Genomic DNA, 57,671 nt, shown 5'->3' with positions numbered 1-57,671 from the left:
CCCGGGCGGGTCGACTTGGCATCGTTGTCGGTCGCGGTGGGCACGCGGCCCTGCGCCAGGTACACCGACACGTTGCCGCTGCCGCCGTAGGTCAGCACGCTCAGCGTCTTGCCGGCGGCCGCTTCGAAGGTATAGACGGTTTCGCTGGCGGCCGCACCGGCCAGCCCGCCCACGGTCACCTTGTTGGTCAGCGGAATGCCTTCCGGCTCGCAGTTCTCGGTGCACGGCTCCTTCAGCGCAGCATCCAGTGCGGCCTTGGCATCGAGGATGCCGGTACCGATCGGGGTGGCCGCCGGGATGGTCACCGGGAACTTGCGCGCCGACTGCTTGAGCAGGGTTTCCAGCGCGGCCGGGGCCAGCGGCTCCTTGCCCTTGGCGATCAGCGCGCTCTGCACCATGGCAGCCACCGCGGCAACGTGCGGCGAGGACATCGAGGTACCGCCCTTGCCCATCAGCACCCACTCACCGGCGTCCGGGGTGGTTTCCGAACTGGAACCGACCTGCCAGATGTAGCCGTTCGGGTTGCCGTCGACACTGCCGCCACCGCCCGGGGCCGACAGGTCTACCGCGGTGCCGTAGTTGGAGTAATAGGTGATGCCACCGGTGACACGGGTCGCACCCACCGCCACCACGTTGTTGCAGCTGGCCGGACGGTACTTGGACGCGTTGTCGGTTTCGTTGCCGGCCGCGACCACCACCAGGGTGCCGCGCGACACGGCGCCGTTGATCGCGTCCTGGTAGGCGGCATCGCAGGCGCCACCACCACCCAGGCTCATGTTGATGATTTCCGCCGGATTGGTGTTGGCCGGAATGCCCGGCACGGTGCCGCCCGACGCCCAGGTGATGGCGTCGCTGATGTCGGCCAGGGTGCCGCCGCACTTGCCCAGCACGCGCACCGGCAACACCTTGGCCTTGTAGGCCAGGCCTGCCAGGGCACTGCCGTTGTTGGTCACCTCGGCAATGGTGCCGGCCACGTGCGTGCCGTGCCAGGAACTGCCTTCCGGTTCGGAACCGGTGTAGCACTCGTTGGCCGTTTCCACCCAGTCGCCGTAGTCGGTGGCACCCGGTGCGCGGCCATCGTTCGGGCGGCGCGAGGATTCCTTGTCACTGATGAAATCGTAGCCTTCCAGCAGGTTGCTGCCGAAATCCGGCACGCCCGGCAGGATGCCGGTATCGAGCACGGCGACCACGATGCCCTCGCCCTGCGAGAGATCCCACGCGGCCGGTGCATTCACACCACCGGTGGCGTTGAAGAAGTTCCACTGGTACTGCGCGTAGTTGGGATCGTTGGGCACCAGTGCCGGCTGCGCATTGGTGGCACGCAGGTCCGAGCGCTGCAGGCGCACGTTGGCCACCGCGTACTGCACCGACGGATCGGCATTCAGTTCAGCCAGTACCTTCTGCATGTCGGCCGAGCCCAGCCGGGACTTCAGGCGGATCAGGTCGCCACCGGTACCGAGCTTGCGCTCCACCAGCGGGGAAAGTGCCGCAGCACGGCTGGTGGTGCCGCTGCTGACGATGGCACGCGACAGTGCCGACTGCACGACCGAGAGCTTGGTCGAACGATCGCTGGCGGCCGCGGTGCCGTTGCGGTACTTCACGATGATGCCGTCCACGCTCTGCTGGGCAGTGCTGGCCACGCGCGCCGGTTCCTTGGCCACGCCCGGCTTGGCCGCATGCGCCGCACCGACGCCGACAGTCAGCGACAACACGGCGGCAGCCAGCACATTGATGCGAAGGGTCTGCTTCTTGGTCACGTTCGAAATCCTCTTCAAGGTCATGGTTGAGCTTTCCTTCTCCGTCCGTTGCACGGACGGAGCTCACTACGGCCATCACTCCCTGCGACTGCCCTGGCTGGCCCACCAGGGTTGCCATGCCACGCCCCTTTGGCGCTCACTGCTCGACGTGCCGATGGGTTGTCCACCGGCACGTTGTTGCGCACTTACCAGCCGAAGCCGGCACCCACGCCGACCGAGCTGTCATCACTGCTGAAGGCACCACCGACGGTGACCGTGGCGCGATCGCTGATCGCACGCTGGTAGCCCAGCGACATGGCCGACTCGCCGCCCTGGAAACCGATGCCGACGCCGACCCGGTTCTGGGTGCGGATGCCGGCGGCACTGGTGGCCATGTTGAGCATCGCTGCGCTCATCGCGCCCTGGCGGTCGATGCGGCGATCCATGTGGCGCAGGCGTCCATCAACTTCGCCCTTGAACACATCGAAGCTGTCGGTGACTGCCTGCACGCGGCTGTCGGTGTAGCTGTTGGCGGTGGTGATGCCACGATCCAGCTGGCCCTTGTTGACCGCATCGGTTGCGGTGGTACCGGCCGCCACGTTGGTGACCTGGCGTTCGTTGCCCTCACTGCCGACCGAGACGGTGTTGGCGCGATCGGCAACCGAGCCCTGGCCCAGCGCCACCGCATTGGCCGCCGTTGCACTCGCGCCCTGGCCGACAGCGGTGGACGATGCACCGCTGGCGACTGCGCCATCGCCCATCGCGACGGCGTTGACGCCACCGCCTGCGACCAGTGCCGGCTGAGCACTGCCTGCGCTGGCAGCGGTCGGCGTGCCCTGCACACGGGCCGTTGCCGATCCGCCATCCGCCAGGCTCGCGTCGGTGGCAGCCGACGCCGTGGCCACGTTGGACGCGTCTGCGTCCAGCGGGGCGGCCATCGAACGCAGGCTGGCCGCGCCGGAACGCGTGCCGCTGGCGGTGCGACGATCGATCTCGCTGACCTTGCGGTCCAGTGCGCCCAGCGCGTCGCCGACGTTGCTGTAGGTGGACCCCTGGATCACATAGTTCGGCGCGACGAACACGCCCTGCATGCCGACGCTGGCACCGCCGCCGAGGAAGCTGGCGGCATCGCTGAGCGACTGGAACAGCTGCCCACCGTTGATCGCCTGGCGGCTGCCGGAGGCGATGCTGCCGGCGCCGACGTTGTCGATGGTGGTGCCCTGGATACCGGCCAGGGTCAGGCGGTCGCGGCTGGCATCGTCGTAGCCGACCGAGCTGGCCGCGCTGGTTTCAACAGTGGCGATGCGCGAGTCGAAATCACCGACCCGGGTTTCCACCGCACCCACGCGCTGGTTGGTGACGTTGAGCTGTGAACCGGTCACGGCGTCGCTGCTGCCGGCGGCGATGCGGCCATCGGCAACGTTGACGATGCGGCGCGTAGCAGGACCATCAGTGCCGTTGCCGCCACCGACCGACACTACGTTTGCATCCACCGCACGCGCGCCGGCACCGAGTGCCACTGAGTTGCTGCCGGTGACGGCGGCATTGGCGCCTACGGCCAGTGATGCGTTGCCGACGGCGCTGGCGTTGCTGCCCAGTGCATTGCTGCGGTTGCCACTGGCAGTGGCACTGGAGCCCACCGCCACTGCGTTGGTACCGCTGGCAGTGGCGGTGCCGCTGCCGTTGGCACGGAAGTGCCTGCTGGTGGCGTCGGCGGTGGAGGCCACCGCATCCAGCTGGCCCTTGTTCACCGCATCGTTGGCCTGGGTACCGGCGGCCACGTTGGTCACCTGGCGGTTGATCGCGCTGTGGCTGACCCCGGCAGCATCGACCCACTCCTGCGCCGCACCCACCGATACCGCATTGGCACGGTCGGCCAGCGAACCTGCACCGAGCGCCACGCTGTTGTCGGCGTCCTTGGTGGTCCAGGTATTGCTGCCCAGCACGGTGGCATTGGTGGCCTGCGCATAGCTGTTGTAGCCGACCACGGTGGCACCGTCCTCGGTGGCCCATGCCTCGCTGCCGATCGCGGTGGTGTGCTGGCCCGTGCCAACGCTGTTGGCGTCCTGTCCGGCCAGCGCGTTGAAGCCGACCGCCACGCCATTGAGCCCGGTGGTGGCATTGTTGCCCAGTGCGGTACCGAACTGGCCGGCGCGCGCCTGCACGCCGAAACCAGCACCGGCGATCTGCGCGACGGTGCCCTGGCCCACGGCTGTGGACACTTCGGCGGCCTGCGCGCCACTGCCCAGCGCGGTGCCGAAGAAGGCGGACGTGGCACCGGCACCGTAGGAGGTGGACTGCCAGCCGTTGGCCGACGCGAAGTTGCCGACGGCGGTGGCTTCGCGACCATCAGCGGTTGCGCCATAACCGACCGCGGTTGCGGCCAGCCCGTTGGCCTGGGCGATGCCGCCGACGGCGACCGCACCGATGCCCTGCGCCTGGGACTGAGCACCGAGGGCCACACTGGCCGGGCCTGCGCTGCTGCTTTCCACGCCGATGGAAATCGCGCCACCGGCCGTGCTGCTGGCGCTGCTGCCGATCGCCACACCGTCTTCACCACTGGCCAGCGCATTGAAGCCGACGGCGGTGGCGTTGGCCGCGACCGCGGTGGCACCACTGCCGAGCGCACTGGCGCCATTGCCGATCGCATTGGCCGCTTCACCGGCCGCCAGCGCATTGTCACCTTCGACGTAGGCACCGGCATCGCTGTCGGCACTGCCGCTGGCCTGGAAGTGCTTGCTGGTCTTGTCGGCGACACTGGCCACGGCATCCAGCTGGCCCTTGTTCACTGCATCGGTGGTCTCGGTGCCGGCGGCAACATGGGTGACCTGGCGTTCACCGCCCGCGCTGCCGACGGCCACCGTGTTGTCACGGTCGGCCTTCGAGCCCGCACCAAGGGCGACACTGTTGACACCGTTGGCGGTCGCGCTGGCACCCAGGGCGGTGCTGTCAGCCGCATCGGCCCATGCATTCCAGCCGATCGCGGTGGCGTAGTCATCGGTCGCCCAGGCACCGGCACCGAAGGCCGCCGCACCGGTACCGCTGGCACGCGACGGGATCAGGCCGAAGAAGGTGCTGCCGCCGATGGCGACACTCTCTGCGCCACTGGCTTCGCTGGACTGACCGACGGCGACGGCGCCGCTGCCTGCTGCCGCCGCTCCGAAGCCGACAGCCGTGGTGTTGGCACCGGTCGCTGCCGAACCGTAGCCCAGCGCGGTGCCGAGGCGGCCGCTGGCTTCGCTGTAGCCACCGATGGCGGTGGTGCCATCGGCCGAAGCGGCACTGCGGAAACCACTGGCCAGCGACTGCGCACCGCTGGCGACGGCCTCCGCACCGTTGGCGGTGCTGTAGACGCCGCTGGCCTGTGCAGCGGTGCCGGTAGCGGTGGCGCTGATGCCACTGGCTACCGCGCCGTTGCCGAGTGCGGCACTGTCTTCACCGGTGGCCTGCGCGTTGCTGCCTACCGCAGCCGCATTGCTGCCCGTGGCCAGCGTGTTGAAGCCCACGGCGGTCGCGTTGGCGGCCACGGCCGTGGCACCACTGCCGAGCGCGGTGGCGCCATTGCCGATCGCATTGGCCGCTTCACCGGCAGCCAGTGCGTTGTCGCCTTCCACATAGGCACCGGCATCGCTGTCGGCGCTGCCGCTGGCCTGGAAGTACTTGCTGGTCTTGTCCGCCGTAGCGGCGACAGCATCGAGCTGGTTCTTGTTGACCGCATCGGTGCCTTCGGTGCCGGCCGCCACATGGGTCACCTGGCGTTCGCTGCCGGCACTGCCGACGGCCACCGTGTTGTCACGGTCGGCCTTGGAGCCTGCGCCCAGGGCGACGCTGTTGGCACCGTTGGCGGTAGCGCTGGCGCCCAGCGCCGTCGACTCGGCGCCATCGGCCCACGAATTCCAGCCGATTGCAGTGGCGTAGTCGTCGGTGGCCCAGGCACCGGCACCGAACGCCGCTGCGCCGTAGCCACTGGCACGTGATGGCACCAGGCCGAAGAAGGTGCTGCCACCAATGGCCACGCTCTCATCGCCGCTGGCTTCGCTGGAATCACCCATCGCCACCGAGCTGGCGCCCGACGCCGCAGCGAACACGCCGGCAGCGGTGCTGTTGGCACCACTGGCCACGGTGCCATAGCCCAGCGCCGAGCCGAGGCGACCGCTGGCTTCGCTGTAGCCGCCGACTGCGGTGGTGCCGTCTGCAGAGGCTGCCGAACGGAAGCCACTGGCCAGCGACTGCGCACCGCTGGCGACCGCCTCGGCACCGTTGGCCGTGCTGTACACCGCCGTCGCCTGCGCGCCTGCACCGGTCGCGGTGGTGCTGGTTTCGCTGGCCACCGCGCCGCTGCCGAGCGCCGCACTGTCTTCGCCCGTCGCCTGTGCGTTGTTGCCCACCGCAGCCGCATTGCCGCCGCTGGCCAAGCTGTTGAAGCCCACCGCCGTGGCGTTTGCCGCTACCGCTGTTGCACCACTGCCGAGTGCGGTGGCGCCGGTGCCGATCGCATTGGCGGCCTCACCGGCAGCCAGCGCGCTGTCACCTTCCACGTAGGCACCGGCATCGCTGTCGGCGCTGCCGCTGGCCTGGAAGTACTTGCTGGTCTTCGCGCCTTCGGCGGCCACCGCGTCCAGCTGGTCCTTGTTCACCGCATCGGTACCCTGGGTACCGGCGGCCACGTTGGTGATCTGGCGGGTGTTGCCGCCGCCACCGACCGACACGGTGTTGTCGCGGTCGGCAATCGAATCGGCACCCAGCGCCACGCTGTTGGCACCGCGCGATTCAGCCGCATTGCCCAGCGCGGTGCTGTTGATGCCCGGCGCATAGGCGCCGCCACCGACCGCGGTGGAATAGTCGCCGGATGCTTCGGTCGCCAGCAGGCCGAACAACGATCCACCGACGGCCACGGCATTGGTGCCGGTAGCCAGGCTGCCCTGGCCGGTGGCGGTGCTGTAGGCACCGGACGCTTCCGAATCGCCACCAAGCGCGACGCTGTTGGAACCGGAGGCGTTGGCAAAGTTGCCGAAGGCAGTGGCGTTGAATGCCGAGGCGTTGGCGTAACCGCCGATGGCGGTGCTGTAGCCACCGGTCGCTTCGGCACCAATGCCGAATGCTGCCGAAGCGGTGCCACTGGCCACGCTTTCACTGCCGACCGCAGTGGCGGCCTCACCGCTGGCGTTGCTGAAGTAGCCTACCGCCACGGCTTCTTCGCCGCTGGCTTCGGACAGCACGCCGCTGGCGGTGCTGCCAGCGCCGCTGGCCACCGCGGCCGCGCCGAAGGCCGCACTCTGTTCGCCGCTGGCTTCGCTCTCGGCACCATGAGCAGTGGCGTATTCGCCGGTCGCCTGCGCGTTGGCACCGATGGCGCTGGCATTGGCCGCGCTGGCCAGGGCATTGAAGCCGATGGCCTGTGCGTTGCCGGCCAGTGCATTGGCGCCACTGCCGAGGGCGGTTGCGCCGTTGCCGATGGCGTTGGCCGATTCACCCGCGGCCAGCGCGTTGTCACCTTCCACGTAGGCACCGGCGTCGCTGTCGGCACTGCCGCTGGCCTGGAAGTACTTGCTGGTGGTCGCGGCACTGGCTGCAACCGCGTCGAGCTGCGACTTGTTCACCGCATCGGTGGCCTGGGTACCGGCCGCCACACTGGTGATCTGCCGCTCGTTGCCGACGCTGCCCACCGACACGCTGCGGTCGCGGCTGGCCACCGAACCGGCACCCAGTGCAACCGCGTTGTTGCCACTGGCCGTGCTGCCCGCGCCCAGGGCGATCGCACTTTCACCGCCGGCCACCGTGTTGGTGCCGATGGCGATGCTGTTGATGCTGTTGCCCAGCGCCTGGAAGCCCAGCGCAACACTGTTGTCGCCGTAGCTGAAGGCGCCGCGGCCGACGGCGGTGGAACTGGTGCCGTTGGCCCAGCTGTTGTAGCCGATGGAGGTGGCACCATTGGCGCTGGCCCATGCCGCCGGACCAAACGCCGAGGCATTGCGACCGGTGGCCCACGCGCCGGCACCGAAGGCAGTGGCGCCTTCCTCGCTGGCAGTGCTGTAGCCACCCACGGCGGTGCTGTCATCGGCCTTGGCGAAGGCGCTGTCGCCGACGGCGACGGCATAGCTGCCGGTGGCGCGCGACTTGCCGCCTGCCGCGAAGCTGTTGTCGCCGGTGGCCTGTGCCGCATTGCCGAAGGCGCTGCTGCTGGCACCGGTCGCCTGCGCGGCATTGCCGACGGCGGTGGAACCGGCCGAGGCGGTGGTGCCGATCTGCACCGGGTTGCCCTGCTCATCCAGCAGCGGCTGGTTGTATTCGTCGTAGGCCTGGCCGAGGCCACCCACGGCTACCGCACCGTCACCGTCGGCGAAGGTATTGCGACCCAGTGCCACGCTGTCGGCGCCGATGGCCGCAGCGCCTGCGCCCTGTGCCAGCGCGCCGGCACCGATGGCGTTGCTGGCCGAACCCGCCGCTACCGCACCCTCGCCCTCTGCATAGGCGCCAGCATCGCTGCCGCTTTCCGGCTGCGCCTGGAAGAAGCGCGCGGTGGTGTCGGCGGTGCTGGCCACGGCGTCCAGCTGGGCCTTGTTCACTGCATCGGTGGCTTCGCTGCCAGCAGCCACGCTGGTGATCTGCCGCTCGTTGCCGGCACTGCCCACGGCCACGCTGTTGGCGCGCACCGCTTCGGAATTGGCGCCCAGTGCAACGCTGTTGGCACCACGCGCAGTGGCGTAGTAGCCGACGGCGGTGCTCTGCGTGCCACTGGCCCAGGTCTGCGCGCCCAGCGCACTGGCGTTCTCGCCCGGTGCATAGGCGAAGTAGCCCACTGCGACCGACTCGGCACCGGAGGCCTCGGTCAGGCTGCCATTGGCCACGGCCTGGTCGCCGCTGGCGATGGCACCGGCGCCGACGGCCGTGGCCGCTTCGCCACTGGCCTGGGTCTGCACGAAGAAGCCCAGGCCCGGGATCAGATCGGCCGGGCCACCGATGGCCACGCTGCTGGTGCCGGTAGCGTTGCTCTGCGTACCGACGGCCGTGGAGTAGTCGCCGATGGCATTGGAGACAGCACCGAACGCCGACGACTGTGCGCCTGCCGCGTAGGCTCCCACACCATACGCCGACGCTGCGAAACCACCGGCATCGGCGCTGGCGCCGACGGCGGTACCACCGACCCCGGCACTGGTGGCGCCGGTCTCTACCGGCACGCCACCACTGGTGATCAGCGGATTGCCATCGGCATCCACCGCAGCACCGCCGACGGCGACGCTGCCCGGGCCGACTGCCTGCGCGTTGTTGCCGAAGGCCGCGCTGTTCTGGCCAGATGCAAGCGCGTTGTTGCCGACCGCAGTGGCGTTCTGCGCGACGGCGGTCGCACCTGCACCGACGGCGGTCGTACCGTTGCCGATCGCATTGGCAGCTTCGCCAGCGGCGAGCGCGTCATCTCCCTCGGCCAACGCACCGGCATCGCTGTTGCTGCTGCCGGTGGCCTGGAATCGCTTGGCGGTGGTATCGGCTACCGCTGCCACGTCGTTCAACTGAGCGACGTTGACCGCATCGGTATCTTCGGTACCGGCGGCAACACTGGTGATCTGCCGGGTCAGGCCGTAGTCGACCGCACCCACCGACACGGTATCGACGCGGTCGGCCAGCGAGCCGGCGCCCAGCGCCACGCTGCCGGTAGCCACGGCCGCCGAATTGGAACCCAGCGCGGTGCTGTATTCGCCCACCGCCGTGCTGAACGCACCGACGGCAATCGACGCTTCGTTGGCGGCGGTCGCACCACGGCCCAGCGAGGTGCTGCCGGGGCCCATCGCCACGGCGCCCGCGCCGACCGCGGTAGCGCCATCGGCGCTGGCTTCGGACAGTGCACCCAACGCGGTGGCTGCACCGTTCTCGCTGGCGGCCACGGCACTTGCACCTACCGCCGTATCGCCAAGGCCGAAGGCGGCCGCACTCTGCCCGACCACTACGCTGGCATCACCCAAGGCGAGCGCGTTCTGGCCGAAAGCACTGGCACCAAGTCCTGCGGCAATCGCCTGGGTGCCGACCGCGGTGGTGGCGTTGGCCAGCGACTGGCTGCCACTACCGACCGCGATGGCGCCCTGGCCTTCGATCTTTGCCGCGTCGCTGTCATCACCAGCGCCATCGGCCTTGAAATAGCGGCTGCCCTCGGCGGCCGCCTGCGCAAGCGCGGCCTGCGTGGCGCGCGCCTGTGCATCCAGCTGTGCCTTGTTCACCGCATCGGTGGCGGCGGTACCGGCGGCGACATTGGTCACCTGCCGTTCCTTGCCGGCATCACCGACAGAAACGGTGTTGGCGCGCGTTGCCTTGGAACCGGCGCCCAGCGCCACGCTGTTGGCGCCGGTGGCGCTGGTACCCGCACCAATCGCCACCGCGTTGCTGCCCTTGGCGCTGGCACTGCCATCGACCACGCACTTGTCCAGCACCTTGCTGTTGAGCACCACGCAGTTCGCGCTGCCCCCAATCTCGACCGACTGCGCCGCAGCGATGCCGGTCATGCCCAGTCCCATTGCCAAGGCCAGCGCTGCAGCCAGTCGTGCCGGCGCGGCATCGGTCGCACCGCGGCGCTGGTCGACGACCCCGCCTGATGAGCTGGAAGAGGCCAGTTCCGAGGCCACCACCAACTGACCCAATGCTTTGTTCCAGACCTTGCGATAAATCCGATTCATCGGTACGGCTCCTGATTGGACTGGTTTTGGGCAAAGCAACGCCACCGCCGAGCCTTCGTGGCCCAACGTCCCCTGGGGGCGTTTATTCGCGTGATTTACTGCGGGTATTGCCGAACGGCGCGCAGGGACAGAAAACCGAGCGCATGCGCCGTGCGGTTACTGCGGGATGAACAGATTTGAAACGGGGGTCAAGTGTTAACGGCATCTTTGCGGATCGTCAAGAGTTTGACGCAGCAAAACCCATTGCCGTGAAGCAGTTCACTGTTTCACTTGTTTATGTACGCATTTTGTTAGGCGCGCGTGAGGAAATCCTCACTTATGAAAACGCATGTAACTGATGGCCAGTTCAGGAGTTTCCGTATGGACAAAGAAAAACCCGCCGGTTTCCCGGCGGGTTCTCCATACGCGATGGCATCGTCAGCTGCGCAATGCGCGTGCGATCAACCGCACCACACCCGTGCGTTGCGGAACATGCGCATCCACGGTGAATCGCCCTGCCACTCGGACGGGGCCCAGCTCAGGTTGAGCGCGCGCGGGGTGCGCTCCGGGTGCGGCATCATGATGGTCACCCGGCCGTCGGTGCTGGTCAGGCCGGTGATGCCGTCGGGCGAGCCGTTCGGGTTCAGCGGGTACTGGCTGGCGACGTTGCCGTTGCCATCGATGTAGCGCAGTGCGACACGGGCTGTGGCCTGGTCGACGGCGTTGTCGAACACCGCCTGGCCTTCGCCATGTGCCACCGCCACCGGCAGGCGCGACCCGGCCATGCCACGCAGCAGGATCGACGGCGACTCCACCACTTCCAGCAGCGCGGTGCGGGCTTCGAACTGCTCGCTGGCGTTGCGGCGGAACTGCGGCCAGTGTTCGGCACCGGGGATGATGTCCTTCAGCTGGCTCATCATCTGGCAGCCGTTGCACACGCCCAGGGCGAAGCTGTCCTCGCGCGCGAAGAACGCGGCGAAGGCATCACGCAGCGCGGTACGCTCGAGGATCGAGGTCGCCCAGCCGCGGCCGGCACCGAGCACATCGCCGTAGCTGAAGCCACCGCAGGCAACCAGGCCGGTGAAGTCCTGCAGCGCCACGCGGCCTTCGATGAGGTCGCTCATGTGCACGTCGAACGCGCGGAAGCCGGCACGTTCGAAGGCGTTGGCCATTTCGATCTGGCCGTTGACGCCCTGTTCGCGCAGGATCGCAACGCGCGGACGCGCCCCGGTCTGCACGAACGGTGCGGCAACATCCTCATTGGGATCGAAGCTCAACTTCGGCTTCAGGCCCGGCGCGGTAAAGGCGCGGGCGATCTCGCGCTCGGCATCGGCGTTGGCCGGATTGTCGCGGCGCTTCTGCATCGCGTGGGTGACCGACCACCAAGCATCGAACAGCGCTTCCCAGCGCCATTCGGCCAGCGAATCACCACCCAGCGACACCCGCACCACCGGCGCAGTGGTCGGCTTGGCGATGCGCTGTGCGCACTCGGTCAGCGCATGGCGCTCGACCAGGTCGGCGAACGCGGCGCGGTCTTCGCGGGCGATCTGCACAACGGCGCCCAGCTCTTCATTGAACAGGCTGCGGAACGGGTCATCGCCCCAGGCATCGAGGGTGATGTCCAGGCCCAGGCGCGAGGTGAAGGCCATTTCGCACAGCGCGGCGAACGCACCACCGTCGCTGCGGTCGTGGTACGCGCGCAGCAGGCCGGCCTGGCGTGCATCGCGGATCAGCTCGAAGAAGCCACGCAGGCGCTGCGGGTCGTCCAGGTCCGGGGCGGCACCGGCGAAGGCCGGCAGGTCGCCGTGGTCGGCATGCACCTGGGCCAGGATCGAACCGCCCAGGCGCTGCTTGCCGGCACCGAGGCCAATCAACCACAGCTCGCTGTCGATATCGCGGTCCAGCAGCGGGGTCAACTGCTGGCGCGCATCGGACACCGGCGCGAACGCGGTGATGACCAGCGACACCGGCGACACGCTCTTGTGCGCCTGCCCCTGGTCGTGCCACTGCGCCTGCATCGACAGCGAGTCCTTGCCCACCGGGATGCTGATGTCCAGCTGCGGGCACAGTTCCATGCCCACCGCCTTCACCGCGTCGTACAGCAGCGCGTCTTCGCCCGGGTGGCCGGCAGCGGCCATCCAGTTCGCCGACAACTTGACTTCATCCAGCGCATCGACCGGGGCCGCGCACAGGTTGGTCAGTGCTTCGCCAACGGCCATGCGGGCCGAGGCCGCCGCGTCCAGCAGCGCCAGCGGCGTGCGTTCGCCCAGTGCCATCGCCTCGCCGGCCACGCCGTCGAAATCGGCCAGGGTGATCGCCACGTCGGCCACCGGCAGCTGCCACGGGCCGACCATCTGCTCGCGCGCGGTCAGGCCGCCCACGCTGCGGTCGCCGATGGTGACCAGGAAGTTCTTGGAAGCCACGGTCGGGTGTGCGAGCACGCGCAGCCCGGCTTCCTGCAGATCCAGGCCACCGGTCTTCAATGCCGGCCAGCGCGGTGCCGGCGGGTGCGCGGTATCGCGGTGCATCTTCGGCGGCTTGCCGAACAGCACGTCCATCGGCAAATCGATGGGCGCATCGGCCGGGATGTTGCCCGGCACGGCACCATAGGCCACCACCAGGTGTTCGGCTGCGGTGGCGACACCGACCGCAGCGAACGGGCAGCGCTCGCGCGCGCACAGCGCGGCGAATTCAGCCAGGCGCTCCTGCGCCACGCCGAGCACGTAGCGCTCCTGCGACTCGTTGCACCACAGCTGCATCGGCGACAGCGACGGATCGTCGGTGGGCACCTTGCCCAGGTCGATGATGCCGCCCACGCCGGAATCGTGCAGCAGTTCGGGAATGGCGTTGGACAGGCCACCGGCACCGACGTCATGGAAGAACTTGATCGGATTGTCAGCGCCCATCGCCACGCAGCGATCGATGACCTCCTGGCAGCGACGCTCCATTTCCGGGTTGTCGCGCTGCACGCTGGCGAAGTCCAGGTCCTCGGCGCTCTCACCGGAAGCGACCGAACTGGCGGCACCGCCGCCGAGGCCGATCAGCATCGCCGGGCCGCCGAGCACGATCACGGCATCGCCGTCCTGCAGCAGGATCTTGTCGACCTGCACGCGATCGATGGCGCCGAGGCCACCGGCCAGCATGATCGGCTTGTCGTAGGCGCGCACGAGGTCGGCGCCTTCCGGCAGTTCGAAACTGCGGAAGTAGCCGAGCAGCGCCGGGCGGCCGAATTCGTTGTTGAACGCGGCGCCGCCGAGCGGGCCGTCGGTCATGATCTCCAGCGCCGGGGCCATGCGCGGGTTCAGCGCACGCGGCGCTTCCCACGGCTGCGGCAGCTCGGGAATGCGCAGGTGCGAGACCGAGAATCCGCTCAGGCCGGCCTTCGGCTTGCCGCCACGACCGGTCGCACCTTCGTCGCGGATTTCACCACCAGCGCCGGTCGACGCGCCCGGGAACGGCGCGATCGCGGTCGGGTGATTGTGCGTTTCCACCTTGATCTGGAACGCGCTGGGCACCTGCGGTTCGCGGCGATACTCGCCGCTGGCCGGGTCCGGGCGATAGCGCGAGGCCGGATGGCCTTCGATCACCGCCGCGTTGTCGCTGTACGCGCTGAGCGTGTGCTGCGGGGTCTGCTGGTGGGTGTTCTTGATCATCCGGAACAGCGAGCGGTCCTGCTCCTGGCCGTCGATGGTCCAGCTGGCGTTGAAGATCTTGTGCCGGCAGTGCTCGGAATTGGCCTGCGCGAACATCATCAGTTCCACGTCCGACGGCGACCGGCCCAGCGCGGTGAAGCGCTCGCGCAGGTAGTCGATCTCGTCCTGCGCCATGGCCAGGCCGAGGCGCTGGTTGGCGGCCTCCAGCTGGTCCACCGGCACGCGCTCCAGCTCGCCACGGGCCGGGGTCGAGAACAGGGAGTGGCCCTGATCGACGCGCTCCAGCACCGACTGCGTCATCGGGTCGTGCAGCACCTTGACCAGCGCCTGCTGGGCGGCAGCCTCGGTCGGCCAGCCCTGCACGTCGATGCGCAGGCCACGCTCGACCCGGCTCACCGGCTGGCCGGCACCGCGGACCAGCTCGCTGGCCTTGCTCGACCACGGCGACAGCGTGCCCAGGCGCGGCACCACGATGCGGCTGACCGCACCGTCAGCAACCGCCTCGGACTGCGGGCGGGCTTCCAGGATGCGGCACAGGGTATCGACGTCGGGGGCGGCAGTGCCCTCGGCCTGCACGAAGTAGACGTGCCAGGCACCGCTGATGCGCAGGGAGGGAGCGATGGACTGCAGGCGGGATTCAAGACGTTCGCGGCGGAACGGCGACAGGGCGGGCGCGCCCTCGAGGACCATCATGTCCGGGGAACCGTAGTTGGGAAACGGGCCCGACATTGTACCGGAAGCGGGGATAGGCTTCGGCCGGGCGGCGCCCGGCACCCGCCGAAGCGGTAGTGCCGGCCGCTGGCCGGCAACCTCAACAGCAACAGCCGAAGCAACAGCAGAAGCTGGCATTCCGTGGGATGGCAGGGTGGGTCCGGTTGCAGGGGACGCCGTGAATCCGTCCATGGAGGCTCGGTCGCCGCATCCATGCGGCTCACGCCCCCGCAACCGGACCCACCCCGCCTTCGACAGATTTCCGCGATCTGCGGTAGATCCACGCCATGCGTGGATGCTCTGCGGTAATGCCGGCCACTGGCCGGCAACCAGGGAACATCAGAAATCAGGCATTGAAGAGCGCAGCGACCGGCTTCTGCTTTTGATTTTCTGTTCTGTCTTCCGTGGCTGACCGCACAGGAACCTGTCCGTGGCCGGGCGGGTGGGGTCAGGCGGGGTGTCCGCGGCATGGATGCCGCGGCCAAGCCCCCATGGACGGGTTCACGGCGTCCCCGCCTGAGCCCACCCGCCCGGCCCACCCCCAGAAATACGCTGTTCGCGGCAAGCCCCAGCCACGAGGGGGCTCCGCCGCTGGCCGCCGACCCCGCGCCAGCGCCGCTCTCCGCCAAATCCCCGAACCATGCACTCGCTCACGGATTGACCACGCAATTGATGACAACGTTGTCCCCACCTGGCGCCGGACTCTCTCCCCGGCCCACCAGGTACCTCCGTCCGCCCCCTCCGTCGCCTTCCCGGGTGACGTCCGGACCCTGCGTTACGTGCGGCGCCGTCTTGGCCCGCGCGCCAACCATCGATCGGAGACACACCATGTACGACCCGCTTGTGCAGAGTGCCGATGTACGCAGTGCCCACCCTTCCCTTCATCGCTGTCGCCCGCGCCGTCTGGCCTGGCTGCTGGCCCTGGCCGGGGCGGTCACCCTGCCCGGCCTGGCCCAGGCCGCCAGTTGTGCCGGCGTGGCCGAATGGGACCAGGCCAAGATCTACCGCAGTGGCGACACCCTGCAGAAAGGAGGGGTCCTCTACCGGGCGAACCAGGACATCTGGAATGCGCCGCCGGACCATCCGGCCGGGGCGCCCTACTACACCAACCTCGGCGCCTGCGACGGCGGCGGGGCCAACCAGCCGCCGGTGGTCAGCCTGACCTCGCCGGCCAACGGCGCCACCTTCAGCGCCGGCAGCACGGTCAACGTGACCGCCAACGCCAGTGATGCGGACGGCAGCGTCAGCAAGGTCGAGTTCTTCCGCGATGGCAGTTCGCTGGGCATCGACACCAGCGCGCCGTACAGCGCCAGCTGGGCCAACGCCAGCGCCGGCAGCCACACCCTGCGCGCGGTCGCCACCGACAACAACAATGCCACCGCCAGCACCGCGACCATCACCATCACCGTCAACGCAGCCAGTGGCGATACCACCGCGCCCAGCGTGCCCGGTGGCCTGGCCGTGGGTACCCGCACCGCCAACAGCATCGCCCTGAGCTGGAGCCCGTCCACCGACAACACCGGCGGCAGCGGCCTGGCTGGCTACGACGTGTACCGCAATGGCAGCCTGGTCGGCTCGCCGTCCAGCGCCAGCTATGTCGATGGCGGCCTGACTGCATCGACCAGCTACAGCTACCGCGTGCGTGCCCGCGACAACGCCGGCAATGCGTCGGCACAGGGCACGGCAGTGACCGCCAGCACCCTGGCCGGCGACGGTGGCACCACCGGCAAGCGGGTCATCGGTTACTTCACCCAGTGGGGCATCTACGGCCGCAACTACCGGGTCAAGAACATCGACAGCAGCGGTTCGGCCGCGCGCCTGACCCACATCAATTACGCCTTCGGCAACGTGCGCAACAACCGCTGCGAAGTGGGCGTCACCCAGCCGTCGGATCCGAACAGCGGAGCCGGCGGCGATGCCTTCGCCGACTACACCAAGGCCTTCGGTGCCGGCGAAAGCGTGAGCGGCAGCGCCGATACCTGGGACCAGCCGCTGCGCGGCAACTGGAACCAGCTCAAGCAGCTCAAGGCCAAGTACCCGGGCATGAAGGTGCTGATCTCGCTGGGTGGCTGGACCTGGTCGCGCGGCTTCTCCAGCGCGGCGCAACCGGCCAACCGCCAGGCCTTCGTCGCTTCGTGCATCGACGCCTACATCAAGGGCAACCTGCCGGTGACCGACGGTGCCGGTGGCCCCGGTGCGGCGTTGGGGGTGTTCGATGGCATCGACATCGACTGGGAATACCCGGTGGCCTGCGGTATCGCCTGCGGCACGCCCGAGGACAACGCCAACTTCACCGCGCTGATGGCCGAATTCCGCCGCCAGCTCGATGCGGTGCGCCCGGGCCTGCTGCTGACGGTGGCAGTCGGCGCCGGCATCGACAAGATCCGCGTCACCGATCCGGCCGCGTACCACCCGTACCTGGACTACATCAACGTGATGACCTACGACTTCCACGGCGCGTGGGATGCGAAGACCAATCACCAGTCGGCGCTGTTCGATTCGCCGAATGATCCGTCCACCGGCGACCAGAAGCTGTACAACAGCAACGACGCCATCGAGGCCTTCATCAGCCGTGGTGTTCCCGCCGCCAAGCTCAACCTGGGCATCGGTTACTACGGGCGCGGCTGGACCGGGGTGACCAACGCCAACAATGGCCTGTACCAGAGCGCCACCGGTGCGGCACCGGGTACCTACGAGGCTGGCATTGAAGACTGGAAGGTGCTGAAGAACCTGGCGTGGCCGAGCTACACCGACAACACCGCCGGTGCCACCTGGATCTACAACGGCAGCACGTTGTGGAGCTTCGATACCCCGGCCAACATCACCCGCAAGATGGGCTACGTGAAGACCCAGGGACTGGGCGGTGCGTTCGTCTGGGAGTTCAGCGGCGACGATGCGCAGGGCACGCTGACCAAGGCGGTCAGTGATGGGTTGAAGTAAAAAAAAAGCCGGGGGCGCACTGCGTCCCCGGCTTTCTGTCTGATGCATCCGCCGGGCATGGCCCGGCGCTACCCGCCCATCCACGGTAGCACCGGGCCATGCCCGGCGGCGTTTCAATCAGCGCTTGGCCGACAGCTTCTCCAGCGCAGCACGCAACTGCGCCGGCGGCAGGTAGCCGCCGAGCTGGGTGCCATCGGGCGCGAAGATCGCCGGCGTGCCATTCACGCCCAACTGCTGGCCCAGGGCGTACTGCATCGCCACCGGGTTGGTGCAGTTCTTCGCTGCCACCGTGCCACCACGCTTGGCATTGGTCAGCGCCTGGCGGCGATCGGCCGCGCACCAGACCGAGATCATGTCGGTGTAATCCTTGCTGCCCAGCCCCATGCGCGGGAAGGCCAGGTATTCGACGGTGATGCCGTTGCGGTTGAGCTCGGCGATGTCCTGGTGCAGCTTGCGGCAGTAGCCGCATTCGATGTCGGTGAACACGCTGATGGTGTACTTCGCGTTCGGCGCGGCGAACACGATGCGGTCGCCATGGTTGGCCTTGGCCAGCAGGTCGCGACGGTAGCCCAGCAGGCCTTCGCTGTTGGCCGGGCTCTTGGCGCGGGTGTCGTAGGGCTGCGACTGGAACAGGTAGCGGCCGTCGTCGGAGACGTACAGCAGCTGGCCGGAGACCACCACTTCACGGAAGCCCGGGAAGGGCGCGGCACCGATGTAGTCCACCTGGAAGCCGGGGTTGAGCTCGGTCAGCGCCTTGCGCACGGCCTGCTCGGCCGGAGCATTGGCCGTGGCGGCAGGGCCGGCCTTGGCTGCCGCTGCAGCGGGGGCCTTTGCGGCGGGCGGGGCGGGCTGGGCGCAGGCACTCAGGCTGAGCGCGCCGAACACGGCGGCGATGGCGAATCGGAGCATGGAGCAGTCCGCAGCAGAAAGAAGACCCCGGATTCTGACACAGCCATCCTGAGCGGTCCGCGATGCCGCGCACAGGCCCGGCAGGGGTTCAGCCGCGGGCTCAGCCGCGTGGATGATGGCGGGCGTGCAGTTTCTGCAGGTGTTCGCGTGCGACCAGCGTGTAGATCTGCGTGGTGGACAGCGAGCTGTGGCCCAGCAGCATCTGCAGCGCGCGCAGGTCGGCGCCACGGTTCAGCAGGTGGGTGGCGAAACTGTGCCGCAGGCCATGCGGACTGATCCGCGCCGGGTCGATACCGGCCACCGCCGCATAGCGCTTGACCAGGTGCCAGAACGCCTGGCGGGTCAAGCCATGCAGCGCCGGTTCGATGAACAGCGGCGTCTGCCCGTCGGCCAGCGCCTGCACCTTGCCCTTCCCCACCAACTGCGGTCGCGACTGCTGCAGGTAGCGTTCCAGCCAGTACTGCGACTCCTCGCCCAGCGGCACCAGGCGTTCCTTGCTGCCCTTGCCGGTCACCCGCAGCACGCCCTGGCGCAGGTTCACCGCCGTGGCGGGCAACAGCACCAGCTCGCTCACCCGCAGCCCGGCGGCGTACATCAGCTCCAGCATGGCGCGGTCGCGCAGGCCGAGCGGACTGTCGATATCCGGTGCCGCCAGCAGCGCGTCGATCTGGCTCTCTGCCAGTGCCTTGGGCAGCAGCCGTGGCAGCTTCGGCGGGTCCAGCAGCGCGCTGGGATCCTCGCTGCGTTCGCCACGCCGCACGGCATCGGCAAAGAACGCGCGCAGCGCCGACAGCAACCGCGCGTTGCTGCGCGGCGACCAGTTGTGGCGGGTGCGCCAGGCCAGGTAATCGAACAGACCGGCGCGTTCAACACCGGCCAGACCACCGTCGCGCCCGTCACACCAGCGCGCCAGGCCTTCAAGGTCGCGGCGATAGCTGTCCAGGGTGGCGCGGGCCAGACCGTGCTCGGCCCAGATCGCATCGAGGAAACGCTGGATGCGCTGGCTGTCCTCGCCGCGCAGCTCCGGGAGTTGCTGGACCAGCTGACGACGTTCGGTGGGAGTGGAAGTGACGGCCATGCACGCAGGATACGAGGCCAACTGCGGGCACGGCCAGCATTGCGTATGCTCGGCACATGTCGAGCCCCGCCACCGATGCGGCCCACGTCGCCGCTGATACGCCCCGCCCGCGCGCGCTGCTGCTGTGGCGCCTGCTGGCGATGATCTATGACGCGCTGCCGGTGCTGGCCTTGTGGATGCTGGCCGGCACGGCCTTCACCCTGGCCTATACGTTCAGCGGCCATGCGCAGCGCGACAACATCGCGCCTTTCAGTGCCTGGCAATGGCTGTTGTGGGCGGTGTGCTGGGCCATGACCGGGTGGTATGCCACCGCCAGCTGGCGGCGCGGTGGGCAGACGCTGGGCATGCGCCCGTGGCGCTTGAAGCTGGAATCACGCGATGGCACGCCGTTGCGACGCGGCCAGCTGTGGCTGCGCTTCGCGGTGGCCACGCTGTCGTTGCTGCTGGGCGGATTGGGCTTCTGGTGGGCCTTGGTGGATCGCCAGCGGCTGACCTGGCACGACCGCGCGAGTGCCACGCAGCTGCTGCGGATGCCGAAGCGCTGACCTGTCCTGGCAGCGCCGGGCCATGCCCGGCGGACGCGGGATATCGCACACCTTCGCCGGGCGTGGCCCGGCGCTACCGGAATCAGCCCGATTTGCGCCGGAACAACAACCCGGACACGGCCAGCATCACGATCGGCGGCAGCGCATAGGCAATGCGGTAGTCGAACTTGAGCGCACCGGCCATGCGGCCGAAGAACAGCTGCAGCAGCCAGAACGCCAGCGCGAACAGGATGCCCAGGAACAAGCGCTTGCCCATGCCGCCACTGCGCAGCGAACCGAACGCGAACGGCACCGCCGCCAGACACAGCGCCAGCACATTCAACGGATAGAACCAGCGGCTCCAGTACACATCCTCGTAGTCGCGTGCATCCAGCCCGTTGCGCTCGCGGTAGGCGATGCTGGTGCTCAGCTCGGACACGCTGAGGTTGCGCGGCTTGGCGATGCCGGTGGCCAGGGCGCCGGCATCCAGCTTGGAATTCCACGGCTCACGGGCCGCTTCCTGGCGCGTTGCCGAGCGCTCGCCGAAGGTGTCACGGCGCACGCCGGTCAACACCCAGCCATCCTTGTCATGCTCGGCGGTGGCCGCATGGGTCAGCGTACCGATCCGACCCTCTTCGTCGATCTTGTACAGGCGCACGTCACGCAGAATCAGCCGGGTGCCCTTGTCGCCGACCAGCTGTTCTTCGCCACTCTGTGCGTTGAGGAACGTGTCACCTTCACGCGCCCACAGGCCGGAGTAACGCGCCACCGCCATGTCGGTGCCCCACTTGGCACTCATCTTCAGCGAATCGGCGCGGTTCTGGCCCCACGGCCCCAGAGTCTCGGCGCTGATCACCATCAGCCCGGTCAGCAGCGACAGGGCGATCGCCACCGACACGCTCAGGCGCTTGCGCGACAGGCCCAGCGCGCGCAGCGCCGTCAGCTCCGAGGTCGCGGCCAACTGGCCCAGGCCCATCAGCGCGCCGATCACCGCCGCGGTCGGGAACATCGTGTAGGCCCGGCGCGGCACGGTGTACAGCACCCAGGCGGCAGCATGGCCCAACGAATAGCCGTTCTTGCCGATGTCCTTGAACTCACCGGAGAAGGCCATCAGCACGTCCAGGCCCACCAGCACCGCCCAGGTCAGCAGCACGGTACCCAGCACTGCCCGGCCCAGGTACAGATCGAAACGCATCGGTCGCAGCATCATGCGCGGGCTCCCTTCGGGCGGGCCATGCGGCCGTCACGCGCGTACATCCAGATCGCCAGTGCCAGCAGCGGCAGGGTCAGCCACCACAGGCCAAGCGCCGGCGGAATCTGGCCATTGGCGATCCAGCCACTGCCGATGAACATCAGGTTGGTACCGACCATGTAGGCCATCAGGGCCAGCATCATCCGCCCATAGCGCTGCTGGCGCGGCGAACTGCGTCCCAGCGGCACGGTCAGCAGGGCAAAGGCCAGTGCGATCAGCGGCGGCGCCAGGCGACGGTGCAGCTGTGCCTGGGCCTCGGGGCGCTTGTCACCGAACAGCGCGGTGGTCGGCATCAGTTCGGGGTCATCACTCTTGCGGGCCTCACTGCCGTCGGGCAGCGCCACATCGTTGCGGGCGAAGGTCGCCAGGCGGTAGTCCAGTGCGCCGGCCGCCGGCCCTTCCAGCTGGTGGCCATCATCCAGTTCGAGGAAACGCTGGCGGGCGCCTTCGAAGTACATGCGGCCGCTGGCGGCGGACACCACTTCAAGGCGATCCTCCTTCTGCCGCTGCAGGAACACCCGGCCCAGCTGGCTGCCATCGGGCGAGATCGAGGCGACATAGACCACGCCGCCATTGGGCAGCGGGGTGAACCGGCCCGGCTCCAGGCCGGCCATCAGCACGCTGCGGTTGGCGTCCTGCACCATCTGTTCGGCGGTGCGCCCGGCCCAGGGGCCGAGCCACAGCGAACAGGCGCCGACCACCGCGATCACCGGCAGCACCAGCATCAGCAGGGGCTTGAGCAGGCGCCGGGGGCCGACACCGATGGCGGTGATGACCGCCATTTCCGAGTCGCGGTAGAGGCGGGCAATGGCCAGCAGCAGGCCCAGCATCAGCGCCAGCGGCAGGATCAGCGGCATGTAGACGATGAACTGCAGGCCCAGCTGCGAGAACAGCAGCTTGGCCGGCAGCCGCCCGTCGGCGATGTTGCCGAGGATGTCCACCAGCACGCCGCCCACGCTGACCACCAGCAGGACGATCAGGGTAGCCAGGAAACTCTGGACGAAATCGCCCAATAGATAGCGGTCGAGCTTCAACATGGGGCGGTGGTTTAAACTCTCAGGTTCGTTCGCGGTGCCGCCCAGTCTAGCGTCTGGGCGTAAACGGTCCGCGATTGTACGGACTTGCCAATGGAATCTGCTCAATGGCTCTCGAATTCACCCTGAACCACCTCGCTGCGGCTTCGGCCGCCGTTGACTGCATCGTCGTCGGCGCCTATGCCGACCATACCCTGACTGCGTCCGCGCAGGCACTGGATGCTGCAAGCGGTGGCCGCCTGGCCGCCCTGGCCCAGCGCGGCGACCTGTCCGGCAAGACCGGCGCCACCACCCTGCTGCACGACCTGCCGGGCGTGACCGCCCCACGCGTGCTGGTGGTCGGCCTCGGCGATGCCGCCCGATTCGGCGTGCCGCAGTACCTGAAGGCGGTCGGCGATGCCGTGCGCGCGCTGAAGGCCGGCGCTGCCCGCAGCGCACTGTTTACCCTGTCCGAAGTGGCAGTGAAGGACCGCGACGCGGCCTGGGCGATCCGCCAGGCGGTGATCGCCGCCGACCACGCGGCCTACCGCTACACCGCCACCCTGGGCAAGAAGAAGGCCGACGATGCCGGCCTGGCCCAGCTGGCCATCGCCGGTGATGACGCGCAGGCCCTGGCCCAGGGCCAGGCCATCGCCGCCGGTGTCGAGTTCGCCCGCGAGCTGGGCAACCTGCCGCCGAACTACTGCACCCCGGCCTATCTGGCTGAAGTGGGCGTGAAATTCGCCGGCGAGCATGACGGTGCCGAAGCCGAGATCCTCGACGAGACCCAGATGGAAGCGCTGGGCATGGGCTCGCTGCTGGCCGTGGCCCGTGGCTCGGCCAACCGCCCGCGCCTGGTCGTGCTGAAGTGGAGCAATGGCGGCGACGCCAAGCCCTACGTGCTGGTCGGCAAGGGCATCACCTTCGATACCGGTGGCGTCAACCTGAAGACCCAGGGCGGCATCGAAGAGATGAAGTACGACATGTGCGGTGGCGCCAACGTCATCGGCACCTTCGTCGCCGCGGTCAAGGCCAAGCTGCCGTTGAATCTTGTGGTGGTGGTCCCGGCGGTGGAAAACGCCATCGACGGCAATGCCTACCGTCCGTCCGACGTCATCACCTCGATGTCGGGCAAGACCATCGAAGTGGGCAACACCGACGCCGAAGGCCGCCTGATCCTGTGCGACGCACTGACCTACGCGCAGCGCTTCGAGCCGCAGGCGCTGGTCGATGTGGCCACCCTGACCGGTGCCTGCATGGTCGCCCTCGGCCACCAGACCGCAGGCCTGATGAGCAAGCACGACGACCTGGCCAACGAGCTGCTGGCTGCTGGCGAGCAGGTCTTCGACCGCGCCTGGCGCCTGCCGCTGTGGGACGAGTACCAGCCGATGCTGGATTCCAGCTTCGCCGACGTCTACAACATCGGCGGCCGCTGGGCCGGTGCCATCACCGCCGGCTGCTTCCTGTCGCGCTTCGCCGAAGGCCAGCGCTGGGCCCATCTGGACATCGCCGGCGTGGCCAGCGATGAAGGCAAGCGTGGCATGGCCACCGGCCGGCCGGTCGGCCTGCTGAGCCAGTGGTTGCTGGACCAGGTCGCCCGCGCCTGACGCTGTACCTGACCCTGGCCGGCAACCGCCGGCCGGGGCCTCGCCGGTCCAGCCGCCACCCGGCATGGATCGGCACCTGCCTCACCTGGATGCCGCCATGCCCCGCGCCGACTTCTACCTGATCGCCAAGCCCCGTTTCCTGACCGAGCCGTTGCGCCTGGTCTGCGAGCTGGCGCGCAAGGCCAACGACGCCGGGTTGTTCATCCTGGTCCTCGCCCGCGACCAGGCCCAGGCCGAAGAACTTGACGAACTTCTCTGGTCATTCGACGACGATGCCTACATTCCGCACCAGATCGTAGGTGAGGACGTGGACGAGGAAGAAGCCCTGGTACTGATCGCCCCGCCCGGCGGCGAGGCGCCCGTGCGGCCGCTGGTGATCAACCTGCGCGACGAACCCTGGCTGGGCCAGTGCGAGCGCGTGCTGGAAGTGGTCCCGGCCGATCCGGAAGCGCGCGAACCGCTGCGCGAGCGCTGGCGCCAGTACAAGACCGCCGGCTACGACCTGAACAAGCACGACATGTAAGCCCTGCGAGGACCCCTTGATGCGCCTGCTGATCGCCCTGATTCTTCCCTGGCTGTCCTTTTTCACCATCGGCCGGCCGTTTGCCGGCATCGTCTGCCTGATCCTGCAGATCACCCTGATCGGCTGGCTGCCCGCCGCGATCTGGGCTGCCTATTCGGTCAGCCAGTACCACACCGACCAGAAGATCCGGCGCACCCTCGGGTCGCGCTGATCTCCCTTCCCGCCTTGATGACTGGTTCCCCCGCATGACCCAACTCGCCTCCAGCTACGACCCGAAGTCCTTCGAGACCGACCTCTACGAGGCCTGGGAGAAGGCCGGCCATTTCAAGCCGTCCGGCAAGGGCGAGCCGTACACCATCCTGCTGCCGCCGCCGAACGTGACCGGCACCCTGCACATGGGCCATGCCTTCCAGCAGACCCTGATGGATGCGCTGGTGCGCTACCACCGCATGCGCGGCTACGACACGCTGTGGCAGGTCGGTACCGACCACGCCGGCATCGCCACCGAGATGGTGGTCAGCCGCAACCTGGCGCTGGAAGGCAACGGCGAGACCCGCGATTCGCTGGGCCGCGAGGGCTTCATCGGCAAGGTGTGGGAGTGGAAGCAGCAGTCCGGTGACATCATCGAACGGCAGATGCGCCGCCTGGGCACCTCGGCCGACTGGTCGCGCAGCACCTTCACCATGGACCCGCAGCCGTCCGAAGCGGTGATCGAAGCCTTCGTGCGCTGGCACGAACAGGGCCTGATCTACCGTGGCCAGCGCCTGGTCAACTGGGATCCGGTGCTGAAGACGGCGATCTCGGACCTGGAAGTGGAGAGCGCCGAGGAAGAGGGCTTCCTGTGGTCGATCGCCTACCAGCTGGATGAAGGCCTGAGCTACGAGCACGTCGAGCGCGATGCCGACGGCGTCGAGACCCTGCGCGAAACCCGCGATTACCTGGTGGTCGCCACCACCCGCCCGGAAACCCTGCTGGGCGACACCGCGGTGATGGTGCATCCGGAAGACGAGCGTTACCTGCACCTGATCGGCAAGAGCGTGGTGCTGCCGCTGACCGGCCGCCGCGTGCCGGTGATCGCCGATGACTACGTGGACCGTGCGTTCGGTACCGGCGTGGTCAAGGTCACCCCGGCGCATGACTTCAACGATTACCAGGTGGGCGTGCGCCACAGCCTGCCGATGATCAACCTGTTCACGCCGGTGGCCGCGATCAACGACAACGCGCCGGAACGTTTCCAGGGGCTGGACCGTTACGACGCGCGCAAGGCCGTGCTGGCTGAACTGGAAGACCTGGGCATCCTGGTCGAGACCAAGGCACACAAGCTGCAGGTGCCGCGCGGCGACCGTACCGGCCAGGTGATCGAGCCGTACCTGACCGACCAGTGGTTCGTGAAGATGGACGAACTGGCCAAGCGTGGCCTGGAGCTGGTCGAGAACGGCAGCATCTCCTTCGTGCCGCCGAACTGGATCAACACCTACCGCCACTGGATGACCAACATCCAGGATTGGTGCATCAGCCGCCAGCTGTGGTGGGGCCACCGCATTCCCGCATGGTTCGATGCCGCCACCGGCAGCTGCTACGTCGGCCGCAGCGAAGACGAGGTGCGGGCGAAGAACAATCTCGGCAGCGACGTCGTGCTGAGCCAGGAAAGCGACGTGCTGGAGACCTGGTTCTCCTCGCAGCTGTGGCCGTTCTCCACCCTGGGCTGGCCGAACGAGCAGGCGATGGCCGAGCGCGGTTTCGACCGCTACCTGCCGTCGTCGGTGCTGATCACCGGCTTCGACATCATCTTCTTCTGGGTGGCGCGCATGATCATGGCCACCGACAACCTGACCGGGAAGATCCCGTTCAAGGACGTCTACTTCACCGGCCTGATCCGCGACGGCCAGGGCCAGAAGATGTCCAAGAGCAAGGGCAACGTGCTCGACCCGCTGGACATCATCGACGGCATCACCATCGATGATCTGGTGGCCAAGCGCACCGGCGGGCTGATGCAGCCGCGCATGGTCGAGAAGATCGAGAAGGCCACGCGCAAGGAGTTCCCGGACGGGATCGCCGCCCATGGTGCCGATGCGCTGCGTTTCACCATCGCCGCGCTGGCCACCCATGGCCGCGACATCAAGTTCGACATGAACCGCGCCGAGGGCTACAAGAATTTCTGCAACAAGCTGTGGAACGCCAGCCGCTTCACCCTGATGAACACCGAAGGTGCGGCGTTCACCGGCGTGCCGACGCCGCGTACCGATGCCGAGCGCTGGATCCTCTCGCGCCTGGCCGCTACCACCGCCGAAGCGCAGGGTCATTTCGCCGCCTATCGCTTCGACCTGTTGGCGCAGTGCCTGTACGAATTCGCCTGGAACGAGTTCTGCGATTGGTTCCTGGAGCTGAGCAAGCCGGCATTGAACGGCGCCGATGCCGCCGACGCCGACAGCACCCGCCACACCCTGCTGTACGTGCTGGAAGCGCTGCTGCGCCTGCTGCACCCGTTGACCCCGTTCATCACCGAACAGCTGTGGCAGCAGCTGGCACCGCGCCTGGGCCTGGCCGAAACCACGCTGTCGCTGCGGCCGTACCCGACCGCCGCCGAATTCGAGGGCGACTTCACCCAGGCCGAGGCCGACGTGGAATGGTTGAAGGCGGTGATCAGTGCGGTGCGCCGCGTGCGCAGCGAACTGAACGTTGCCCCGTCCAAGCTGGTGCCGCTGCGCCTGCTGGCCGGCCAGGAACATGCCGGGCAGAGCCAGGACCGCGAGCGCATCGAGCGCTTCAGCGCTTCGCTGTCGTTCCTGCTGAAGCTGGACAGCATCCAGTGGCTGGCCGACGCACAGAGTGCGCCGCCGGCCGCCGCCGCGATCGTCGGTGAGCTGAAGCTGCTGGTGCCGCTGGAAGGCCTGGTTGATCTCGATGCCGAGCGCGCGCGCCTGGACAAGGAGATCAAGCGCGTGGAAGGCGAACAGGAGAAGAGCGAGACCAAGCTGGCCAAGTTCTCCGACAAGGTTCCGCCGGCGGTGATCGAGCAGGAACGCGTGCGCCTGGTCGACTGGAACAACCAGCTGGCCGGCCTGCGCGAACAGCGCGCGAAGCTGTAACGCCTCCCGGGTGGGTGCGGACCTTGGTCCGCACCGCTGTGATGTGCCAACCCAGGTTGGCACCTGCCATGCAAAACGATGTGCCGACCAAGGTCGGCACCCCCCCCTGTCTTTTGGCATCATCGCTTGATGCCGCTTTCCATCTTCCTGCTGGTCCTCGCCGCCGCCGCACTGCACGCCAGCTGGAACGCGATCGTCAAACGCGGGCCGGACAAGTTCCTCGGCACGGTGCTGGTCACCGGCAGCGCTGCACTGCTGTCGGCCATCGCCCTGCCCCTGCTGCCCATGCCCACCGCCGCAAGCTGGCCATGGCTGGCCGTCTCGGCGCTGCTGCAGGTGACCTACTACGCGTTGGTCGCACGCTGCTACCAACAGGTCGACATGAGCCTGGCGTATCCGATGATGCGTGGTTGCGCGCCCATCCTCGTTGCGCTGGCCGGCGCCGTGCTCGGCGAACGCCTGCCGCCGTCGGCCTGGCTCGGTGTCCTTCTGGTGAGTGGCGGCATCCTGTGCATGGCCCGCGGCGCACGTGGCGGTCAGCTGCGGCTGCCGTTGCTGACGGCGGCGATGATCGCCACCTACACCCTGGTCGATGCGCAGGGTGCGCGACTGTCCGGCAATGCGCTGAGCTACACGTTGTGGCTGTTCCTGCTGTCGGGCATTCCGTTGCCGTTGTGGGCGCTGCATCGGCAGCGCGGCAAGCTGCTGGCGTATGCGCGCCAGCACTGGCCGCTGGGCGTGGCCGGCGGCATCGGTACCACCGCCTCGTATGCGATGGCGCTGTGGGCGATGACCCAGGTGCCGGTGGCAATGGTGTCGGCGCTGCGCGAATCGTCGATCCTGTTCGCGCTGCTGATCTCGGTGTTCCTGCTGCGCGAGCGGGTACCGCGTGCACGCTGGGTGGCGGCCGCGCTGATCGTGGCTGGCGTGCTGGCGCTGCGGTTGGCGTAAACAACGCATCGGTAGCGCCGGGCCATGCCCGGCGAGCGCAGCGGCCACGCGACGCCGATTACAGCGGCGGCATTGTCTCCAGCTCGCCGTCCACCAGCTCGATCGCCATCACCAGCGCATCTTCGCGCCCCTGCGCAGCAGGGTAGTAGCGGGGACGCCGGCCGATCTCGTTGAAGCCTTCGCTGTGATACAGCGCCAGCGCCGGGGTATTGGACGGACGCACTTCCAGGAATACCCGCTGCGCGCCTCGATCACCGGCCAGGCGGACCAGCGCACGCAGCAACTGGCGGCCGAGCCCACGCGACTGCACCAGCGGATCGATGCAGATGTTCAGCACATGTGCTTCATCGGCAGCGAGGCTGAGCACGCCATAGCCGATCAACAGGCCATCGCGCTCCATGGCCAGGCCGGGGTAACCGGCACGCAGGCAATCCAGGAAAATGCCGCGGGTCCAGGGATAGGGATAGCCACGCACTTCGATGGCCATCACCGCGTTGAGATCGCTCTCGCGCAGCGCACGCAGCGCCACCGGGCCGGGCTGGCTGACCGCACTCATGCGGTTCCGCCCTTGCGCAGCGCGCGCAGCTGCGGCCACAACTCGCGCTTGGCTGCGGGGTCGCGACGCAGTTGCTCCAGCGGCCAGCTGTCCATCAGTGCCTGGGTGGCGGGGTCGTTGGGATTGCAGCCCGAGGCACGCAACAGCGCGATCTGCAGGCGGTCAGGCAGGCGCACCAGCGGCTGGCGCGCGTTGCCGGTGGGCAGCGGACGGGCCGCAGCCGGGACGGTGTCCGGCGCCGCTACCGGCACGGCAGTGCGTGGTGGCGCGCGCTCGAGCCGAGGCTCCGGCGCCGCGCCACGCTGGCTGGGTGCGTGCTGCATCGAAGGTGGAGCCGCGCGCGTCGCCTCGACCGGCACGGGTGCCGATGCTGCGGCTTCAGCCACGCTCAGCTGCAGTGCCGCGTCCATTTCGGCGGCCAACTGGCCGTCGTGATAGACGGTGTAGCCCATGGCCTGCAGCCACGCCTGCTGGGCCGGGGACCACAACACGGGCAGGTCCTGGCTCACGCCGCCTCGGGCTTCTTGCGCAGGCGCTGCACGCCCCACATCACCGGGCCTGACAGGGCGTACAGGATGCCGACGACGAACAGCACGCGGGGCAGGTCGATCACCGCGATGGCGATGGCGATCGGCACCAGTGCCAGCACCAGGAACGGGACACGGTCCGAGCGCGCGCCCTGCTTGGCCGCGCCGCCCTTGAAGCTCCAGAAGCGGATGCGGCTGACCATCAACAGTGCGGCGACCAGGGTCACCGCCAACGCCACGAAGCGCAGCTCGTTGCCGTTCCAGCCCAGCGTGCCATCGGCGAAGGCCCAGACGAAGGACATCATCAGGCCAGCGGCAGCCGGACTGGCCAGGCCAACGAACCAGCGCTTGTCGACAACGGCCACCTGGGTATTGAAGCGCGCCAGGCGCAGCGCCGCGCAGGCGGCGTACAGGAACGCCACCGCCCAGCCGAGGCGACCGACCAGTTCACCGTCGTATTTCAGTTCCGACAGGGACCAGTGATACATCACCAGTGCGGGCGCCATGCCGAAGCTGACCAGATCGGCCAGCGAGTCGTACTGCACGCCGAACTCGCTGCTGGTGCCGGTCAGGCGCGCGACACGGCCATCGAGGCCGTCCATCACCGCCGCCACGAACACGGCGATGCTGGCGTTGACGAAATCCCCGTTGGCCGCGGCGATGATGGCGTAGAAGCCAGAGAACAGCCCAGCCGTGGTGAACAGGTTGGGCAGCAGGTAAATCGTGCGCGAGCGCGGCGGCGGTGTGATCGGGTCCATGGAATCCAGTTTAATCGACTTGCCAGCGGTCGGCGCCAATGCTGCAATCGGCGTTCTACGCCCATTCTGCGGAGTTTGCCATGCGTGCCCTGTCCTGCCTGGGTTGCCTGCTGCTGTTGGCCAGTACCACTGCGCTGGCCGGCCCTGTCTACAAGTGGAAGGATGCCAAGGGCGTGACCCAGTATTCGGAAACGCCGCCGGCCGGGGCAAAGTATGAGACGCGTGCCCAAGCCAGGACAGCGGCGACGGACGCGGCCCCCGAGCCTGCCGCCGCGCCGGTGCCGGAACAATGCAGCACCGCCCGCGCCAACGTGACGCTGCTGGAAGGCACCGGCCCGGTGATGCAGGACACCGATGGCGATGGCAAGGCCGATACCGCGCTTACCCCGGAACAGCGCAGCGCGCAGAAGGGCCTGGCCGAGGCGGCGATCAAGGCGTACTGCCCTCCGGCGGGTTGAGGGGGGATCGGCCGGGCGGCGCCCGGCACCCGCCGAATCAACGTCAACGTCAACGTCAAAAGCGGGCATTCCGTGGGATGACGGGGCGGTGTCGGATTGCGGGGACGCCGTAAACCCATCCGTGGGGGCTTGGCAGCCGCATCCATGCGGCTGACACCCCGCAATCCGACACCGCCCCGTCTTCGACAGTTTCCCGGTGGCCAGTAGATCCACGCCATGCGTGGAGTTCTACGTTCAATTGTCGAAATATTCGATTTCGACGGAGATTCATCCACGCATGGCGCGGATCTTCGTGTCGACCAAGGTCGACACCCACCAAGAGCAGGCCATGCCATAGAGCAGGCCATGCCATCCCGACAGATTGCGGAAATCTGTCGAAGGCGGGGTGGGTCCGGTTGCGGGGGTGTCCGCGGCATGGATGCCGCGGCCAAGCCCCCACGGATGGGTTTACGGCGTCCCCCGCAACCGGACCCACCCCGCCATCCCACAGCAACCCCGCTGTTGCCATTGCCGTTGCTCCAGCCGTTGCCTCTGCGGGTGCCGGGCGCAGCCCGGCCGATACCCCTCCCCCGGCCGGGCTGGCAGAATAGGTATCTCTGCCGTAATCCGAAGCCGACGATGCGCCTCTCCCAGTTCCACCTGCACACCACCAAGGAAACCCCCAGCGACGCCGAGCTGACCAGCCACCGGCTGATGCTGCGCGCGGGCATGATCCGCAAGCTCGCATCCGGCCTGTACACCTGGTCGCCGCTGGGCCTGCGCGTGCTGCGCAAGGTCGAACGCATCGTCCGCGAGGAAATGGACCGAGCCGGTGCCGTGGAATTCCAGATCCCGACCATCCAGCCGAAGGAACTGTGGGAGCAGACCGGCCGCTGGCAGAAATTCGGCCCGCAGCTGCTGAAGATCAAGGACCGCAAGGAACAGACCTTCTGCTACAGCCCCACCGCCGAGGAAGCGGCCTGCGATTTCGCGCGCAGCGAACTGTCCAGCTACAAGCAGCTGCCGGTGAACTTCTACCAGATCCAGACCAAGTTCCGCGACGAGATCCGTCCGCGCTTCGGTGTCATGCGTGCGCGCGAGTTCCTGATGAAGGACGCCTACTCGTTCCACCTGCACGACGAAGACCTCGTGCGTGAGTACGAAAACATGAAGGTGGCCTACAGCCSCATCTTCACCCGCCTGGGCCTGGACTTCCGCATGGTGCAGGCCGATTCCGGCGCGATCGGCGGTGACGCCTCGCAGGAATTCCACGTGATCGCCGACTCCGGTGAGGACGCGCTGGTGTTCTCCACCGGTTCGGACTACGCGGCCAACATGGAAGCGGCCATCGCCGCCGATCCGGCCGCGCGTGCTGCGGCCAGCGAAGCGCTGCGCAAGGTCGAGACCCCGACCCAGAAGACCTGCGAAGACGTCGCCGCGCTGCTGGGCATCGATCTGCAGCGTACGGTGAAGTCGGTGGCGCTGATCGCCGGCGAAGGCGAGGCACAGCAGTTCGTGCTGGCGCTGGTACGTGGCGACCACGAGGTCAACGAAATCAAGCTGGGCAAGGTTGCTGGCCTGGACGAGCAGCGTTTTGCCAGCGAAGCAGAGATCGCCGAATACCTCGGCAGCGTGCCGGGCTTCCTTGGTCCGGTCGCCCCGGCCAAGCCGATCCGCGTGGTCGCCGATCGCGAAGTGGCGGCGATGTCCGACTTCGTCGTCGGTGCCAATGAGGCCGGTTTCCATCTGGCCGGCGTCAACTGGGGCCGCGACCTGGCCGAACCGGAAGTGGCCGATATCCGCAACGTGCGCGCCGGTGATCGTGCGCTGGACGGCGGCGAACTGAAAATCGCCCGCGGCATCGAAGTCGGCCACGTGTTCCAGCTGGGCCGCACCTATGCGAAGGCGCTCGATGCCACCGTGCTGGACGAGAATGGCAAGGCCGCGGTAATGACGATGGGCTGCTACGGCATCGGTATTTCGCGTGTGGTCGCCGCAGCCATCGAGCAGAACCACGATGACGCCGGCATCATCTGGCCCGACGCGATGGCGCCGTGGCAGGTGGTGGTCTGCGTGATCAATCCGAAGGGCGACGCAGGCGTGGCCGATGCAGCTGCAGCTCTGCTGCAGGAGCTGCGCGATGCCGGCCTGGATGCCGCACTGGACGACCGCGGCCTGCGCCCGGGCGCGATGTTTGCCGACATGGAACTGATCGGCATCCCGCACCGCGTGGTGGTCAGCGAGCGCGGCCTGGCCGCAGGCACCTTCGAGTACCGCTCGCGTCGGGCGGCCGAAGCGGAGAGCCTGGACAAGGCCACCCTGCTGCAGCGCCTGCAGGGCTGATCGGAAAAGACCGGGGTATACCCCGGTCTTTTTTTAGCGGCTGGCCGACCCGGGAAAACCGCAACGGACATAATCCGGTCAAAATGGTCGCAACCGGGCCAGCCAGCCGACAGACGGTGACCGCAACTGTTTGTGCTGGGATTAATTCATCATTACTCTGTCCTGCGACGCCACGGACCGGCTCGTCCCTGTCCCTAAATTAGTTTCTGGAGTAATCGTTGATGAGCATCGACCTGACCGGCCTGTCTGCACGTGAGCTGGGCGCATTGATCCGCACAGCCAAGAAGCAGCAGACCATCGTCGCCAAGCGTCGCCCGATCACCAAGGTTCGTGCCCAGCTGAGCAAGCTGGCCAAGACCGAGGGTTACACCATCGAGGAACTGTTCGGTGGTGAACCCGCACCGCGCGCGCGCAAGGTCGCCAAGACCACCAAGGCCCCGTCCAAGGCTGCCGGCCGCAAGCTGGGCAAGGTTGCGCCGAAGTACCGCAACCCGGCCAACCCGAAGGAAACCTGGACCGGTCGTGGCAAGCAGCCGCGCTGGATGGCCGAGCTGACCGCCAAGGGCAGCAAGAAGCCGGAAGATTTCCTGATCAAGAAGGCCTGAGGCCAGCTGCAGCAGGAATGAAAAACGCCGGCGAAAGCCGGCGTTTTTTTTGGGGGTAGCGCCGGGCCATGCCCGGAGAGCGCAGCGGTTGGTTTCCCGATCCGCCGGGCATGGCCCGGCGCTACTGCCTGGTCACAGCGTCTTGCGCGCCGGCATCAACAGGTTGCCGAACAGCAGGCCGGCGACCAGCGCCATCACCACGTTCAACACGGTCAGGAACACGCTCTGGCCGGCGCCCACGTCCTGTTGCTGGACCAGGGTCAGCACGCCGCGCAGGCTGGTGCTGCCGGGCACCATCATGATGATGCCCGGCAGGCGGATGATCGCACCGGGGCGGCCGACCACGCGCCCGAACAGGTTGCCGCCGGCGGTCAGCAGCATCGCCGACAGGAAGATGCCGGCGGGCGTACCCCAGGCATGACCACCAAATTTGGAGATCGCGTAACCGGCCACCGAGGCGGCGATCACCCACGGATAGTCGCGGCGGTTGGCCTTGAACAACATCGCAAAGGCGAACGCCGCCGTCAGCAGCGAGCCCCACTCCACCCACGGCCCCTGTGGCCGCGAGGCACGGATCATCGGGTCCAGCCCCAGCACATCGGCCAGGGTCACCGCGATCATCGCGCCGACACTGAGCTTCATGATCGTGGTCAACGCGCCGGCAAAGCGCGCGGTGCCGGACACCCAGTGCTGGCTGGCCAGTTCATTGACCGCATTGGTCAGTGACATGCCCGGCAGCAGCACCACCAGCGAGGCGATGATCACCGTGTTGAGATTCAGGGCACCCACGAACGTGGCAACCACGGTGGCGACAAGGCCGGCCAGCAGCGCCGCCAGCGCTTCGGCCGCTTCCCGGCTGGCCGGGCGCTTGTCGGTGACCATGCCGAGCAGGCCGATCAACAGGCCGATGACGCCGGCGGTGGCGATGTCCAGCCACGGCAGCTTCCACATGCCCGCCACGCCGGCCGCACCGAGGGTGAAGGACAGGATGGTGCGCAGCTTGCCGCGCCGGCCCGGATCCTTGTCCAGCTGGCGCAGCGCGGTGTGGCCTTGGGCAATGCTCATGCGGCCATTGGCCACTTCTTCGGCGATCCCGTCAGCCACGCTGAGCTTGTGCAGGTCGTTCTCGCCGGGCGCCAAGCGGATCACCCGGGTGATGTCGCTGGAGCCAATGGCCTGCGCCGGATCGCTGAAACTGAGGATGATGCCGGTGGGGTTCGACCACGGTTCACAATCCAGATCGAGCTGCCGGGCCAAGGCAACCACCGCCGCTTCCAGGCGCTGGGCCGTTGTGCCGTAGCTGTGCAGGCGGCCGGCGATCTCGGAAACGAAGGCCACGCGCTGCGCGTAGGTGGCCTGGGGCGTGGGGATCGTGTGAGCGTCTGCGGACATGCGCCGTAGTATTACCTACGTCAGGCTCCGCTGGAGAAATTCATCCTGGTTCGACGCGACGTGCAATTCAGAACGGTTATGCTGCGACCCGAATGGCCCCCATGACCCCGACCCACGCCCCCCAGCTCGAACAGGACGCTCAGGATCCGGGATTGATCCGGCTGTCCGGCCACTGGACCCTGAAGACCGCGCTGGCCGCGGCCGAAGTGCTGCGTGGCGTTCCGGACAAGCTGACCGGCATCGACGCCACAGGCATCGAGCTGCTCGACTCCGCCGGCGTGCTGCAGGTGCTGCGCGTCGCCCATCGCGCTGACCTCAGCGAAGACGCGTTGCAGTTCCGCCCGGACCACCAGGCGCTGGTGTGCACCATTGAGGAAGTAGCCGACGACCGCCCGAAGCCGAAGCGTGACTTCGGCGTACTGGCGGCACTGGAGCGGCTGGGTGTCAGCGTCCATGCCACCGGCCACAACATCAAGGCGCTGTGCAGCTTCCTCGGCGAGAACCTGGTCAAGGGTGCGCGCCTGGTCAAGGAGCCCCGACGTTTCCGCCTGACCGCGACCGTGCACCAGATGGAACAGGTCGGGTTGGATGCGGTGCCGCTGGTGGCGCTGCTGTCCTATCTGGTCGGCGCGGTGATCGCCTTCCTCGGCTCGACCATCCTGCGCGACTTCGGTGCGGAGATCTATGTGGTCGAGCTGGTGAACATCGCCTTCCTGCGCGAATTCGCCGTGCTGCTGACCGCGATCGTGCTGGCCGGCCGCACCGCCAGTGCCTTCACCGCGCAGATCGGTGCGATGAAGGCACGCGAGGAAATCGATGCGATGCGCACCCTGGGGCTCGATCCCATCGACCTGCTGGTACTGCCGCGCCTGGTCGCGCTGCTGTTGACCCTGCCGCTGCTGACCTTCATCGCGATGGTCGCCGGCCTGGCCGGCGGCATCACCGTCGGCGCGTTCGACCTGGACATCCCGCCGCAGATGTACATCGCGCGCATGCACGAAACGATGGAAGTGCGGCACATGCTGGTGGGCCTGTCCAAGGCGCCGGTGTTCGCGCTGGTGATCGGCCTGATCGGCTGCCTGGAAGGCCTGAAGGTGGAAGGCACCGCGCAGTCGGTCGGCGAACGCACCACCTCCAGCGTGGTGCAGACGATCTCGCTGGTGATCATCATCGACGCCTTCGCGGCGTTGTGGTTCATGCACATGGACTGGTGACATGACTACGCATCCGACCCCCGAAGACGTGCCCATGCAGGACGACGACGGCCACGACCTGGCCATACGCGTGCGCGGGCTGGTCAACCGCTTTGGCAGCCAGACCGTGCATGAAGGGCTGGACCTGGACGTGCGCCGTGGCGAGATCCTTGGCGTGGTGGGCGGCTCGGGTACCGGCAAATCGGTGCTGATGCGCTCGATCCTCGGGCTGCGCGTGCCGGATGAAGGGCAGATCGAGGTGCTCGGCCGCGATGCGCGCGCCGACGATCCCGAGAGCCGCCTGCATATCGAGCGCAACACCGGCGTGCTGTTCCAGGACGGCGCCCTGTTCTCGTCGCTGACCGTCGGCGAGAACGTGCAGGTGCCACTGAAGGAACACCACCGCGAACTGCCCGAGCGCTGGCATTACGAACTGGCACTGCTGAAGGTGAAACTGGCCGGCCTGCCCGCCGATGCCATCAACAAGCTGCCCTCGCAGCTGTCCGGCGGCATGCGCAAGCGCGCCGGCCTGGCACGTGCGCTGGCGCTGGATCCCCCCCTGCTGTTCCTGGATGAGCCCACCGCCGGCCTGGACCCGATCGGTGCGGCGGCGTTCGATCGCCTGATCAAGACGCTGCAGGAGGCGCTGGGGCTGACCGTGTTCCTGATCACCCACGACCTGGACACGCTGTATGCGATCTGCGACCGGGTGGCGGTCATCGCCGACCGCAAGGTGGTGGCCAATGCGCCGCTGCCGGAAATCGAGAGACTGGATCATCCGTGGATCCAGGAATACTTCCACGGACCCCGCGCGCGCGCTGCGCGTGGCGAACAGATCGAGAGTGCCTGAGCCATGGAAACAAAAGCCAACTACGTGCTGATCGGCGCGTTCACCCTGATCACCGGCCTTGCCCTGCTGGCCTTCGGCCTGTGGGCCGCCAAGTACTCCTCCGACCGCACCTGGCAGGAATACCGGGTGGTGTTCCGCGAAGCGGTGACCGGCCTGTCGGTCGGCAGCCCGGTGCAGTACAACGGCATCGCGGTGGGCTCGATCACCGAACTGAACCTGGTACCGGATGACCCGCGCCAGGTGGTCGCGCGCATCCGCCTGAACTCGACCACGCCGGTCAAGACCGATACCCGCGCCAAGCTGGCGATCACCAGCCTGACCGGCCCGTCGATCATCCAGCTCAGCGGCGGCACGCCGCAGTCGCCGGCGCTGACCACGGTCAACAAGGACCCGGCACCGATCATCCCGACCACGCCGTCGGCGCTGCAGAACATCACCGACGTGGCCAACCGCATCGTCGAGCGCATGGACCAGATCCTCAGCGACCGCAACGTCGCCTCGATCAACGCCACCCTGGCCAACCTGGAAACCATCAGTGGCGGCCTGGCCGACCGCGACCAGGGTACGCAGTCGCTGCTGCTCAGCGCGCGCGATGCCGCGCGCAGCCTTGACGCCACCCTGAAGACCACCAACGGCACCATCGAGCGCCTGGACAAGAACCTGGTGCAGCAGCTGCCGGGCATCATCGACAAGCTCGACGCCACCTTGGCCAAGCTTGATTCGGCGGCCGGCAATGCCGATTCGATCCTTGGCGAAAACCGCGCCGCCATCAACAGCTTCGCCAATGACGGCCTGGGCCAGCTCGGCCCGACCCTGGGTGAACTGCGTGGCCTGATCCGCGACCTGCGCCGGGTCAGCGACCGCCTCGAGAACAATCCCGCACGCTACCTGCTCGGCCGCGACGCCCCGAAGGAGTTCGAACCCAAATGAGCCCGACCACCCTTCCGCGCCTGTTGCTGGCAGCGTCGCTGGCCACCCTGCTGGGTGGCTGCTCGATCCTCGGCAGCGGCGACAAGAACCCCGTCACCCTGTATTCGCCGGCCGTGCAGGTCAAGGTCGACCCCAGCTGGCCGCAGGCCGACTGGCAGCTGGTGCTGGCCAAGCCCAGCGCCGCGCGCATGGTCGACAGCCCGCGCATCAACGTACGGCCGACGCCGTCGGAGCTGGAGATCTACAAGGGCGCCAGCTGGGCGCAGCCGGCCACCGACATGATCGAAGACACCCTGCTGCGTGGCTTCGAGGATTCCGGCCGCATCCACGGCGTGGCCCGCGTTGCCGCCGGCATCCGCGCCGACTACAAGCTGTCCACCGACATCCGTCGCTTCGAATCGGATTACCAGGGCCAGGCAACGCCGACGGTCGTCATCGAGATCAACGCCAAGCTGATCGACGTCACCAACCAGCGCGTGGTCGCCGACCGCACCTTCCGCCAGTTGCAGCCGGTGGGCAGCACCGATGTGTCGGCAGTGGCAGCGGCGTTCGAGCGTGGCCTGCAGCAGGTGGCGCAGGACGTGGTGGGCTGGACGCTGACCAGCGGGCGGAATGACAAGCAGGCGCTGAAGCGCTGAGGTTGCCCGTTTCGCACGCCGGGCATGGCCCGGCGCTACCGCCACCGGTTCCTGGTAGCGCCGGGCCATGCCCGGCGAACCCTGGTCAACGCGGATGGATCCAGCGGAACGTCAGGTTGATGCGTTCGCCCTGCACCCGCGCCATCTTCGGCAGCGCGTGCTGGTAGTGGCGCTGGGTGGCGCCGCCCATCAGCAGCAGGTCGCCATGACCGAGCAGGAATTCCGCCTTGCGCGTGGTGTCATCGCGGCGGCGCAGCAGGAACCGCCGCGCTGCGCCGAGGCTCAACGAAGCGATCAGCGGCGCCGGCCCCAGCTCGGGCTCGTCATCGCTGTGCCAGCCCATGTAGTCGCTGCCGCCGCGATAGCGGTTGAGCAGTACGCTGTTGAATCGACCGACGCTCTGTTCTTGCAGGCGGATGCGCAGTTCCTGCAGCAACGGTGGCCACGGATGCGGGATGAACTCGGTGCCTGAATAGCGGTAACGCGCCTGCGGATCACCGATCCAGCAGCTCAACCGCGGTGAATCCACCCAGTTGCCGAACATGCGGATGCGGTGGGTTTCCCAGGGGACTTCCTGCGCCAATACACGCTGCAGTGCATCGGCGTCGGCCGCTGGCAACCAGCCCGGCAGATGTCGGACGTCAGCATCAGGCAGATCGTGGGGGAATAGCATGGGAGATCAGGGAGATGGGGCAGCGACACGCCGCCCCGTGGATGCTCAGCGGCGCTTGAACGCGACGCCGGTCTTTTCCTTCAACTCATCCTCGCCCACACCCGCCGCAGTCTCCACCAGCACCAGGCCGTCATCGGTCACATCGAATACCGCCAGGTCGGTGATGATGCGGTCGACCACGCCCACACCGGTCAGCGGCAGCGTGCATTCGGCCAGGATCTTGTGCTCGCCGTTCCTGGCGGTGTGCTCCATCAGCACCACCACGCGCTGCACGCCGGCCACCAGGTCCATCGCACCGCCCATGCCCTTGACCATCTTGCCGGGCACCATCCAGTTGGCCAGGTCGCCCTTGTCGGTCACCTGCATCGCACCGAGGATGGCCAGGTTGACGTGGCCACCGCGGATCATCGCAAAGCTGTCATGGCTGCCGAAGTAGCTGGCGCCCGCACGTGCGGTGACGGTCTGCTTGCCGGCATTGATCAGGTCGGCGTCCACCTCGGCCTCGGTGGGGAACGGACCGATGCCCAGCAGGCCGTTTTCCGACTGCAGCCACACGTCCACGCCTTCGGGAATGTGGTTGGCCACCAGCGTCGGCAGGCCGATGCCCAGGTTCACGTAGGCGCCATCGGTCAGCTCACGCGCAGCGCGCGCCGCCATCTCATCGCGGGTCCATGCCATGTCAGTTGCCCTCCGCACGGATGGTGCGCTGTTCGATACGTTTTTCAGGGGTGGGGTTGTGCACGATGCGGTGCACGTAGATGCCCGGCAGGTGCACCTGGTCCGGATCGATGCTGCCGACCGGCACCACCTCCTCCACTTCCACGATGCAGACCTTGCCGGCCATTGCACAGGCCGGGTTGAAGTTGCGCGCGGTCTTGCGGAACACCAGGTTGCCGGCCTCGTCGGCTTTCCAGGCCTTGACCAGGGCAACGTCGGCGCGCAGCGCGGTTTCCATCACATAGTGCTTGCCATCGAACTCGCGGGTTTCCTTGCCCTCGGCGACCACGGTGCCGTAACCGGTGGCGGTGAAGAACGCCGGGATACCCGCCCCGCCGGCACGCAGGCGCTCGGCCAGGGTGCCCTGCGGATTGAATTCCAGCTCCAGCTCGCCGGCCAGGAACTGCCGTTCGAATTCCTTGTTCTCGCCCACGTACGACGAAATCATCTTGCTGATCTGCCGGGTTTCCAGCAGCTGGCCCAGGCCGAAGCCATCGACGCCGGCGTTGTTGGAGATCACGGTCAGGCCCTTGGCGCCACTGTCGCGCAACGCGGCGATCAGTGCCTCGGGAATGCCGCACAGGCCGAAGCCCCCCACGGCCAGGGTCTGGCCATCGGCGACCACACCCTGCAGGGCTTGCGCCGCAGAGGCGAAACGCTTGCTGCGCGTGCCGCTGGAAGTTGATTGCTGCATCTCTACTGCCCTACCCGGTGAGAATGCCGCCATTCTAGCGGCACACCCGTTACCGGCTGGGATGCGCCGCAGCATGAACCGGCATGCCGGGCTGCCAATCCGTAGAATGTTCCCTTTCCCGCTTGCGGTGCCCTTGGCAACGCGTGCTGTAGATGGAGAGGACAGGACGACGCATGGCCGAAGTATTCACCGGAGGGGAACTGTCCCGCTGGCTGGATGCCGGGACGCTGGAAAAGGGCAACCACCAGGTGTCGGCAGTGCGCGAGCTGCGCTACCGGTCACCGCTGCTGACCGCCCAGGTCGAGGGCTGGCAGGTGGCGATCGACCTGGATGCCAGCGCCCGCACCCCGCACAGCCCCCTGCAGAGTCGCTGCACCTGCCCGGCTGGCACGCACTGCGAGCATGTCGCCGCGGTGTTGCTGGCCGCACTGCAGAACTCACTGGAGGGTGAACCGGGTTCGCTGCGTGCGGCCGCCGATCCGATACTGCCTACCCTGCAGATCCAGGCGATGACACCGATCCTGCATCTGCACAGCATGGAATACCGACCTGCCTGGCTCACCGAACGTGACCCCTCGCAATGGCTCGACGTCGCCACCGTCGCGTTCGAGTACGACGAACACGTGCGTTTTCTCGACGACCCCTCGCTGTTCGTGCACGACGCCGAGGGCCAGCTCTACCTGCTGCCGCGTGACCTGGCCGGGGAGGCACGGCGCGAGGCTGAACTGCACAGCGTCCACCTGCACCGCGAGCGGCAACCGCGCATCGTGCTGGACGGCGGCGGCCCGTTGTTCGAGCTGCGCAGTTTCGACTGGACCCGCTTCCTGCTGGAGGATGTGCTGCGGCTGGAAGCGCTGGGCTGGAAGATCGAGACTGACGACGCCTTCCGCCACCGCATCACCCGGGTGGAGGACATCGACCTGGATGTCCGGTCGGTGTCCGCTGACAGCAACGAGCTCGACCTGGCCCTGACCATCGATGTCGATGGCCGCAGCATTGCGCTGGTTCCGCTGCTGCAGGGCGTACTGCAGTCCGATCCGCGCTGGCTGCGCGGCCAGCTGGATGCCATTGGCGATGACGAGAATGTATTGCTGACGACGGCAGACAATGAACGTCTTGCCCTGCGGGCAGCGCGGCTGAAGCCGGTGATCGCGCTGCTTGCGGACCTGTTCGGCGACCGTGGGCAACCGCTGCGCCTGCAGGCGCATGATCGCGGACGGCTGCAGGCCCTGCAGGACGCTGCGCAGTTACGGCTGCACAGCAGCAACGATACCCGTGCACGCGTGCAGCGCCTGCTGGACGCCCCGGCGATGAGCGCTGTCCCAGCGCCTCAGGGTTTGCGCGCGACGCTGCGCAGCTACCAGCTTGAAGGCCTGTCATGGCTGCAGTACCTGCGCCAGCAGGGCCTGGGCGGCGTGCTGGCCGATGACATGGGCCTGGGCAAGACACTGCAGACCCTGGCCCATCTGCTGGTTGAAAAGCAGAGTGGCCGCCTGGACAAGCCGGCGCTGGTGGTCGTGCCAACCTCATTGCTGCACAACTGGCAGAGCGAAGCGGCGCGCTTCACCCCGGATCTGCGTGTACTGACCCTGCACGGCCCCGCACGTGACACGCAGTTCGACGCCATTGCCGCCCATGATCTGATACTCACCACCTATCCCCTGCTCTGGCGCGACGAACCGGCGCTGCAGGCGCATTCCTACCATCTGCTGATCCTGGATGAGGCACAGCAGGTGAAGAATCCCAGGTCGCGCGCGGCGGCCACGCTGCGCACGCTGCAGGCGCGTCATCGCCTGTGCCTGACCGGCACCCCGCTGGAGAACCATCTGGGCGAGCTGTGGACGCAGTTCGACTTCCTGCTGCCCGGCCTGCTCGGCAGCGAAAAACAGTTCAACCAGCACTGGCGCCATCCCATCGAGCGCGGCAGCGACCAGCGTCGTGCTCAGCTGCTGGCCCAGCGGCTGCGACCTTTCATCCTGCGCCGGCGCAAGGACCAGGTCGCTTCCGAGCTTCCACCGAAGACGGTCATCACCCGCACCGTGGCAATGGAAGGCGCCCAGCGTGATCTGTACGAAGCCGTGCGTGCGGCGATGGAAAAGCAGGTCCGCGATGCGATCAACGGCAGCGGGCTGGCGCGCAATCACATCGTGGTACTGGACGCGTTGCTGAAGCTGCGCCAGGTCTGCTGCGATCCGCGCCTGCTGCCAGGCGAGACACCCGCGCGCGCTGCCGGTTCGGCCAAGCTGGACCTGCTGCGCGAGATGTTGCCTGCCATGGTCGAGGAAGGGCGGCGCATCCTGCTGTTCTCGCAGTTCACCGGCATGCTGGCGTTGATCGGCCAGGCCCTGCGGGAACTCAGCCTGCCCTACGTGCAGCTCACCGGCGATACCCAGGACCGGGTCACGCCCGTGCAGCGCTTCATGCAGGGCGAGGTTCCCGTGTTCCTGATCAGCCTGAAGGCCGGTGGCGTGGGCCTGAACCTGACCGCTGCCGACACCGTCATCCACTTCGATCCCTGGTGGAATCCGGCCGCCGAGAACCAGGCCACCGACCGTGCCCATCGCATCGGCCAGGACCAGCCGGTGTTCGTCTACAAGCTGATCACCGCCGGCAGCGTCGAGGAACGGATCGCCGAGCTGCAGCAGCGCAAGGCCGACCTGGCCGACTCCATACTGGAAGGGAGCGGCAACGCAGCACCGCGCTTCGACGCAGCCGACCTGGAGGCGCTGCTGGCACCGTTACCCGGTGCGCCCAGACGCGCTGCTGGGAAACGCAGGACTACCCGCGCCTGATCCCCGGCTGGCCAGGCAACAACCGGGCCGCGTACCGGAAGATGTGAGCGCAGACCTGGCCCTCCGCATTGGCGTACAGCGGGCGACAAACCTGTGCAGCACCGGAAGCCAAGTGATCGACCCTGGCCTGTGCGGCAGCGAGCAGCTTGCCATCCGATCCGCTGGAGTGCGCCGCACCAGGAGCCTGCAACGCCGCCGGATTCACCGTGGATCTGACGTGGCAGGCGCTGCCGGGTCAGCCCGCCAGACTGCAACCGTGGCCGCCAGGAACAGCAGCAGCACGACGGGCTGACGGACCCGGACGGCGCTGGTCTGCAGATGCCAGGCCAGATCCTGCGGCGTACTCAGGTAGACCAGGAAAAGCACGGCGATGTAGCCCAGCGCGGCCAGCAGCGCCACCGCGGCCAGCGGCCGTTGCAGAACCCGACGCCACAGCACGGCCAGCACCAGCAGCGGCGCCAGCATCCACTCGTCCAGCAACAGGCGCTTGAGGATCATGGCGGACCCGCCGTCGGTCGTCAGCCGTACCAGCAGCTGCGACTGCAGGTCGGACCCGGCAAGATCGTTGCTTATATGCGCTGCAGCGACCGACGTCTTCCACGCCAGCAGCGGCAGCAGCGCAACGACAAAGGCCAACAGCACGCGCCAGCAAAGCCGGCGTTCGCGCAGCGCCCCTTCCAGCACCACACTGCCGACCACCACCGCTGCCAGAACTGCGCCCTCGTTCTTCAGCAGCGACAGCACCGCCACCACCAGTGCCAGCGCCACGATGTCGCCAGGCCGACGGCTGTCATCGGTACCGCGCAGGCGCATCGCCAGTACCAGCGCGGTCAGCGCGTACAACGCCACCAGCGTGTCCATGTAGCCGTTGACCAGCATTTCCCTGCCCACCCGCAGCAGCAGCAATGCCAGAAGTGCCACCCACCAGCGCGAGCGCAGGCCCGGCGCGATCAGCAGCAGGGCGGGCAACAGCAGCAGTGGTGCCACTGCCTTGGGCAGCAGTTCATTCCAGTGTCCCAGCAGGCCGGCAGCTGCGGCCATCAGCAGCGGTACCAGCGCGGGGTAATCGTTATGGCTCCAAGGCGCGTAATCATCCAGCTGGGCGTACAACGTGCCGTCCAGATAGATGCGCTTGGCATGGAACAACCAGATCGAACGCGGGTCCCAGGCATCGCCTGGGCTGCCGAGCGAAATCCCCACCAGCGCCAGCACCACCAGCACCGGAATCGCCACGCGCAGTTCGCGCAGTCCCAGAAGCGAAAGTGCTGCGCCGGCGAGGAATACGGCAAACAGTGCCAGCATCGGCCACCCCATCACGCCCACGGCGGCCAGGCCGTAGCAGAGCAGCAGCGAAACAAGCATGACCAGCGCCGCGCGGCGCCCGCGGTCAGCGGCAGTCGGCAAGAACGACATCTCCCCTCCTGTCGATCAGCTGGCATGCGTTCAGTACCGGGTCGGTGGCGCGCAGGATCCGGTGTGGCGTATCGGCATCGCTGAAGCGCTGCGGATACAAGGCTTCCCACATGCGCTGGCGGATCAGTTCATCGTCCTTCAGCCCCTGCCCCAGCGACAGCGGCGACAGATCGTGCGGCTGCCGCATCACCAGCGCGCGGGCATCGACGACCTCCTTGGGAACGGACACCTCAAAACCAGCGTCGGCGACGAACGCCTGGCCGAGCAGCGACATCTGGAAGTCGGACTTCCTTGYCGTCAGGGCAAGGGACACAAGGATCAGGATCGTCAGCAGGATGACGCTGGCGAGGCGCCAGCGTGCAGAGCTCGCGGTGGAAGGACTGGGTGTCATCTCGACGTCCGGCAACGAATGGAATGGAGGTTGATGAAAAGCAGCATCGAACGGGAAGGCCTATCGGCAGCGGTAGTCGCTCGACATATGACTGTCGCGGAAAGGATCGGTCAGCGCATCGGAGTACTGCCCCATCAGCAGGCGATGGGTGGGCAGCAGGTTCTGCCGATAGAAGCGGCTGAAGGACGCCAACCGTTCACCGCGGCCGGTGAGTTTCACACAACCATCGTGGATCTCGATGGTGCCTGATTGCAGCTGTTCGGTCAGCCGCACCTCCACCAGGTGGTGCTCACGCACGTACTCTTCGGTAAACACCTGGCGGAATGCATCCTCGCGGATGCCGCCCCCCCGCTGCTGCAGTTTTTCAAGGATGTAGAACGACAGCGAGCGGTCGATGACCGTCGGCACCGAGATGGCAAAGATGTAGCCTCCCAGCAGCCAGATCGCGGCCAGCTGGATCAGCTCCAGGCGGTTGAAGCCGGCGAACCACTTCAGCGCGTACAGGCCCGCAAAAACCACCACCAATGCGATGACCGCATCGACGATGCTGGCATACAGCACCACATTTACCCTGAAATGGCGGACGTGCACGTAGTAGACCAGCAGCAGAACGACGATGAAGGCCATCGTTGCCAGCAGTGCGCGCAGGTATTTGTTCATCGGAACACCACGAATTTGTTGGCGAGAAAACTGAAAGCCATCTGCATGCCGGTCGCCAGCAGGAAGCCGATGCGGTAGTCCAGGCCGAAACGGTCGGCCCAGACGTACATCACCAGTGCATGCAGCATCGCAATGACGGCGTATACCAGCAGGAACAGCGCCCCCTGGCAGGCCACGCTGCCCTGCCGGCCACGGAACACGAAGTAGCGGCTGCCCAGAAACGAGGTGGCAATGCCAAACACAGCGGCCAGCGCATTGGCCGCAGCGGCCAATGACATGTGCAGCACTTCGATGTTGAAGCGCAACACCCCGTAGTGCACCGCCGTGGCCACCAGGCCGTTGATCAGGTAGCGCAGGAACTGGCCACCCAACGCATCATGCGCTGCGGCGGGCGGCATGCTGGACCTCATCAACGAACTCCCGATAGCTGCCGATGCCCAGCACGCCACCGCTGCGGATCATGCCCGACAGCATAAGGATGATCAGGGTCAATGCAGCCGTCTGCAGGAACACCAGCAACAGGATACCGAAGGCAAGCGAGAACCAGCCGGGCGTTGCGAACCCCAGCATCTTCAGCAGCGTTGCGATCACCCCACCGGTCACCGACAGCGCCGCGACAATCGTGCAGGCGATACCCACACGCACCAGCACGTCCTCGGCGAACACCATCAGCGCACGGAACCCATGCAGGGCCAGCCCGACGAAGTTCATCTTGCTGCGGCCTGCGTAGCGCGGACCGCGGTCCAGTGAACAGGTCTGCACCCGCAACTTGGAACTGAGCACGCTGGCGGCCACGTGGGTCCACAGTTCCTGCATTGATGCCAGCCGGCGCACCGCAGGCATTTTTGCCGCCATGAAATTGCCAAAGCTGATCCGACGCCCACTGAGCAGTGTGAAAAGCAGCTTGTAGAACAGGTAGAAGGTCTTGAATTTCAGTGACTCCACCCGGCTGCGGCGGGTCGCAACGACCACATCCACATCGACAGACTCCAGCCCGGCAACCAGCTCGGTGATGCTCTCCGGCGTGTCTTCGCCGTCGGAGTCCATCGCCACCACGATGACATCGTTGCCGAAGTGCTCGGCCACGTAGCTCAGGCCGATGGCGATGGCACGCTGGTGGCCGACATTGCGGCGCAGCTTGATCACCACGCCCTCCAGCCCGGAGGCCTCGATCGCCGAGATCGGCAGTGGTTGGCGCACCGAGCCGTCGTCGACGGCAACGACGTAGGTATCGCCACCCTGCGTACGCGCAAGCTCAAGGAAAAGCCGGGAAGAAGCTTCCAGGTCTTCGTACACCGGCATCACGACAATCTTGCGCATCGCGGTTTCCTCAAGCCTGCAGGCGATGGCGGAAGTAGCTGATGGTCTCTTTCAGACCATCTTCCAGGGCCACCTTGGGCTCCCAGTCGAACGTGGCCTTGGCCAGGCTGATATCCGGTTGGCGCTGGCGCGGGTCATCGGATGGCAGCGGTCGGTACTCGATCCTGGACGTGCCGCCGACCAGGCGCACCACCGTTTCGGCCAGTTCCAGCATGGTGTACTCGGACGGATTGCCGATGTTGACCGGACCGGTGAAATCGGCCGGCGAGTCCATCAGGCGCAACATGCCTTCGATCAGATCGTCCACATAGCAGAAGCTGCGCGTCTGCTGGCCATCACCATAGATGGTGATCGGCTCGCCTTGCAGCGCCTGCACGATGAAGTTGCTGACCACGCGGCCGTCGTTGGGGTGCATGCGTGGGCCATACGTATTGAAGATGCGCATGACCTTGATCTCCAGCTGGTGCTGGCGCCAGTAATCGAAGAACAGCGTCTCGGCGCAGCGCTTGCCTTCGTCGTAGCAGCTGCGGATGCCGATCGGGTTGACCCGGCCCCAGTAGCCCTCCACCTGCGGATGGATCTCCGGATCGCCGTAGACCTCGCTGGTGCTGGCCTGCAGGATGCGGGCACGCACGCGCTTGGCCAGGCCCAGCATGTTGATGGCGCCATGCACGCTGGTCTTGGTGGTCTGCACCGGATCGTGCTGGTAGTGGATCGGCGATGCCGGGCAGGCCAGGTTGAAGATCCGGTCCACTTCCACGTACAGCGGGAAGGTCACGTCGTGGCGCATCAGTTCGAAGCGCGGGTGGCCGAGCAGATCTTCGACGTTGGCCTTGTTGCCGGTGTAGAAATTGTCCACGCACAGCACGTCGTGGCCAGCTTCGACCAAGCGGTCGCAGAGATGGGAGCCGAGGAAGCCGGCGCCGCCGGTTACCAGCACGCGTTTCTGATCGTGAGCGAATTTCAAAGCGGTCCCCTGCGGTCCTGGGCGCGACGGGATAGCGGTCCTGGGGCGAGCCCAGCGTCATGCCGCTTCCATTGTCGAGAGTGGGGGAATTGTATGCGAACTCACCCTGCGCCATTGGCTGGATGCGGGCACACCGCACGGCGGCCAGCAGGACCCGGCCCGGTCAGGAACCGGCGATTTCCGCCATCACACGCTTCAAGCCGTCCTGCCATGCGGGCAGCTGCAGGCTGAAATCACGTTGCAGCCTGCGGTTGTCCAGCACCGACCACGCCGGCCTGCGGGCTGGCGTCGGGTACTCGGCGCTGGTTATGGCCTGCACCCTCGGCGCTTCCACCATCATGCCGGTGGCCAGCGCCTCGGCAAAAATCGCCTCGGCGAAACCATGCCAGCTGGTTTGCCCATTCGCTGTCAGGTGCCAGGTGCCGGACAAGCGGCCCGGGTGCTGCAGCGCATGCGCAGTGACATCGGCGATCAAGGCCGCCGGGGTAGGCGTACCAACCTGGTCTGCCACTACCCGCAGCTCGCTGCGAGCAGCGCCAACGCGCAGCATGGTCCGCAGGAAATTGGTGCCATGTGCGGCATACACCCACGCCGTGCGGAAAATCAGATGGCGCCCGCCCGCCGCGCGCACGGCCTCTTCACCACCACGCTTGCTGCTGCCGTACACACCCAGCGGCGCGGTCGGCTCGTCTTCGCGGTAGGGCGTGTTGCCCTGTCCATCGAACACGTAGTCGGTGGAGTAGTGCACGAGCGGGACATCGTGGGCTGCGCACCAGCGCGCGATGACCCCGGGCGCTTCGGCATTGGCACGAAATGCTGCTGCAACATCCTGCTCGGCGCGGTCGACTGCGGTATAGGCCGCGGCATTGACCACGATCGACGGCTGCAGCCGATCCAACAACGCCGGCAGGCTGTCGGGCTGATCGAAATCGGCCACTTCGCAGGATCCTCCGTCGGGCAACTGGCCGCTGCGCGTGGTTGCCACCACGGTACCCAGCGGCGCCAGAGCGCGCAGCAGCTCCTGGCCTACCTGGCCATTGCCGCCGAACACCAGGATCATCATGGCACGTAGACCGGCAGCCGATCTTCGGCCAACTGATCCAGGAAAGGCGCCTTCTGGTCCTTGGCCGAAAGAATCGGAGCCCCTACCGGCCAGTCCACCGCGATATCGGCGTCGTTCCAGCGGATGCCGGCATCGGCTTCGGCCACGTAGACGTCGGTGCACAGATAATTGAACAGGGCCGTTTCGGACAGCACTGCGAAACCATGCGCGAAACCCGGCGGGATCCAGAGCTGGCGGCGGTTGCTGCCGCTGAGAATGAATGCTTCCCAGCGCCCGAACGTGGGTGAGCCGCGGCGGATGTCCACCGCCACGTCGTAGACCTCACCTTCCAGCACGGTCACCAGCTTTCCCTGCGGGCGCGGCCACTGGTAGTGGAGCCCACGCAGGACGCCGCGACTGGAAGAGGAGACGTTGCTTTGGACGAACTGCGTCGGCAGACCCAGCTTGCCGAAGCGCTCTGCGTTCCATGTCTCGAAGAAGAAGCCGCGTTCGTCGCCAAACACCACCGGCTCAAGCAGCTTGCAACCCGACAGCGCGCTTTCAATCACCTTCACGGCACCACACCCCGCTGTGCCAGTTTCGCGAGGTACTGGCCATAGCCATTCTTGATCAGCGGCGCGGCCAGCGCGTTGAGCTGCTCTGCGTTGATCCATCCCTTGCCAAAGGCGATCTCCTCCGGACAGCAGACCTGCAGGCCCTGCCGGGTCTGGATGGTCTCGATGAAGTTCGACGCTTCCAACAAGGACTGGTGGGTGCCGGTATCGAGCCATGCATAGCCGCGGCCCAGCGCTTCCAGGTGCAAGCTGCCTTCGTCGAGGTAGCGCTGGTTCAGATCGGTGATCTCCAGCTCGCCACGGGGTGAGGGCTTCAGTTCGGCGGCATAGTCACTGGCATTGCCGTCGTAGAAGTACAGGCCGGTGACGGCGTAATTGGAACGCGGATTCTGCGGTTTCTCGACCAGACCGACGACCTTGCCATCTTTGTCGAACTCGGCCACACCGTAGCGCTCGGGATCATTCACCCAGTAGCCGAAAACGGTGGCGCCCGCGTCGCGTGCGTCGGCGCGCCGCAGCATGTCGGTCAGGCCATGGCCGTGGAAGATGTTGTCACCCAGCACCAGGCAGCTCGGCTTGCCGCCGACGAAGTCACGGCCGATCAGATAGGCCTGCGCCAAACCATCGGGGCTGGGCTGCACGGCGTACTGGATGTCCATGCCCCATTGCGAACCGTCACCCAGCAGCTGCTGGAACAAGGCCTGCTCGTGCGGGGTATTGATGATCAGTACTTCACGGATGCCCGCCAGCATCAACACACTGAGCGGGTAATAGATCATCGGCTTGTCGTACACCGGCAGAAGCTGCTTGCTGACGCCCTTGGTGATCGGATACAGCCGGGTGCCGGAACCGCCGGCGAGGATGATGCCCTTGCGTTGGGTCATGTCGTGTCCTTGGTTCAGGCCGCGGTGCCGATGCGCTGCAGGCGATAACTGCCGTCGAGCACGCCGTTCACCCACTCCTGGTTGTCCAGGTACCAGTCGACGGTGAAGCCGATGCCCTGTTCAAAGGTGTAGGCAGGTTCCCAGCCCAGGTCGTTCTTCAACTTGGAGGCATCGATCGCGTAACGGCGGTCATGGCCCGGGCGGTCGGCAACGTAGGTGATCTGGCTGCTGCGCGGCTGGCCGTCCGCACGCGGGCGGCGCTGGTCCAGCAGCGCGCAGATCGCCTGCACCACTTCGATGTTCTGCTTTTCGGAGTTGCCGCCGACGTTGTAGGTCTCGCCCACCTGGCCCTTGGCCAGCACGGTACGGATCGCTTCGCAGTGGTCGGACACGAACAGCCAATCGCGCACCTGCTTGCCGTCGCCGTACACCGGCAGCGGCTCACCGGCCAGCGCCTTGGCGATCACCAGCGGGATCAGCTTCTCCGGGAAGTGGTACGGACCATAGTTGTTCGAGCAGTTGGTGGTCAGCACCGGCAGCCCGTAGGTATGGTGGAACGCACGCACCAGATGGTCCGAGGCGGCCTTGGACGCCGAGTACGGCGAGTTCGGGGCATACGGGGTGGTTTCGCTGAACTTGCCGGTCTCGCCCAAGGTGCCGTACACCTCGTCGGTGGAGACATGCAGGAAGCGGAATGCCGCGCCCTGCTCGGGCGGCAACGCCTTCCAGTAGTCCCGCACTGCCTCAAGCAGGCCGAGGGTGCCGACGACATTGGTCTGGATGAAGGCGCCAGGGCCATCGATCGAACGGTCGACGTGGCTTTCGGCGGCGAAATTCAGCACGGCATCGGGCTGGTGCTCGGCCAGCAGGCGGGAAACCAGCGCGCTGTCACCGATGTCCCCCTGCACGAAGACATGGTTGCGATCGCCGTCCAGGCTGGACAACGTCTTCAGGTTGCCGGCGTAGGTCAACGCATCGAGATTGACGACCTTGATGCCGCGGGAGACGGCCTCGAGAACGAAGTTACCGCCAATGAATCCGGCACCGCCGGTGACAAGCCATGTGGGCACTACCTGTTCTCCTGTTCGATGTTTCGCCCCAGGCACTCGCAGCACCCCGGCAGCGCGACAGGATACATCGGCGACCTCTTCACGACTGCCCGCCGCAGGTGAACGAAGGCTCCCAGTGGCCCGTTTCCGCCGCACCGCAGCAAAACCATACGCATTCGCATGGTCGCCTTCGGCCAGTTAGAATCGGGGTCCCACCCCCGAACCGGTTGCTGTGCGAGAACCGGACGTTTCCCGTTACTGTGAGCCGGCCGGCGGCCGGCACTACAAGGATCGAGTACCAGATGAAAATCCTCGTCGCGTACAAGCGCGTGGTGGACTACAACGTCCGCATTCAGGTCAAGCCGGACGGTTCCGGCGTGGTCACCGACGGCGTCAAGCTGTCGCCCAATCCCTTCGATGAAATCGCCCTGGAAGAAGCCCTGCGCCTGCGCGACAAGGGCATCGCCACCGAGGTGGTTGTCGCCACCATCGCCCCGGCCGACGCCCAGGCGCACCTGCGCAATGGCCTGGCCATGGGCGCAAACCGTGCCATTCACGTCGTTACCGACCAGGCCATCCAGCCGCTGACCGCCGCCCGCACCCTGCTCAAGCTGGTTGAGAAGGAACAGCCGGACCTGGTGATCCTGGGCAAGCAGGCCATCGACGACGACGCCAACCAGACCGGCCAGATGCTGGCCACGCTCTGGGGGCGTCCGCAGGCCACCTTCGCCAGCAAGCTCGACATTGCCGACGGCAAGGCCACGGTAACCCGTGAAGTCGACGCCGGCCTGGAAACGCTGGAAGTCGACCTGCCGGCCGTGGTCACCACCGACTTGCGCCTGAACGAGCCGCGCTTCATCAAGCTGCCCGACATCATGAAGGCCAAGGCCAAGCCGCTGGAGACCCTGCAGCTGGCCGACCTCGGTGTTGAAGCTGCCGACACCTTCAAGACCACCCAGTACGCCGCACCGTCCAAGCGCAGCAAGGGCGTGATGGTCAAGGACGCGGCCGAACTGGTTGCCGCACTCAAGCAGAAGGGGTTGCTGTAATGAGCAAGATTCTCGTCATCGCCGAGCACCACGACGGCAAGCTCAACGCCGCTACCGCCAAGACGGTCAGCGCCGCAGCCGCCATCAGCGGCGCCAGCATCGACGTGCTGGTGCTGGCCGCCGACCCGACCGCCGTTGCGGCTGAAGCGGCCAAGATCGCCGGCGTCGCCAAGGTCCTGACCGTGGCCAACGCCGCCAACGTACAGGCGCTGGCCCAGGTACTGGCCCCGCAGATCGCACAGCTGGCCAAGGGTTACACCCACGTGTTCGGCCCGTCGACCACCTTCGGCAAGGACCTGATGCCGTGCGTGGCCGCCCTGCTTGGCGTCAACCAGGTCTCCGACCTGATGGCCGTCGAAGGCAGCCACACCTTCAAGCGCCCGATCTACGCCGGCAACGCGATCATCACCGTGGAAGCACCAACCGACCAGATCGTGGTCGCCACCGTGCGTGCCGCGTCGTGGCCGGAAGCCGCCCAAGGCGGCAGCGCCGCGGTTGAGGCCGCAAGCGTCGACGCCTCCCTGCCGACCCACACCCGCTTCGTCGGCCTGGCCGCCGGTGCCAGCGACCGCCCGGACCTGCAGAGCGCCAAGCGCGTGGTCTCCGGTGGCCGTGGTGTTGGTTCGGAAGAGAACTTCAAGGTCATCTTCCAGCTGGCCGACAAGCTCGGCGCCGCCGTGGGTGCCTCGCGCGCCGCGGTGGATGCCGGCTACGTGCCCAGCGACCTGCAGGTCGGCCAGACCGGCAAGATCATCTCGCCGGAGCTGTATGTGGCCGTGGGCATCAGCGGTGCCATCCAGCACCTGACCGGCATCAAGGATGCCGGCACGATTGTCGCCATCAACAAGGACGCGGATTCGCCGATCTTCGAGATTGCCGACATCGGCCTGGTCGGGGATCTGTTCACGATCCTGCCGGAGCTGGAAGCGGCGCTGGGCTGATGCGTCTGCAGGAATGCCGTGCAATCAACAGGTTGCACGGCATTCCAGCATTTTGGAGGGCCCGCAGGGACGCTGGGCAGGATCACTCGTTCCAACAGGGCCAGTCGCTATAATCCGGGGTCAACCCGTGAAGGACTGCATTGATGACGCTCCCGTGTTTCAAGGCCTACGACATCCGCGGCCGCGTCCCGGACGAACTTGACGAACGCCTGGCTCGCCGTATCGGCGCCGGTACTGCGGCGTTGCTCGGCCCGGGACCGGTAGTTGTGGGACACGACATCCGACTGAGCAGCCCGGCCCTGTTGCAGGCCGCCATCGAAGGCCTGACCGCGAGCGGTCGCGATGTCATCGACATCGGCATGTGCGGCACCGAGGAAGTGTATTTCCAGACGTTCCACCGCAAGGCGGCGGGCGGCATCATGGTGACGGCCAGCCACAATCCGATGGATTACAACGGGATGAAGCTGGTACGCGACGGCGCCAAGCCGATCAGCGGCGACACCGGCCTTTTCGATATCCGCGATTTTGCTGCTTCCGACGCTCCGCTTGGCGACGGCAAGGGGACGGTCTCCAGCGACACCGACAAGACTGCCTATATCCAGCACCTGCTGGGCTATGTCGATGTGGCCAAACTGAAGCCGCTGAAGATCGTCACCAATCCGGGCAACGGCGGTGCCGGCCTGATCATCGACGAACTGGCCCCGCACCTGCCCTTCGAGTTCATCCGCATCCAGCATGAACCCGATGGCAGCTTCCCGAACGGCATTCCCAATCCGCTGCTGCCGGAGAACCGCGCGGCCAGCCGCGACGCAGTGCGTGCCAGTGGTGCGGACTTCGGCATCGCCTGGGATGGCGACTTCGACCGTTGCTTCTTCTTCGATGCCGACGGCAATTTCATCGAGGGCTATTACCTGGTCGGCCTGCTGGCCACTGCCCTGCTCGTCCGCCAGCCCGGCGGCAAGATCATCCACGACCCGCGCCTGACCTGGAACACCGTGGAGATGGTCGAACAGGCAGGCGGCGTACCGGTGATGAGCAAGACCGGCCATGCCTTCATCAAGGAACGCATGCGCGCCGAGGACGCCGTCTATGGCGGCGAGATGAGCGCCCACCACTACTTCCGCGAGTTCGCCTACTGCGACTCCGGCATGATCCCGTGGCTGCTGATCGCGCAGCTGGTATCGAGCAGCGGCAAGTCGCTGGGCGAACTGGTGGCCGACCGCATGAAGGCCTATCCCTGCAGTGGTGAAATCAACTTCCGCGTCGAGGATGCCAAGGCGACCGTGGCCCGCGTGCTGGCCCATTTCGAGCCGCAGCAGCCGCTGCTGGATCGTACCGACGGGGTAAGCGCCGATTTCGCGGAATGGCGCTTCAACCTGCGCAGCTCCAACACCGAGCCGCTGCTGCGCCTGAACATCGAAACCCGCGGAAACGAGGCCCTGCTTCAGGACCGCATCCGTGAACTGACCGACTTGATCGGCGGCACGCCGGCAAATCACTGAGTAAAGGACGCACCATGACTCCAATCGTTCCCGTCATTCTTTCCGGCGGCTCCGGCACGCGCTTGTGGCCGCTGTCGCGCGAGGCATACCCGAAGCAGTTCCTGCCGCTGGTCGGCGATGACACGATGCTGCAGGCCACCTGGAAGCGCGTCGCATCGATCGCCGGTGCTGCGCCGATCGTGGTCGCCAACCAGGAACACCGTTTCATGGCTGCCGAACAGCTGCGCGAGTGCAAGGTCCTGCCGCAGGCGCTGATCCTGGAGCCGGTGGGTCGCAATACCGCTCCGGCCATTGCCATCGCCGCCCTGCAGGCGCTGGCCGGTGGCAATGATGCGTTGCTGCTGGTGCTGCCCTCCGACCATGTCGTGCGCAACGAAGCAGCCTTCCATGCAGCCGTGAAACAGGCCGCGGTTGCCGCTGAAGCCGGCAAGCTGGTGACCTTCGGCATCGTGCCGACTGCTGCGGAAACCGGCTATGGCTACATCAAGGCTGCCATCGGCGAAGGCGTACGCGCGGTCGACCGGTTCGTGGAGAAGCCCGACCAGGCCACTGCCGAGAAGTACGTCGCCTCAGGCGAGTACTACTGGAACAGCGGCATGTTCCTGTTCAAGGCCTCGCGTTACCTGAAGGAGCTGGAGACCCTGCAGCCGGCGATCCTGGCGGCCTGCCGCGCCGCGCTCGACAAGGCCGCCCGCGACAACGATTTCATCCGCCTGGATGCGGAAGCCTTCGCCGCCAGCCCGAACGATTCCATCGACTATGCGGTGATGGAAAAGACCGCCGATGCCGCCGTGGTCCCGCTGGATGCCGGATGGAACGACGTGGGCTCCTGGTCGGCACTGTGGGAGGTGTCCGACAAGGACGCCGACGGCAATGCCTGCCACGGCGACGTGATCGCGCTGGACTGCAAGGACAGCTATGCCTACGGAAACCGCCTGATCGCGATGGTCGGCCTGCAGGACGTGGTTGTGGTGGAAACCGATGACGCCGTGTTTGTCGGTCACAAGGACCGCGTGCAGGACGTCAAGGAGATCGTTGGCCAGATCAAGCGCGATGGGCGCAGCGAAGCCGCCGCGCACCGCAAGGTCTACCGCCCGTGGGGCGCCTATGACTCCATCGACAATGGCGCCCGGTTCCAGGTCAAGCGGATCACCGTCAAACCGGGTGCGACCCTGAGCCTGCAGATGCACCACCACCGTGCCGAGCACTGGATCGTGGTCAGCGGCACGGCCGAAGTGACCCGTGGCGATGAGGTCATCCTGTTGTCGGAGAACCAGAGCACTTACATCCCTCTGGGTGTGACCCATCGCCTGAAGAACCCGGGCAAGCTGCCGCTGGAACTGATCGAAGTGCAGTCGGGCAGCTATCTGGGCGAGGACGACATCGTTCGGTTCGAGGACAGTTACGGCAGGGCGTGACCCGCTCTTCATTCATGGAGGCGGCCCGACGTGGCCCCCTCCTGTAGACAAGCAACGGGACGGCGACTGCCGTCCCGTTCTACATTCGCAGGCTGAAAACCACTCTGCACAGGCGCGCGCGCAATCAGTCCAGAATCACAGGTACCAGCAGCGCGGCGTACTGCACTGAGCCCTCTGGCGTCAGGTGCGCGATATCGTAATAGAGCGGATGATCATGCTCGTCCAGCAGCGGGCAGCGGCCCTGCACGCAGGCCCGGTCCATCACGGAAATGAACGTGGCATCGGTGCGCCCCTTGAAATGAGCCTTCATCATGGCTTCGGGGCCCGAGATCCAGTTGGGATCCAGATCAGTGCTTGAGTAGCGCGGATCAGCACCGGCACGCATCTTGTCTGCCACGACCAGTGGTACGCGCTGCTTGAACATCGGGGATATGCCCAACACGACGACCCGTATGTCGGCGGCGCGAAGGGCAGCGATGGACTTGTCCAAGGCAGACATCCAGGCCGGATCGGCATACCAGAGCGCAGAAAGGATCACTACATCCGGCTTCTCATCGACCAGACGCTGCAGGGCGAAATCATTGAACGCCTTGCAGTGCGGACGCTCGCCAATTTCCACGCCTACCAACGGGGGGCAGGCTGAGGCGGTCAGGGCGCCGATCTCGTAGCCCTTTGCTGCAAATGCGGGCTGGAAACCTTTCAGGAAATGGATCGCATGGCTGTCGCC

43 protein-coding genes and 1 pseudogene (2 of these 44 cut by a window edge) are annotated in these 57,671 nt (G+C 66.9%); 19 read left to right on the top strand and 25 right to left on the bottom strand.

Annotated features, from left to right (window positions below):
* From AC1DCU_RS17480 to purL, 3 genes are all read right to left on the bottom strand, one after another.
* Positions 1-1,781, bottom strand: the 5' portion of a protein-coding gene (locus tag AC1DCU_RS17480) for a S8 family peptidase (RefSeq protein ID WP_032977158.1). Its footprint begins 106 nt before the window's first position; the window shows 1,781 of its 1,887 coding nt (coding positions 1-1,781); it begins with the start codon at positions 1,779-1,781; the stop codon falls past the left edge of the window.
* Between the two features lie 161 nt (positions 1,782-1,942).
* Complete coding sequence (locus AC1DCU_RS17475) at positions 1,943-10,399, bottom strand: ESPR-type extended signal peptide-containing protein (RefSeq protein ID WP_478013628.1); 8,457 nt, start codon at positions 10,397-10,399, stop codon at positions 1,943-1,945.
* 440 nt (positions 10,400-10,839) lie between these two features.
* A complete protein-coding gene (gene purL, locus AC1DCU_RS17470; protein ID WP_442252077.1) occupies positions 10,840-14,724 on the bottom strand; it encodes a phosphoribosylformylglycinamidine synthase in 3,885 nt (1,294 codons plus the stop codon).
* An 846-nt stretch (positions 14,725-15,570) separates the two neighbouring features.
* Between purL and AC1DCU_RS17465 the strand changes: the two genes are divergently transcribed.
* Positions 15,571-17,682 (top strand): glycosyl hydrolase family 18 protein, encoded by a 2,112-nt coding sequence (locus tag AC1DCU_RS17465; protein ID WP_478013629.1) that lies wholly within the window; start codon positions 15,571-15,573, stop codon positions 17,680-17,682.
* 117 nt (positions 17,683-17,799) lie between these two features.
* On the opposite strand, the gene AC1DCU_RS17460 is transcribed toward AC1DCU_RS17465, so the two are convergent.
* Together AC1DCU_RS17460 and xerD are read right to left on the bottom strand one after the other, a co-directional pair.
* A complete protein-coding gene (locus AC1DCU_RS17460; RefSeq protein ID WP_032977259.1) occupies positions 17,800-18,591 on the bottom strand; it encodes a thioredoxin fold domain-containing protein in 792 nt (263 codons plus the stop codon).
* 100 nt (positions 18,592-18,691) lie between these two features.
* A complete protein-coding gene (gene xerD / locus AC1DCU_RS17455; protein ID WP_442252316.1) occupies positions 18,692-19,669 on the bottom strand; it encodes a site-specific tyrosine recombinase XerD in 978 nt (325 codons plus the stop codon).
* A 56-nt stretch (positions 19,670-19,725) separates the two neighbouring features.
* Here xerD and AC1DCU_RS17450 point away from each other — a divergent pair, with 56 nt between their 5' ends.
* Complete coding sequence (locus AC1DCU_RS17450; protein WP_025879355.1) at positions 19,726-20,214, top strand: RDD family protein; 489 nt, start codon at positions 19,726-19,728, stop codon at positions 20,212-20,214.
* Between the two features lie 82 nt (positions 20,215-20,296).
* On the opposite strand, the gene lptG is transcribed toward AC1DCU_RS17450, so the two are convergent.
* Together lptG and lptF are read right to left on the bottom strand one after the other, a co-directional pair.
* Positions 20,297-21,403, bottom strand: a complete 1,107-nt coding sequence (gene lptG, locus AC1DCU_RS17445; RefSeq protein WP_025879356.1) for an LPS export ABC transporter permease LptG — start codon at positions 21,401-21,403, stop codon at positions 20,297-20,299.
* The gene (lptF, locus tag AC1DCU_RS17440) at positions 21,400-22,482 is read right to left on the bottom strand and encodes an LPS export ABC transporter permease LptF (protein ID WP_032977254.1); all 1,083 of its coding nucleotides are present in this window, start codon (positions 22,480-22,482) and stop codon (positions 21,400-21,402) included. The genes lptG and lptF overlap by 4 nt, the downstream gene beginning before the upstream one ends.
* 104 nt (positions 22,483-22,586) lie before the next feature.
* On the opposite strand from lptF, the gene AC1DCU_RS17435 reads away from it, so the two are divergent.
* The 5 genes from AC1DCU_RS17435 (at position 22,587) to AC1DCU_RS17415 (ending at position 28,628) form a co-directional block, all read left to right on the top strand.
* Positions 22,587-24,065, top strand: coding sequence for a leucyl aminopeptidase (locus AC1DCU_RS17435; protein WP_059065965.1), 1,479 nt, complete (start codon positions 22,587-22,589; stop codon positions 24,063-24,065).
* 97 nt (positions 24,066-24,162) lie between these two features.
* Positions 24,163-24,588: a DNA polymerase III subunit chi gene (locus AC1DCU_RS17430; RefSeq protein ID WP_442252315.1), complete on the top strand. Its 426-nt coding sequence runs from the start codon at positions 24,163-24,165 to the stop codon at positions 24,586-24,588.
* A gap of 19 nt (positions 24,589-24,607) precedes the next feature.
* Complete coding sequence (locus tag AC1DCU_RS17425; RefSeq protein WP_025879360.1) at positions 24,608-24,799, top strand: YqaE/Pmp3 family membrane protein; 192 nt, start codon at positions 24,608-24,610, stop codon at positions 24,797-24,799.
* A gap of 34 nt (positions 24,800-24,833) precedes the next feature.
* Positions 24,834-27,677 (top strand): valine--tRNA ligase, encoded by a 2,844-nt coding sequence (locus tag AC1DCU_RS17420; protein ID WP_478014235.1) that lies wholly within the window; start codon positions 24,834-24,836, stop codon positions 27,675-27,677.
* 129 nt (positions 27,678-27,806) lie between these two features.
* Positions 27,807-28,628 (top strand): EamA family transporter, encoded by an 822-nt coding sequence (locus AC1DCU_RS17415; RefSeq protein ID WP_025879362.1) that lies wholly within the window; start codon positions 27,807-27,809, stop codon positions 28,626-28,628.
* Between the two features lie 58 nt (positions 28,629-28,686).
* Here the strand turns inward: AC1DCU_RS17415 and rimI are convergent, their stop codons facing one another.
* The 3 genes from rimI to pssA are packed head-to-tail and all read right to left on the bottom strand — an operon-like array spanning position 28,687 to position 30,469.
* Entirely contained in the window at positions 28,687-29,184 is a 498-nt protein-coding gene (gene rimI / locus AC1DCU_RS17410) for a ribosomal protein S18-alanine N-acetyltransferase (RefSeq protein WP_032952160.1), read from the bottom strand.
* The gene (locus AC1DCU_RS17405) at positions 29,181-29,693 is read right to left on the bottom strand and encodes a hypothetical protein (protein ID WP_442252313.1); all 513 of its coding nucleotides are present in this window, start codon (positions 29,691-29,693) and stop codon (positions 29,181-29,183) included. The genes rimI and AC1DCU_RS17405 overlap by 4 nt, the downstream gene beginning before the upstream one ends.
* Entirely contained in the window at positions 29,690-30,469 is a 780-nt protein-coding gene (pssA, locus tag AC1DCU_RS17400) for a CDP-diacylglycerol--serine O-phosphatidyltransferase (protein WP_025879365.1), read from the bottom strand. Before pssA ends, AC1DCU_RS17405 begins: the two co-directional genes overlap by 4 nt.
* An 80-nt stretch (positions 30,470-30,549) precedes the next feature.
* Here pssA and AC1DCU_RS17395 point away from each other — a divergent pair, with 80 nt between their 5' ends.
* The 3 genes and pseudogenes from AC1DCU_RS17395 to AC1DCU_RS17385 form a co-directional block, all read left to right on the top strand.
* The gene (locus AC1DCU_RS17395; protein WP_025879366.1) at positions 30,550-30,927 is read left to right on the top strand and encodes a DUF4124 domain-containing protein; all 378 of its coding nucleotides are present in this window, start codon (positions 30,550-30,552) and stop codon (positions 30,925-30,927) included.
* Between the two features lie 618 nt (positions 30,928-31,545).
* Positions 31,546-33,249 carry a proline--tRNA ligase gene (locus tag AC1DCU_RS17390; RefSeq protein ID WP_478014232.1) on the top strand — a complete coding sequence of 568 codons (1,704 nt, stop codon included), beginning with the start codon at positions 31,546-31,548 and terminating at the stop codon, positions 33,247-33,249.
* Between the two features lie 221 nt (positions 33,250-33,470).
* Positions 33,471-33,848, top strand: a pseudogene (locus tag AC1DCU_RS17385) (H-NS histone family protein); the annotation flags it as partial.
* Between the two features lie 138 nt (positions 33,849-33,986).
* Here the strand turns inward: AC1DCU_RS17385 and AC1DCU_RS17380 are convergent.
* Positions 33,987-35,246 (bottom strand): threonine/serine exporter family protein, encoded by a 1,260-nt coding sequence (locus tag AC1DCU_RS17380; RefSeq protein WP_025878492.1) that lies wholly within the window; start codon positions 35,244-35,246, stop codon positions 33,987-33,989.
* A 92-nt stretch (positions 35,247-35,338) separates the two neighbouring features.
* Between AC1DCU_RS17380 and AC1DCU_RS17375 the strand changes: the two genes are divergently transcribed.
* From AC1DCU_RS17375 to AC1DCU_RS17360, 4 genes are read left to right on the top strand one after another with little or no spacing between them, the layout of a single operon-like run.
* Positions 35,339-36,460, top strand: a complete 1,122-nt coding sequence (locus tag AC1DCU_RS17375; RefSeq protein WP_177177018.1) for an MlaE family ABC transporter permease — start codon at positions 35,339-35,341, stop codon at positions 36,458-36,460.
* A gap of 1 nt (position 36,461) precedes the next feature.
* Positions 36,462-37,289, top strand: coding sequence for an ABC transporter ATP-binding protein (locus AC1DCU_RS17370; RefSeq protein WP_033830300.1), 828 nt, complete (start codon positions 36,462-36,464; stop codon positions 37,287-37,289).
* A 3-nt stretch (positions 37,290-37,292) separates the two neighbouring features.
* Positions 37,293-38,219: an MlaD family protein gene (locus tag AC1DCU_RS17365; protein ID WP_025878489.1), complete on the top strand. Its 927-nt coding sequence runs from the start codon at positions 37,293-37,295 to the stop codon at positions 38,217-38,219.
* Complete coding sequence (locus tag AC1DCU_RS17360; RefSeq protein ID WP_282280443.1) at positions 38,216-38,857, top strand: ABC-type transport auxiliary lipoprotein family protein; 642 nt, start codon at positions 38,216-38,218, stop codon at positions 38,855-38,857. Before AC1DCU_RS17365 ends, AC1DCU_RS17360 begins: the two co-directional genes overlap by 4 nt.
* Before the next feature lie 85 nt (positions 38,858-38,942).
* Here AC1DCU_RS17360 and AC1DCU_RS17355 read toward each other — a convergent pair whose 3' ends face one another.
* From AC1DCU_RS17355 to AC1DCU_RS17345, 3 genes are read right to left on the bottom strand one after another with little or no spacing between them, the layout of a single operon-like run.
* On the bottom strand, positions 38,943-39,530 hold the full coding sequence (locus tag AC1DCU_RS17355) for an alpha-ketoglutarate-dependent dioxygenase AlkB family protein (protein ID WP_033830298.1): 588 nt from the start codon (positions 39,528-39,530) through the stop codon (positions 38,943-38,945).
* A gap of 45 nt (positions 39,531-39,575) precedes the next feature.
* Complete coding sequence (locus AC1DCU_RS17350; RefSeq protein WP_032976348.1) at positions 39,576-40,208, bottom strand: CoA transferase subunit B; 633 nt, start codon at positions 40,206-40,208, stop codon at positions 39,576-39,578.
* A 1-nt stretch (position 40,209) separates the two neighbouring features.
* Entirely contained in the window at positions 40,210-40,941 is a 732-nt protein-coding gene (locus tag AC1DCU_RS17345) for a CoA transferase subunit A (protein WP_025878484.1), read from the bottom strand.
* Between the two features lie 173 nt (positions 40,942-41,114).
* Here AC1DCU_RS17345 and AC1DCU_RS17340 point away from each other — a divergent pair, with 173 nt between their 5' ends.
* Positions 41,115-43,733: a DEAD/DEAH box helicase gene (locus AC1DCU_RS17340; protein ID WP_442251693.1), complete on the top strand. Its 2,619-nt coding sequence runs from the start codon at positions 41,115-41,117 to the stop codon at positions 43,731-43,733.
* 201 nt (positions 43,734-43,934) lie between these two features.
* On the opposite strand, the gene AC1DCU_RS17335 is transcribed toward AC1DCU_RS17340, so the two are convergent.
* From AC1DCU_RS17335 to rfbB, 10 genes are all read right to left on the bottom strand, one after another.
* A complete protein-coding gene (locus AC1DCU_RS17335) occupies positions 43,935-45,146 on the bottom strand; it encodes a hypothetical protein (RefSeq protein WP_442251692.1) in 1,212 nt (403 codons plus the stop codon).
* Positions 45,121-45,552, bottom strand: a complete 432-nt coding sequence (locus AC1DCU_RS17330; protein ID WP_478014230.1) for a hypothetical protein — start codon at positions 45,550-45,552, stop codon at positions 45,121-45,123. The genes AC1DCU_RS17335 and AC1DCU_RS17330 overlap by 26 nt, the downstream gene beginning before the upstream one ends.
* Positions 45,553-45,597: 45 nt before the next feature.
* On the bottom strand, positions 45,598-46,197 hold the full coding sequence (locus AC1DCU_RS17325; protein WP_312965110.1) for a hypothetical protein: 600 nt from the start codon (positions 46,195-46,197) through the stop codon (positions 45,598-45,600).
* A complete protein-coding gene (locus AC1DCU_RS17320; RefSeq protein WP_442251691.1) occupies positions 46,194-46,595 on the bottom strand; it encodes a GtrA family protein in 402 nt (133 codons plus the stop codon). Before AC1DCU_RS17320 ends, AC1DCU_RS17325 begins: the two co-directional genes overlap by 4 nt.
* Positions 46,573-47,517 (bottom strand): glycosyltransferase, encoded by a 945-nt coding sequence (locus AC1DCU_RS17315; RefSeq protein WP_032976356.1) that lies wholly within the window; start codon positions 47,515-47,517, stop codon positions 46,573-46,575. The genes AC1DCU_RS17320 and AC1DCU_RS17315 overlap by 23 nt, the downstream gene beginning before the upstream one ends.
* A gap of 10 nt (positions 47,518-47,527) precedes the next feature.
* Positions 47,528-48,484, bottom strand: coding sequence for a UDP-glucuronic acid decarboxylase family protein (locus tag AC1DCU_RS17310; RefSeq protein ID WP_442251690.1), 957 nt, complete (start codon positions 48,482-48,484; stop codon positions 47,528-47,530).
* Between the two features lie 163 nt (positions 48,485-48,647).
* Positions 48,648-49,547, bottom strand: a complete 900-nt coding sequence (rfbD, locus tag AC1DCU_RS17305) for a dTDP-4-dehydrorhamnose reductase (protein WP_442251689.1) — start codon at positions 49,545-49,547, stop codon at positions 48,648-48,650.
* Positions 49,544-50,101, bottom strand: coding sequence for a dTDP-4-dehydrorhamnose 3,5-epimerase (gene rfbC / locus AC1DCU_RS17300; RefSeq protein ID WP_033830291.1), 558 nt, complete (start codon positions 50,099-50,101; stop codon positions 49,544-49,546). Before rfbC ends, rfbD begins: the two co-directional genes overlap by 4 nt.
* Positions 50,098-50,985 (bottom strand): glucose-1-phosphate thymidylyltransferase RfbA, encoded by an 888-nt coding sequence (rfbA, locus tag AC1DCU_RS17295; RefSeq protein ID WP_033830290.1) that lies wholly within the window; start codon positions 50,983-50,985, stop codon positions 50,098-50,100. Before rfbA ends, rfbC begins: the two co-directional genes overlap by 4 nt.
* Before the next feature lie 14 nt (positions 50,986-50,999).
* The gene (gene rfbB, locus AC1DCU_RS17290; RefSeq protein WP_033830289.1) at positions 51,000-52,055 is read right to left on the bottom strand and encodes a dTDP-glucose 4,6-dehydratase; all 1,056 of its coding nucleotides are present in this window, start codon (positions 52,053-52,055) and stop codon (positions 51,000-51,002) included.
* 281 nt (positions 52,056-52,336) lie between these two features.
* On the opposite strand from rfbB, the gene AC1DCU_RS17285 reads away from it, so the two are divergent.
* The 4 genes from AC1DCU_RS17285 to AC1DCU_RS17270 all read left to right on the top strand — a co-directional run bounded on the left by AC1DCU_RS17285 (position 52,337) and on the right by AC1DCU_RS17270 (position 56,944).
* Positions 52,337-53,083, top strand: coding sequence for an electron transfer flavoprotein subunit beta/FixA family protein (locus AC1DCU_RS17285; RefSeq protein ID WP_032976362.1), 747 nt, complete (start codon positions 52,337-52,339; stop codon positions 53,081-53,083).
* Positions 53,083-54,024 (top strand): electron transfer flavoprotein subunit alpha/FixB family protein, encoded by a 942-nt coding sequence (locus AC1DCU_RS17280; protein WP_282280430.1) that lies wholly within the window; start codon positions 53,083-53,085, stop codon positions 54,022-54,024. The genes AC1DCU_RS17285 and AC1DCU_RS17280 overlap by 1 nt, the downstream gene beginning before the upstream one ends.
* A 143-nt stretch (positions 54,025-54,167) precedes the next feature.
* Positions 54,168-55,526, top strand: a complete 1,359-nt coding sequence (locus AC1DCU_RS17275; RefSeq protein ID WP_033830286.1) for a phosphohexomutase domain-containing protein — start codon at positions 54,168-54,170, stop codon at positions 55,524-55,526.
* A 14-nt stretch (positions 55,527-55,540) separates the two neighbouring features.
* Positions 55,541-56,944 (top strand): mannose-1-phosphate guanylyltransferase/mannose-6-phosphate isomerase, encoded by a 1,404-nt coding sequence (locus tag AC1DCU_RS17270; protein WP_033830285.1) that lies wholly within the window; start codon positions 55,541-55,543, stop codon positions 56,942-56,944.
* Between the two features lie 124 nt (positions 56,945-57,068).
* Here AC1DCU_RS17270 and AC1DCU_RS17265 read toward each other — a convergent pair whose 3' ends face one another.
* Positions 57,069-57,671, bottom strand: partial view of an acyltransferase family protein gene (locus tag AC1DCU_RS17265; protein WP_442251687.1) — the end only. Its footprint extends 1,278 nt past the window's final position; the window shows 603 of its 1,881 coding nt (coding positions 1,279-1,881); its start codon lies off the right edge, out of view; its stop codon occupies positions 57,069-57,071.

The sequence above is a fragment of the Stenotrophomonas sp. 10L48 genome (assembly GCF_056395105.1).
The sequence above is the reverse complement of the archived record's forward strand: the minus strand, read 5'-3'. Positions and strand labels throughout refer to the sequence as shown.

What these genes read in the sequence shown, in the direction of transcription:
- rfbD (WP_442251689.1), bottom strand. Translation starts at nt 49,547, where the DNA reads ATGATGATCCTGGTGTTCGGCGGCAATGGCCAGGTAGGCCAGGAGCTG.
- AC1DCU_RS17380 (WP_025878492.1), bottom strand. Translation starts at nt 35,246, where the DNA reads ATGTCCGCAGACGCTCACACGATCCCCACGCCCCAGGCCACCTACGCG.
- rfbA (WP_033830290.1), bottom strand. Translation starts at nt 50,985, where the DNA reads ATGACCCAACGCAAGGGCATCATCCTCGCCGGCGGTTCCGGCACCCGG.
- AC1DCU_RS17415 (WP_025879362.1), top strand. Translation starts at nt 27,807, where the DNA reads ATGCCGCTTTCCATCTTCCTGCTGGTCCTCGCCGCCGCCGCACTGCAC.
- AC1DCU_RS17320 (WP_442251691.1), bottom strand. Translation starts at nt 46,595, where the DNA reads ATGCCGCCCGCCGCAGCGCATGATGCGTTGGGTGGCCAGTTCCTGCGC.
- lptF (WP_032977254.1), bottom strand. Translation starts at nt 22,482, where the DNA reads ATGTTGAAGCTCGACCGCTATCTATTGGGCGATTTCGTCCAGAGTTTC.
- AC1DCU_RS17355 (WP_033830298.1), bottom strand. Translation starts at nt 39,530, where the DNA reads ATGCTATTCCCCCACGATCTGCCTGATGCTGACGTCCGACATCTGCCG.
- AC1DCU_RS17375 (WP_177177018.1), top strand. Translation starts at nt 35,339, where the DNA reads ATGGCCCCCATGACCCCGACCCACGCCCCCCAGCTCGAACAGGACGCT.
- AC1DCU_RS17395 (WP_025879366.1), top strand. Translation starts at nt 30,550, where the DNA reads ATGCGTGCCCTGTCCTGCCTGGGTTGCCTGCTGCTGTTGGCCAGTACC.
- AC1DCU_RS17370 (WP_033830300.1), top strand. Translation starts at nt 36,462, where the DNA reads ATGACTACGCATCCGACCCCCGAAGACGTGCCCATGCAGGACGACGAC.
- pssA (WP_025879365.1), bottom strand. Translation starts at nt 30,469, where the DNA reads ATGGACCCGATCACACCGCCGCCGCGCTCGCGCACGATTTACCTGCTG.
- AC1DCU_RS17360 (WP_282280443.1), top strand. Translation starts at nt 38,216, where the DNA reads ATGAGCCCGACCACCCTTCCGCGCCTGTTGCTGGCAGCGTCGCTGGCC.
- AC1DCU_RS17270 (WP_033830285.1), top strand. Translation starts at nt 55,541, where the DNA reads ATGACTCCAATCGTTCCCGTCATTCTTTCCGGCGGCTCCGGCACGCGC.
- purL (WP_442252077.1), bottom strand. Translation starts at nt 14,724, where the DNA reads ATGATGGTCCTCGAGGGCGCGCCCGCCCTGTCGCCGTTCCGCCGCGAA.
- AC1DCU_RS17430 (WP_442252315.1), top strand. Translation starts at nt 24,163, where the DNA reads ATGCCCCGCGCCGACTTCTACCTGATCGCCAAGCCCCGTTTCCTGACC.
- AC1DCU_RS17325 (WP_312965110.1), bottom strand. Translation starts at nt 46,197, where the DNA reads ATGAACAAATACCTGCGCGCACTGCTGGCAACGATGGCCTTCATCGTC.
- AC1DCU_RS17350 (WP_032976348.1), bottom strand. Translation starts at nt 40,208, where the DNA reads ATGGCATGGACCCGCGATGAGATGGCGGCGCGCGCTGCGCGTGAGCTG.
- AC1DCU_RS17420 (WP_478014235.1), top strand. Translation starts at nt 24,834, where the DNA reads ATGACCCAACTCGCCTCCAGCTACGACCCGAAGTCCTTCGAGACCGAC.
- AC1DCU_RS17425 (WP_025879360.1), top strand. Translation starts at nt 24,608, where the DNA reads ATGCGCCTGCTGATCGCCCTGATTCTTCCCTGGCTGTCCTTTTTCACC.
- AC1DCU_RS17285 (WP_032976362.1), top strand. Translation starts at nt 52,337, where the DNA reads ATGAAAATCCTCGTCGCGTACAAGCGCGTGGTGGACTACAACGTCCGC.
- AC1DCU_RS17465 (WP_478013629.1), top strand. Translation starts at nt 15,571, where the DNA reads ATGTACGACCCGCTTGTGCAGAGTGCCGATGTACGCAGTGCCCACCCT.
- AC1DCU_RS17275 (WP_033830286.1), top strand. Translation starts at nt 54,168, where the DNA reads ATGACGCTCCCGTGTTTCAAGGCCTACGACATCCGCGGCCGCGTCCCG.
- AC1DCU_RS17315 (WP_032976356.1), bottom strand. Translation starts at nt 47,517, where the DNA reads ATGCGCAAGATTGTCGTGATGCCGGTGTACGAAGACCTGGAAGCTTCT.
- lptG (WP_025879356.1), bottom strand. Translation starts at nt 21,403, where the DNA reads ATGATGCTGCGACCGATGCGTTTCGATCTGTACCTGGGCCGGGCAGTG.
- AC1DCU_RS17435 (WP_059065965.1), top strand. Translation starts at nt 22,587, where the DNA reads ATGGCTCTCGAATTCACCCTGAACCACCTCGCTGCGGCTTCGGCCGCC.
- AC1DCU_RS17450 (WP_025879355.1), top strand. Translation starts at nt 19,726, where the DNA reads ATGTCGAGCCCCGCCACCGATGCGGCCCACGTCGCCGCTGATACGCCC.
- AC1DCU_RS17460 (WP_032977259.1), bottom strand. Translation starts at nt 18,591, where the DNA reads ATGCTCCGATTCGCCATCGCCGCCGTGTTCGGCGCGCTCAGCCTGAGT.
- AC1DCU_RS17340 (WP_442251693.1), top strand. Translation starts at nt 41,115, where the DNA reads ATGGCCGAAGTATTCACCGGAGGGGAACTGTCCCGCTGGCTGGATGCC.
- AC1DCU_RS17345 (WP_025878484.1), bottom strand. Translation starts at nt 40,941, where the DNA reads ATGCAGCAATCAACTTCCAGCGGCACGCGCAGCAAGCGTTTCGCCTCT.
- AC1DCU_RS17280 (WP_282280430.1), top strand. Translation starts at nt 53,083, where the DNA reads ATGAGCAAGATTCTCGTCATCGCCGAGCACCACGACGGCAAGCTCAAC.
- AC1DCU_RS17365 (WP_025878489.1), top strand. Translation starts at nt 37,293, where the DNA reads ATGGAAACAAAAGCCAACTACGTGCTGATCGGCGCGTTCACCCTGATC.
- rimI (WP_032952160.1), bottom strand. Translation starts at nt 29,184, where the DNA reads ATGAGTGCGGTCAGCCAGCCCGGCCCGGTGGCGCTGCGTGCGCTGCGC.
- AC1DCU_RS17475 (WP_478013628.1), bottom strand. Translation starts at nt 10,399, where the DNA reads ATGAATCGGATTTATCGCAAGGTCTGGAACAAAGCATTGGGTCAGTTG.
- xerD (WP_442252316.1), bottom strand. Translation starts at nt 19,669, where the DNA reads ATGGCCGTCACTTCCACTCCCACCGAACGTCGTCAGCTGGTCCAGCAA.
- AC1DCU_RS17335 (WP_442251692.1), bottom strand. Translation starts at nt 45,146, where the DNA reads ATGTCGTTCTTGCCGACTGCCGCTGACCGCGGGCGCCGCGCGGCGCTG.